Origin of the sequence: Rhizobium sp. BK060 (genome assembly GCF_014193145.1) — a bacterium.
Taxonomy (GTDB): domain Bacteria; phylum Pseudomonadota; class Alphaproteobacteria; order Rhizobiales; family Rhizobiaceae; genus Rhizobium.
Window position 1 is genome coordinate 170,395 of sequence record NZ_JACHYW010000007.1, and the last position, 54,467, is coordinate 224,861.

General features: G+C 59.7%; 60 protein-coding genes, 4 pseudogenes and 1 riboswitch (1 of these 65 running past the window's edge). Of the genes and pseudogenes, 29 read left to right on the forward strand and 35 right to left on the reverse strand.

Annotated features, from left to right (window positions below; genetic code table 11):
- Nucleotides 1-61 precede the first annotated feature (61 nt).
- The 6 genes and pseudogenes from FHT71_RS10180 to FHT71_RS31585 all read left to right on the forward strand — a co-directional run.
- Nucleotides 62-1,078 (forward strand): ABC transporter substrate-binding protein, encoded by a 1,017-nt coding sequence (locus FHT71_RS10180; protein ID WP_132591317.1) that lies wholly within the window; start codon nucleotides 62-64, stop codon nucleotides 1,076-1,078.
- Between the two features lie 69 nt (nucleotides 1,079-1,147).
- Entirely contained in the window at nucleotides 1,148-2,599 is a 1,452-nt protein-coding gene (locus tag FHT71_RS10185; protein ID WP_132591315.1) for a sugar ABC transporter ATP-binding protein, read from the forward strand.
- Complete coding sequence (locus FHT71_RS10190; protein WP_132591313.1) at nucleotides 2,596-3,543, forward strand: ABC transporter permease; 948 nt, start codon at nucleotides 2,596-2,598, stop codon at nucleotides 3,541-3,543. Before FHT71_RS10185 ends, FHT71_RS10190 begins: the two co-directional genes overlap by 4 nt.
- Entirely contained in the window at nucleotides 3,540-4,490 is a 951-nt protein-coding gene (locus FHT71_RS10195) for an ABC transporter permease (RefSeq protein WP_132591311.1), read from the forward strand. The genes FHT71_RS10190 and FHT71_RS10195 overlap by 4 nt, the downstream gene beginning before the upstream one ends.
- Nucleotides 4,491-4,504: 14 nt before the next feature.
- On the forward strand, nucleotides 4,505-5,419 hold the full coding sequence (locus tag FHT71_RS10200; RefSeq protein WP_132591309.1) for an SMP-30/gluconolactonase/LRE family protein: 915 nt from the start codon (nucleotides 4,505-4,507) through the stop codon (nucleotides 5,417-5,419).
- A gap of 311 nt (nucleotides 5,420-5,730) precedes the next feature.
- Nucleotides 5,731-5,865: pseudogene (locus FHT71_RS31585) on the forward strand (plasmid pRiA4b ORF-3 family protein); the annotation flags it as partial.
- 186 nt (nucleotides 5,866-6,051) lie between these two features.
- Here FHT71_RS31585 and FHT71_RS10205 read toward each other — a convergent pair.
- A complete protein-coding gene (locus FHT71_RS10205; RefSeq protein WP_132591307.1) occupies nucleotides 6,052-6,975 on the reverse strand; it encodes a LysR family transcriptional regulator in 924 nt (307 codons plus the stop codon).
- Nucleotides 6,976-7,084: 109 nt separating this feature from the next.
- On the opposite strand from FHT71_RS10205, the gene FHT71_RS10210 reads away from it, so the two are divergent.
- Nucleotides 7,085-8,053 carry an NAD-dependent epimerase/dehydratase family protein gene (locus tag FHT71_RS10210; protein WP_007787834.1) on the forward strand — a complete coding sequence of 323 codons (969 nt, stop codon included), beginning with the start codon at nucleotides 7,085-7,087 and terminating at the stop codon, nucleotides 8,051-8,053.
- 54 nt (nucleotides 8,054-8,107) lie between these two features.
- Here FHT71_RS10210 and FHT71_RS32325 read toward each other — a convergent pair whose 3' ends face one another.
- Genes FHT71_RS32325 through FHT71_RS10220 form a run of 3 tightly spaced genes read right to left on the reverse strand, consistent with a single transcriptional unit; the run spans nucleotide 8,108 to nucleotide 9,478 of the window.
- A complete protein-coding gene (locus tag FHT71_RS32325; protein WP_348632826.1) occupies nucleotides 8,108-8,491 on the reverse strand; it encodes a DsbA family protein in 384 nt (127 codons plus the stop codon).
- Nucleotides 8,431-8,739: a DsbA family protein gene (locus FHT71_RS32330; RefSeq protein WP_348632825.1), complete on the reverse strand. Its 309-nt coding sequence runs from the start codon at nucleotides 8,737-8,739 to the stop codon at nucleotides 8,431-8,433. Before FHT71_RS32330 ends, FHT71_RS32325 begins: the two co-directional genes overlap by 61 nt.
- 13 nt (nucleotides 8,740-8,752) lie before the next feature.
- Nucleotides 8,753-9,478: an SDR family NAD(P)-dependent oxidoreductase gene (locus tag FHT71_RS10220; RefSeq protein WP_132591305.1), complete on the reverse strand. Its 726-nt coding sequence runs from the start codon at nucleotides 9,476-9,478 to the stop codon at nucleotides 8,753-8,755.
- A 91-nt stretch (nucleotides 9,479-9,569) separates the two neighbouring features.
- Here FHT71_RS10220 and FHT71_RS10225 point away from each other — a divergent pair, with 91 nt between their 5' ends.
- On the forward strand, nucleotides 9,570-9,950 hold the full coding sequence (locus tag FHT71_RS10225; RefSeq protein WP_007787828.1) for a helix-turn-helix domain-containing protein: 381 nt from the start codon (nucleotides 9,570-9,572) through the stop codon (nucleotides 9,948-9,950).
- Nucleotides 9,951-10,191: 241 nt separating this feature from the next.
- Here FHT71_RS10225 and FHT71_RS10230 read toward each other — a convergent pair whose 3' ends face one another.
- The 10 genes from FHT71_RS10230 to FHT71_RS10275 are packed head-to-tail and all read right to left on the reverse strand — an operon-like array spanning nucleotide 10,192 to nucleotide 17,556.
- Complete coding sequence (locus FHT71_RS10230) at nucleotides 10,192-11,226, reverse strand: Gfo/Idh/MocA family oxidoreductase (RefSeq protein WP_132591304.1); 1,035 nt, start codon at nucleotides 11,224-11,226, stop codon at nucleotides 10,192-10,194.
- A 5-nt stretch (nucleotides 11,227-11,231) separates the two neighbouring features.
- Nucleotides 11,232-11,681, reverse strand: coding sequence for a type II 3-dehydroquinate dehydratase (aroQ, locus tag FHT71_RS10235; RefSeq protein ID WP_132591303.1), 450 nt, complete (start codon nucleotides 11,679-11,681; stop codon nucleotides 11,232-11,234).
- Between the two features lie 30 nt (nucleotides 11,682-11,711).
- The gene (locus tag FHT71_RS10240) at nucleotides 11,712-12,080 is read right to left on the reverse strand and encodes a 5-carboxymethyl-2-hydroxymuconate Delta-isomerase (protein ID WP_132591301.1); all 369 of its coding nucleotides are present in this window, start codon (nucleotides 12,078-12,080) and stop codon (nucleotides 11,712-11,714) included.
- A 16-nt stretch (nucleotides 12,081-12,096) separates the two neighbouring features.
- Nucleotides 12,097-12,957 carry a shikimate dehydrogenase gene (locus tag FHT71_RS10245; protein WP_132591299.1) on the reverse strand — a complete coding sequence of 287 codons (861 nt, stop codon included), beginning with the start codon at nucleotides 12,955-12,957 and terminating at the stop codon, nucleotides 12,097-12,099.
- Between the two features lie 12 nt (nucleotides 12,958-12,969).
- Entirely contained in the window at nucleotides 12,970-13,743 is a 774-nt protein-coding gene (locus FHT71_RS10250; RefSeq protein WP_165933126.1) for an amino acid ABC transporter ATP-binding protein, read from the reverse strand.
- A 7-nt stretch (nucleotides 13,744-13,750) separates the two neighbouring features.
- Nucleotides 13,751-14,575 carry a transporter substrate-binding domain-containing protein gene (locus tag FHT71_RS10255; RefSeq protein ID WP_132591295.1) on the reverse strand — a complete coding sequence of 275 codons (825 nt, stop codon included), beginning with the start codon at nucleotides 14,573-14,575 and terminating at the stop codon, nucleotides 13,751-13,753.
- A 44-nt stretch (nucleotides 14,576-14,619) separates the two neighbouring features.
- Nucleotides 14,620-15,270, reverse strand: coding sequence for an amino acid ABC transporter permease (locus tag FHT71_RS10260; RefSeq protein WP_132591293.1), 651 nt, complete (start codon nucleotides 15,268-15,270; stop codon nucleotides 14,620-14,622).
- Nucleotides 15,271-15,279: 9 nt separating this feature from the next.
- Complete coding sequence (locus FHT71_RS10265; protein ID WP_132591291.1) at nucleotides 15,280-15,948, reverse strand: amino acid ABC transporter permease; 669 nt, start codon at nucleotides 15,946-15,948, stop codon at nucleotides 15,280-15,282.
- A 49-nt stretch (nucleotides 15,949-15,997) separates the two neighbouring features.
- Nucleotides 15,998-16,819, reverse strand: a complete 822-nt coding sequence (locus FHT71_RS10270) for a sugar phosphate isomerase/epimerase (RefSeq protein ID WP_132591289.1) — start codon at nucleotides 16,817-16,819, stop codon at nucleotides 15,998-16,000.
- Entirely contained in the window at nucleotides 16,819-17,556 is a 738-nt protein-coding gene (locus FHT71_RS10275) for a GntR family transcriptional regulator (protein ID WP_132591287.1), read from the reverse strand. Before FHT71_RS10275 ends, FHT71_RS10270 begins: the two co-directional genes overlap by 1 nt.
- A 252-nt stretch (nucleotides 17,557-17,808) precedes the next feature.
- Here FHT71_RS10275 and FHT71_RS10280 point away from each other — a divergent pair, with 252 nt between their 5' ends.
- From FHT71_RS10280 to FHT71_RS10300, 5 genes and pseudogenes are all read left to right on the forward strand, one after another.
- A complete protein-coding gene (locus FHT71_RS10280; protein WP_132591285.1) occupies nucleotides 17,809-18,702 on the forward strand; it encodes a dioxygenase in 894 nt (297 codons plus the stop codon).
- 20 nt (nucleotides 18,703-18,722) lie between these two features.
- A complete protein-coding gene (hpaH, locus tag FHT71_RS10285) occupies nucleotides 18,723-19,505 on the forward strand; it encodes a 2-oxo-hept-4-ene-1,7-dioate hydratase (protein WP_132591283.1) in 783 nt (260 codons plus the stop codon).
- A 7-nt stretch (nucleotides 19,506-19,512) separates the two neighbouring features.
- Nucleotides 19,513-20,277 (forward strand): 4-hydroxy-2-oxoheptanedioate aldolase, encoded by a 765-nt coding sequence (hpaI, locus tag FHT71_RS10290; protein ID WP_132591281.1) that lies wholly within the window; start codon nucleotides 19,513-19,515, stop codon nucleotides 20,275-20,277.
- A gap of 77 nt (nucleotides 20,278-20,354) precedes the next feature.
- Nucleotides 20,355-20,975, forward strand: coding sequence for a transporter substrate-binding domain-containing protein (locus FHT71_RS10295; RefSeq protein ID WP_348649299.1), 621 nt, complete (start codon nucleotides 20,355-20,357; stop codon nucleotides 20,973-20,975).
- A 39-nt stretch (nucleotides 20,976-21,014) separates the two neighbouring features.
- Nucleotides 21,015-22,201: pseudogene (locus tag FHT71_RS10300) on the forward strand (FtsX-like permease family protein); the annotation flags it as partial.
- A gap of 189 nt (nucleotides 22,202-22,390) precedes the next feature.
- Here the strand turns inward: FHT71_RS10300 and FHT71_RS10305 are convergent.
- Entirely contained in the window at nucleotides 22,391-23,476 is a 1,086-nt protein-coding gene (locus FHT71_RS10305) for an alkene reductase (protein WP_165933125.1), read from the reverse strand.
- 100 nt (nucleotides 23,477-23,576) lie between these two features.
- Between FHT71_RS10305 and FHT71_RS10310 the strand changes: the two genes are divergently transcribed.
- From FHT71_RS10310 to FHT71_RS10325, 4 genes are all read left to right on the forward strand, one after another.
- Nucleotides 23,577-24,455, forward strand: a complete 879-nt coding sequence (locus FHT71_RS10310) for a LysR family transcriptional regulator (protein WP_183719606.1) — start codon at nucleotides 23,577-23,579, stop codon at nucleotides 24,453-24,455.
- Between the two features lie 103 nt (nucleotides 24,456-24,558).
- Nucleotides 24,559-24,798: a hypothetical protein gene (locus FHT71_RS10315; protein ID WP_183719608.1), complete on the forward strand. Its 240-nt coding sequence runs from the start codon at nucleotides 24,559-24,561 to the stop codon at nucleotides 24,796-24,798.
- Nucleotides 24,799-24,983: 185 nt separating this feature from the next.
- Entirely contained in the window at nucleotides 24,984-25,649 is a 666-nt protein-coding gene (locus FHT71_RS10320; RefSeq protein WP_132591275.1) for a response regulator, read from the forward strand.
- Nucleotides 25,642-27,054, forward strand: a complete 1,413-nt coding sequence (locus FHT71_RS10325; protein ID WP_183719609.1) for a sensor histidine kinase — start codon at nucleotides 25,642-25,644, stop codon at nucleotides 27,052-27,054. The genes FHT71_RS10320 and FHT71_RS10325 overlap by 8 nt, the downstream gene beginning before the upstream one ends.
- Before the next feature lie 60 nt (nucleotides 27,055-27,114).
- Here the strand turns inward: FHT71_RS10325 and FHT71_RS10330 are convergent, their stop codons facing one another.
- The 3 genes from FHT71_RS10330 to FHT71_RS10340 form a co-directional block, all read right to left on the reverse strand.
- Nucleotides 27,115-27,990 (reverse strand): ABC transporter permease, encoded by an 876-nt coding sequence (locus FHT71_RS10330; RefSeq protein WP_183719611.1) that lies wholly within the window; start codon nucleotides 27,988-27,990, stop codon nucleotides 27,115-27,117.
- Between the two features lie 12 nt (nucleotides 27,991-28,002).
- Nucleotides 28,003-28,821, reverse strand: a complete 819-nt coding sequence (locus FHT71_RS10335) for an ABC transporter ATP-binding protein (RefSeq protein WP_007787813.1) — start codon at nucleotides 28,819-28,821, stop codon at nucleotides 28,003-28,005.
- A 92-nt stretch (nucleotides 28,822-28,913) separates the two neighbouring features.
- A complete protein-coding gene (locus FHT71_RS10340) occupies nucleotides 28,914-29,930 on the reverse strand; it encodes an ABC transporter substrate-binding protein (RefSeq protein WP_132591271.1) in 1,017 nt (338 codons plus the stop codon).
- 264 nt (nucleotides 29,931-30,194) lie between these two features.
- Here FHT71_RS10340 and FHT71_RS10345 point away from each other — a divergent pair.
- Nucleotides 30,195-30,293, forward strand: a pseudogene (locus FHT71_RS10345) (ABC transporter permease); the annotation flags it as partial.
- Between the two features lie 205 nt (nucleotides 30,294-30,498).
- Here FHT71_RS10345 and FHT71_RS10350 read toward each other — a convergent pair.
- From FHT71_RS10350 to FHT71_RS10360, 3 genes are all read right to left on the reverse strand, one after another.
- Nucleotides 30,499-31,311: a transglutaminase family protein gene (locus FHT71_RS10350; RefSeq protein WP_132591269.1), complete on the reverse strand. Its 813-nt coding sequence runs from the start codon at nucleotides 31,309-31,311 to the stop codon at nucleotides 30,499-30,501.
- 94 nt (nucleotides 31,312-31,405) lie between these two features.
- On the reverse strand, nucleotides 31,406-32,278 hold the full coding sequence (locus FHT71_RS10355) for a transglutaminase family protein (protein ID WP_132591267.1): 873 nt from the start codon (nucleotides 32,276-32,278) through the stop codon (nucleotides 31,406-31,408).
- Nucleotides 32,279-32,286: 8 nt separating this feature from the next.
- Nucleotides 32,287-32,589: a hypothetical protein gene (locus tag FHT71_RS10360; RefSeq protein WP_183719613.1), complete on the reverse strand. Its 303-nt coding sequence runs from the start codon at nucleotides 32,587-32,589 to the stop codon at nucleotides 32,287-32,289.
- Between the two features lie 1,058 nt (nucleotides 32,590-33,647).
- Between FHT71_RS10360 and FHT71_RS10365 the strand changes: the two genes are divergently transcribed.
- On the forward strand, nucleotides 33,648-33,809 hold the full coding sequence (locus tag FHT71_RS10365) for a hypothetical protein (RefSeq protein ID WP_165933124.1): 162 nt from the start codon (nucleotides 33,648-33,650) through the stop codon (nucleotides 33,807-33,809).
- A gap of 225 nt (nucleotides 33,810-34,034) precedes the next feature.
- On the opposite strand, the gene FHT71_RS10370 is transcribed toward FHT71_RS10365, so the two are convergent.
- From FHT71_RS10370 to FHT71_RS32150, 3 genes and pseudogenes are all read right to left on the reverse strand, one after another.
- On the reverse strand, nucleotides 34,035-34,280 hold the full coding sequence (locus FHT71_RS10370; RefSeq protein ID WP_183719615.1) for a hypothetical protein: 246 nt from the start codon (nucleotides 34,278-34,280) through the stop codon (nucleotides 34,035-34,037).
- 119 nt (nucleotides 34,281-34,399) lie between these two features.
- Nucleotides 34,400-35,089 (reverse strand): annotated as a pseudogene (locus FHT71_RS10375) (IS1595 family transposase); the annotation flags it as partial.
- A gap of 12 nt (nucleotides 35,090-35,101) precedes the next feature.
- Nucleotides 35,102-35,233: a hypothetical protein gene (locus tag FHT71_RS32150; protein ID WP_281040968.1), complete on the reverse strand. Its 132-nt coding sequence runs from the start codon at nucleotides 35,231-35,233 to the stop codon at nucleotides 35,102-35,104.
- Between the two features lie 754 nt (nucleotides 35,234-35,987).
- Between FHT71_RS32150 and FHT71_RS10385 the strand changes: the two genes are divergently transcribed.
- The 5 genes from FHT71_RS10385 to FHT71_RS10405 all read left to right on the forward strand — a co-directional run bounded on the left by FHT71_RS10385 (nucleotide 35,988) and on the right by FHT71_RS10405 (nucleotide 38,640).
- On the forward strand, nucleotides 35,988-36,230 hold the full coding sequence (locus FHT71_RS10385) for a hypothetical protein (RefSeq protein WP_132591259.1): 243 nt from the start codon (nucleotides 35,988-35,990) through the stop codon (nucleotides 36,228-36,230).
- 300 nt (nucleotides 36,231-36,530) lie between these two features.
- Nucleotides 36,531-36,806, forward strand: a complete 276-nt coding sequence (locus FHT71_RS10390) for a hypothetical protein (RefSeq protein ID WP_132591257.1) — start codon at nucleotides 36,531-36,533, stop codon at nucleotides 36,804-36,806.
- 46 nt (nucleotides 36,807-36,852) lie between these two features.
- Nucleotides 36,853-37,425 (forward strand): hypothetical protein, encoded by a 573-nt coding sequence (locus tag FHT71_RS10395; protein WP_183719619.1) that lies wholly within the window; start codon nucleotides 36,853-36,855, stop codon nucleotides 37,423-37,425.
- Between the two features lie 388 nt (nucleotides 37,426-37,813).
- Nucleotides 37,814-38,029, forward strand: a complete 216-nt coding sequence (locus FHT71_RS10400) for a hypothetical protein (protein ID WP_132591253.1) — start codon at nucleotides 37,814-37,816, stop codon at nucleotides 38,027-38,029.
- A 203-nt stretch (nucleotides 38,030-38,232) separates the two neighbouring features.
- Entirely contained in the window at nucleotides 38,233-38,640 is a 408-nt protein-coding gene (locus tag FHT71_RS10405) for a hypothetical protein (protein ID WP_183719621.1), read from the forward strand.
- Between the two features lie 287 nt (nucleotides 38,641-38,927).
- On the opposite strand, the gene ribB is transcribed toward FHT71_RS10405, so the two are convergent.
- From ribB to FHT71_RS10440, 7 genes are all read right to left on the reverse strand, one after another.
- Nucleotides 38,928-39,554: a 3,4-dihydroxy-2-butanone-4-phosphate synthase gene (gene ribB / locus FHT71_RS10410; RefSeq protein ID WP_132591251.1), complete on the reverse strand. Its 627-nt coding sequence runs from the start codon at nucleotides 39,552-39,554 to the stop codon at nucleotides 38,928-38,930.
- 115 nt (nucleotides 39,555-39,669) lie between these two features.
- A riboswitch (FMN riboswitch) is annotated at nucleotides 39,670-39,814 on the reverse strand.
- Nucleotides 39,815-39,920: 106 nt separating this feature from the next.
- On the reverse strand, nucleotides 39,921-40,703 hold the full coding sequence (locus FHT71_RS10415; RefSeq protein WP_132591249.1) for a glucose 1-dehydrogenase: 783 nt from the start codon (nucleotides 40,701-40,703) through the stop codon (nucleotides 39,921-39,923).
- 71 nt (nucleotides 40,704-40,774) lie between these two features.
- Nucleotides 40,775-41,512, reverse strand: a complete 738-nt coding sequence (gene tpiA, locus FHT71_RS10420; RefSeq protein WP_132591247.1) for a triose-phosphate isomerase — start codon at nucleotides 41,510-41,512, stop codon at nucleotides 40,775-40,777.
- 4 nt (nucleotides 41,513-41,516) lie between these two features.
- Nucleotides 41,517-42,305 carry an SDR family oxidoreductase gene (locus FHT71_RS10425; protein ID WP_132591245.1) on the reverse strand — a complete coding sequence of 263 codons (789 nt, stop codon included), beginning with the start codon at nucleotides 42,303-42,305 and terminating at the stop codon, nucleotides 41,517-41,519.
- Nucleotides 42,306-42,327: 22 nt separating this feature from the next.
- The gene (locus FHT71_RS10430) at nucleotides 42,328-43,806 is read right to left on the reverse strand and encodes a sugar ABC transporter ATP-binding protein (RefSeq protein ID WP_183719623.1); all 1,479 of its coding nucleotides are present in this window, start codon (nucleotides 43,804-43,806) and stop codon (nucleotides 42,328-42,330) included.
- A gap of 28 nt (nucleotides 43,807-43,834) precedes the next feature.
- The gene (locus tag FHT71_RS10435) at nucleotides 43,835-44,764 is read right to left on the reverse strand and encodes a sugar ABC transporter substrate-binding protein (RefSeq protein WP_132591241.1); all 930 of its coding nucleotides are present in this window, start codon (nucleotides 44,762-44,764) and stop codon (nucleotides 43,835-43,837) included.
- Between the two features lie 117 nt (nucleotides 44,765-44,881).
- Complete coding sequence (locus FHT71_RS10440; RefSeq protein WP_132591421.1) at nucleotides 44,882-45,862, reverse strand: ABC transporter permease; 981 nt, start codon at nucleotides 45,860-45,862, stop codon at nucleotides 44,882-44,884.
- Nucleotides 45,863-46,073: 211 nt separating this feature from the next.
- Between FHT71_RS10440 and FHT71_RS10445 the strand changes: the two genes are divergently transcribed.
- The 4 genes from FHT71_RS10445 to FHT71_RS10460 all read left to right on the forward strand — a co-directional run bounded on the left by FHT71_RS10445 (nucleotide 46,074) and on the right by FHT71_RS10460 (nucleotide 50,347).
- Nucleotides 46,074-46,883: a transketolase gene (locus tag FHT71_RS10445; RefSeq protein ID WP_132591239.1), complete on the forward strand. Its 810-nt coding sequence runs from the start codon at nucleotides 46,074-46,076 to the stop codon at nucleotides 46,881-46,883.
- Entirely contained in the window at nucleotides 46,883-47,839 is a 957-nt protein-coding gene (locus FHT71_RS10450) for a transketolase family protein (protein WP_132591237.1), read from the forward strand. The genes FHT71_RS10445 and FHT71_RS10450 overlap by 1 nt, the downstream gene beginning before the upstream one ends.
- A gap of 66 nt (nucleotides 47,840-47,905) precedes the next feature.
- Nucleotides 47,906-49,372, forward strand: a complete 1,467-nt coding sequence (locus FHT71_RS10455) for an FGGY-family carbohydrate kinase (protein WP_183719625.1) — start codon at nucleotides 47,906-47,908, stop codon at nucleotides 49,370-49,372.
- A 21-nt stretch (nucleotides 49,373-49,393) separates the two neighbouring features.
- A complete protein-coding gene (locus FHT71_RS10460; RefSeq protein WP_007787785.1) occupies nucleotides 49,394-50,347 on the forward strand; it encodes a sugar-binding transcriptional regulator in 954 nt (317 codons plus the stop codon).
- A 345-nt stretch (nucleotides 50,348-50,692) separates the two neighbouring features.
- Here the strand turns inward: FHT71_RS10460 and FHT71_RS10465 are convergent, their stop codons facing one another.
- Nucleotides 50,693-51,625, reverse strand: a complete 933-nt coding sequence (locus FHT71_RS10465) for an arginine deiminase-related protein (RefSeq protein ID WP_132591233.1) — start codon at nucleotides 51,623-51,625, stop codon at nucleotides 50,693-50,695.
- 10 nt (nucleotides 51,626-51,635) lie between these two features.
- Nucleotides 51,636-52,691, reverse strand: a complete 1,056-nt coding sequence (locus tag FHT71_RS10470; RefSeq protein WP_132591231.1) for an ornithine cyclodeaminase — start codon at nucleotides 52,689-52,691, stop codon at nucleotides 51,636-51,638.
- A 146-nt stretch (nucleotides 52,692-52,837) separates the two neighbouring features.
- On the opposite strand from FHT71_RS10470, the gene FHT71_RS10475 reads away from it, so the two are divergent.
- Nucleotides 52,838-53,275 (forward strand): Lrp/AsnC family transcriptional regulator, encoded by a 438-nt coding sequence (locus tag FHT71_RS10475; protein WP_132591229.1) that lies wholly within the window; start codon nucleotides 52,838-52,840, stop codon nucleotides 53,273-53,275.
- Nucleotides 53,276-53,623: 348 nt separating this feature from the next.
- Here the strand turns inward: FHT71_RS10475 and FHT71_RS10480 are convergent, their stop codons facing one another.
- Nucleotides 53,624-54,166, reverse strand: a complete 543-nt coding sequence (locus tag FHT71_RS10480; RefSeq protein ID WP_132591227.1) for a YbhB/YbcL family Raf kinase inhibitor-like protein — start codon at nucleotides 54,164-54,166, stop codon at nucleotides 53,624-53,626.
- 30 nt (nucleotides 54,167-54,196) lie between these two features.
- Nucleotides 54,197-54,467 carry the 3' portion of a helix-turn-helix domain-containing protein gene (locus FHT71_RS10485; protein ID WP_132591225.1) on the reverse strand. It continues 587 nt past the right edge of the window, so 271 of the gene's 858 nt are visible here — the last part of the coding sequence; its start codon lies off the right edge, out of view; it ends in the stop codon at nucleotides 54,197-54,199.

A 54,467-nucleotide genomic window follows, 5' to 3' on the forward strand; every position in this document is an offset into this window, starting at 1 on the left:
CGATTGGGCGAGGCAGGAGTGAAGCGATCCGCCGACCGGCGCGATCATGAGGGAGGAAGACATGACAATTCGTAAGATGCTTCTGGCATCGGCCGCTATCGCTTGCGCCGCGATGCCCATTTCCGCCTTTGCCGACACGTCGGCCAAGAAAATCGCCCTTTCCAACAACTATGCCGGCAACTCCTGGCGCCAGGCGATGCTGACGAGCTGGGGCAAGGTGACGGGTGAAGCCGTCAAGACCGGCGTCGTTGCCAGCGCCGATCCTTTCACCACCGCCGAGAACCAGGCGACGGAACAAGCCGCGCAGATCCAGAACATGATTCTGCAGGGCTATGACGCGATCGTGCTGAACGCCGCCTCGCCGACGGCGCTAAACGGCGCGGTCAAGGAAGCCTGCGACGCCGGCATCACCGTCGTTTCCTTCGACGGCATCGTGACGGAACCCTGCGCCTGGCGCATCGCCGTCGACTTCAAGGAAATGGGCCGCAGCCAGGTGGAATACTTATCGAAAAAACTCCCGGACGGTGGCAACCTGCTCGAGATCCGCGGCCTTGCTGGTGTCTTCGTCGACGACGAGATCTCGGCGGGCATTCACGAGGGCGCCAAGCAGTTCCCGCAGTTCAAGGTTGTCGGTTCCGTTCACGGAGACTGGGCGCAGGACGTGGCGCAGAAGGCGGTTGCAGGCATCCTGCCGAGCCTGCCCGATATCGTCGGCGTGGTGACGCAGGGCGGCGACGGTTATGGTGCCGCACAGGCGATTGCCGCGACCGACCGGAAGATGCCGATTATTGTCATGGGCAACCGCGAAGATGAACTGAAGTGGTGGAAGGAGCAGAAGGACGCGAAGGGCTATGAGACCATGTCCGTGTCCATTGCACCCGGTGTCTCCACGCTCGCCTTCTGGGTCGCCCAGCAGATCCTTGACGGCAAGCAGGTCAAGAAGGACCTCGTCGTGCCCTTCCTGCGCATCGACCAGGACAATCTCGAAACGAACCTCGCCAATACGCAGGCCGGCGGCGTCGCCAACGTGGAATACACGCAGGCGGACGCAATCAAAGTCATCGAGTCGGCAAAGTAAATCTCCCGGCGACTGCCGCGTGCCGCAAATGGCTGCGCGGCATTTTTGCAAGCAGATGTGGCGGGCAGCATGAATGACGTTTTGAAGGCGGTGATCGCGGTCGATGGCGCCAAGGTGAGCTTCGGCGCGGTCAGGGCACTCGACGGCGTCACGCTTCGCGTCATGCCGGGCGAATGCGTCGGGCTCGTCGGACACAATGGAGCTGGCAAGTCCACGATCGTCAGCGTGATCAACGGCGGCCTCACACCGCACGAAGGAAGCATCGCCAGCGACGGTGAGCCGCTGGAGCGCTACGGCATCAACGTGGCGCGAGCCCGCGGCGTGCGCTGCGTCTTCCAGGAACTTTCGCTCTGCGCCAACCTCTCCATCGTCGAGAATACGCGCATCATGCATCGCCATCTCGGTGGCTTCGGCTGGCGGAGGCGCGCGGCAAAAATCATCGAGAAGAGCCTCGATACCGTGTTTCCCAACCACGGCATCGACAGCAGTCGGGCCGTGGGAGATCTTTCGATCGCCGAGCGGCAGATGGTCGAGATCGCCATGGCCTTTTCCGATGCCGGCATTGCGCCGCGGCTGGTGATCCTCGACGAACCGACCTCGTCGCTCGACGCAAGCCTTGCTCGCCAGATGCTCGACCATGTCCGCCGCTTCATCGCCGCGGGCGGGTCCGTCATCTTCATATCGCATATCCTGCACGAGATCCTCGAAACCTCCGACCGCATCGTCGTCATGAAGGACGGCCGCGTCGCAGCCGAACGTCCGGCGCACGGCTTCGATCATCACGGCCTCGTGGAAGCCATGGGCACCGTTGCGAAAGAGGAGACCGGGCAGGCTTCGGCGCGCGAACAGTCCACCGCTCCGCTTATCCTGTCCCATCAGGCCGCAGGCCTTTCGTTCACAGCGCGCAAGGGTGAGATCATCGGACTGACGGGTCTTGCGGGCCACGGGCAGACCGAGCTCCTGCTCGCCCTGCATGCCGCCCAGTCCGGCAACTGGCTGCCTGCGCGCGATCCGCAGGTCACCTTCGTCGCCGGCGATCGCCGCCTCAACGGCGTCTTGGAACTGTGGAGCATCCTGCGCAACTTCTCCATCGCCTCGCTCGGCGACCTGTCCCGGCGCGGCGTCATTCTCGTGAGAGAAGAGGAGACAAAAGCCGCCGACTGGAAGCGGCGGATCGAGATCCGCACGCCCGATATGGACAACCGCATCCTGTCACTTTCCGGCGGTAACCAGCAGAAGGTGCTCTTCGCACGCGCTCTTTCGACGCGCGCACCGATCGTCCTGATGGACGATCCGATGCGCGGCGTCGACGTCGGGACCAAGCAGGAGGTCTACGCGATCATCCGCGAGGAAGCGGCGCGCGGCCGCACCTTCATCTGGTACTCGACGGAAATGGACGAGGTCCGCCTCTGCGACCGCGTCTACGTGTTCCGAGAAGGCAGGATCACGGCCGAACTCGTCGGCGACGCCGTCAATGAGAAGAACATCATCGCCGCCTCCTTCGAGGGGGTCGCCGCATGACGTTCCGGCTCTCGTCCGACGCCATGCGTCTTGCCATTCCCGCCCTGTCGCTGACGCTGCTGCTCGCCGCCGTCTTCTGGCTGCAGCCGCGCGCCATGAGCTATGTCGGGCTTAACCTGCTGTTTAACCTGGCTGTGCCCATCGCGCTTGCGACGGTCGCCCAGATGCTCGTGATGGCGGTGAACGATCTCGATCTTTCGATGGGAACCTTCGTCAGCTTCATCGCCTGCGTCACCGCGACCTTTCTGCGGGATGCCCCCGTGACCGGCATTGTAATCCTTGCCGGCGCGATCGCGACCTATGCGGCGCTCGGCGTTGTCATCCATCTGCGCAACCTGCCGTCCATTGTCGTGACCCTCGGCATGAGTTTCGTATGGGGCGGCCTTGCCGTACTGCTGCTGCCGGCACCCGGCGGGCAGGCGCCGGACTGGGTGCGCTGGCTGATGACCGTCAAGCCGCCGCTAGCGCCGATGGCGATCGTCGCCAGCATCGTCATCGCCGCCGTCGCCCACCTCGTTGTCATGCGGTCCTCGCTCGGCGTGCTGATCCGGGGCATCGGCGGCAACCAGCGCTCGGTCGAGCGCGCCGGCTGGTCGATTGTCGGGGCGCGCGCGGCCGCCTATAGCCTTGCCGGCTTCTTCGCGGTGCTGGCTGGCATCGCCCTCGTCGGCCTGACCACCTCAGCCGACGCCAATATCGCGCTGCGCTACACGCTGCTGTCGATTGCCGGCGTGATCCTCGGCGGCGGCGAGTTCATCGGCGGCCGCGTCTCACCCATCGGCGCCGTCATCGGCGCGCTGACGCTGACGCTCGCCGGCTCTTTCTTGTCCTTCCTACGCATCTCGCCGGACTGGCAGATCGGGGCTCAGGGCGCCATCTTAATCATCGTGCTCGCGCTCCGCCTGATGCTGAACCGTCTCGAGAAGCGGGAGAAACGCCGATGACCCCCATGCTGCGCCTTTTCGGCAAACCCTGGATCTGGTCATGGCTTGCCGCCTTTGTCGTCTGGTTCCTGACGATCATCGTGACGCTCGGCGCCAGCACGCTCGGCCTGTCGCAGGCCGCTCTCACCTTCGCGGCCTTCTCGGTCGTCGTCGGCATCGGCCAGATGTTCGTCATCACGCTCGGTCCCGGCAACATCGATCTCTCGGTTCCCGCCACCATGACGCTTGCCGGCACGGTGGCGCTGAAGCTGATGAATGTCGAAAACGGCATGATCCTGCCCGGGCTTCTTGTCGTCATCGTCATCGGCCTCGTCGTCGGCCTCTGCAACTATGCGCTCATCAAGGCGCTACGCATTCCGCCGATCATCGCGACGCTTTCTATGAGCTTCATCGTACAGTCCGCCGCGATCTGGACGAACCGGGGATTGCGCATCAAGCCTCCGAGCATGCTTGCGGAGTTCACGACGTCGAACACGCTTAGCGTGCCGAACGTGGCGATCGTCGCGCTCCTCATCTCGATCCTTGCCTGGTTCCTGCTCGAAAAGACGATCTACGGGCGCTGGATCTCGGCGATCGGCCAGAGCATGCCGGCCGCGCGTATGGCGGGCATACCGGTCGACGGCACGCGCTTCGTCACCTACCTCTTCTGCGCCGTGCTCGCGTCGGTCGCAGGCTATCTGCTTGCCTGCTTTTCCGGCGGTGCGGCGCTCAACATGGGCTCGGAATATCTCCTGATGTCGATCGCCGTCGTCGTGATCGGCGGCACGGCGGTCGCCGGCGGCGATTCCAACGTGCCGGGCATATGGGGCGCGTCGCTCTTCATGTTCCTGGTCGTCTCCATGCTCAACACCTACGGGCTCGGCGCGGGCATCCGCCTCATCATGACCGGCCTCATCATCATCAGCGTCATCATGCTCGCCGGCGGTCGCCGAGCCGGCATGCGATAAACGGAAAGACCGCCATGGCCGAGGCCAGCATCTACGAAATTCACGACCCGCGTTTCCGGCAGATGATCGTGACGAGCGCCGGTCTCGACGAACTCTATTCCGGCTGCCGCTGGGCGGAGGGTCCCGTCTGGTTCAACGACGCGAACCAACTTCTGTGGAGCGACATCCCCAACCAGCGGATGCTGCGATGGACGCCCGAGAGCGGCATCTCAGTCTATCGGCAACCGTCCAACTTCACCAACGGCCATACGCGCGACAGGCAGGGACGGCTCGTCTCCTGTGAGCATGGTACACGCCGCGTCACGCGCACTGAAGTCGACGGCTCGATCACCGTGCTCGCCGACCGTTTCGAGGACGCGCGGCTCAATTCGCCGAACGACGTGGTGGTGAAGTCCGATGGCACGATCTGGTTTACCGATCCCACCTACGGCATCATGTCGGACTACGAAGGCTATCGCGCGGAGCCGGAGCAACCGACCCGCAACGTCTACCGGCTCGATCCGGCGACCGACGAGCTTACGGCGGTCGCCACGGATTTCAACCAGCCGAACGGCCTCGCCTTCTCGCCCGACGAGACCATTCTCTACGTGGCGGATTCGGCAGCAAGCCACGACGAAAGCCTGCCACGCCACATCCGCGCTTTCGACGTGGTCGACGGTCGCAGGCTCACGAACGGCCGCGTCTTCTGCCTGATCGACAATGGCATTCCAGACGGCATCCGCACGGACGTGAACGGCAACCTCTGGTCGAGCGCTGGGGATGGCGTGCATTGCTTCGACCCGACGGGTAAACTGATCGGCAAGATCCGCGTACCGCAAACCGTCGCAAACCTCACCTTCGGCGGCCCCAAACGCAACCGGCTGTTTATTGCAGCAACCCGCTCGCTCTATTCACTTTACGTCGCCGTGACCGGCTCTCAGATGCCGTAAGGTGCCCACCTTAATGGGACAGGAACCCAAGACCTGTGCGTTGAATTGAAGAACGTGCCACGCCTCACGAATTTGTATTCTACGCGCCATAGTGTCTCTATCGAGATCAAGATTTGCCACTGCGGGTCTTGGAGACAAACAAGCCAACAATTTTCATCCCCTGATCCTACCTGCCTCCAGGGGACGTTCGGCAGCGCGCTGAACTGACCTGAGCGCCTACTTGGCCGAGCTTGCGGTTCCACCGAACTTCAAAAGCCCACAACCTATTGAAGCTAGTAGACTGAACAGGGTTCTAGGGCGACTTCGCAAGTCGTTGGTGCGGTGGATACTTTGATCCGGAATGGTTCGACCTTTCGATGGTGGACAAAGATCTCCGCAATGCTCTAAGCGCGAAAGTCAAACGGCGGCTGTATCAACCGAAACCGAAAGCCATCCCGAAGAAATGATTTGGGCGAGGATTCCAGGTGGAACGCCCTCGAAGGGAATCGAACCGCGGAATCGCTGCGACAGACTGATACTTATGCGTTCGAACGTCCCGTGCAGTTGCCCCCATCAATCTTCTTGGGAGACCAGTACCGCAACTGAAGCCAAACCTGAGGAACGTTTGGCGAATTCGCCAACACCGGAACTTCCTAATTTCCGGCCTCTCTGCTTCTAAGCGGCCCGCGATAACACATCGCGTCGACGAACGCGGCAAAAGCCGGGGAGTGCTGTTTGCGGCTGGGATAATAGAGATGATAGCCCTCATAGGAGGGGCACCAGTCACTGAGGACCTCGATGAGGCGGCCGTCCGCAAGATATGGGGCGGCAAATTCCTGCGGGATCCAGCCGAGGCCGAGCCCGTCGACCGCGCCGATGAGCGCGGCGCCGGACGTGTTGAACGTCGCCTGCCCCTCCACGCGTAGGCTGATGTCGCGCCCTTCGGGCGAGCGGAACTCCCATTTCAGCGTGCCGCCAGAGGCCGACAACCGGATATTGATGCAATTGTGCTCGCGCAGATCCTGTGGCGTGACCGGCGGCGCATGACGCGCGAAATAACCAGGCGAGCCGACGACGCTGAAGCGCCAGTCCGGCCCGATCCGTGTCGCCACCATGTCCTTCTCCAGCGCTTCGCCGATCCGCACGCCGGCATCGAAACGCTCCGCGACGATATCGACCAGTGCGTAGTTCATGTCGAGCTCCACGCGGACGTCGGGATATTTCTGCAGGAAGGCGCCGAGCCTCGGCCGGAAGATCGTCTCGATCATCGCGTCGGTGCAGGTGATCCGGATCGTGCCGGCCGGCCGGTCGCGCAGCGAGCCGATCTCGTCGATCTCGGTGGCGATCTGCTCGAAGAGCGGGCCGACCTGCCGCTGCAGACGCTCCCCGGCCTCGGTCGGCGCCACATTGCGGGTCGTCCGCGACAGGAGCCGCAACCCAAGCCGCTCCTCCAGCCCTTTGATTGTGTGGCTGAGCGCCGAGGGCGTAACGCCGAGTTCGGCCGCCGCCCGGGTAAAGCTGCGCTCCCGGGCAACGGCAAGGAAGGCGGTGAGTTCGTTGATCTGGTCGCGTGGCATTGCTGAGCTTATTTCACAGGTGCATCGAGTTTACGGCTGCTAATCGCGATAGGCAATGCGTGTTAGCTTCAGCTTCACCGGGATTTATAGAGCTTTGAGGAGATGAGCCATGTCACGTATCGTCATTATTGGAGGCAGCGGCCATGTCGGCAGTTATCTGGTGCCGGCGCTGGTCGAGCGCGGGCACCAGGTGGTCAACGTCAGCCGCGGCGTCGCCAAGCCCTATCGCCCGTGTGAGGCCTGGAGCCGCATCGAACATGTCGCGCTCGACCGCGCAGCCGAGGAAAAATTCGGCCAGTTCGGCGCCAAGATTGCAGCCCTTGAGCCTGATATCGTCATCGACATGATCGCCTTCGATCTCGCCAGCACCCAGCAGGTGGTCGAGGCGCTGCGCGGCAGGATCGAGCACTACCTCTTCTGCAGCACGATCTGGGTCTACGGCCGCCTATTCACGATGCCCTCCACCGAGGCCGATCCGACCAATCCGATCGATGCATATGGCAGGGGCAAGGCGGAGAGCGAAGCTTGGCTGATGCGCCAGGCCCGGGTTGCCGGCTTTCCTGCCACCTGCTTCCGGCCCGGTCATATCGTCGGCGAAGGCTGGAACCCTATCAACCCAATCGGCAATGCCAATCCGGAGATCTTTTCGCAGATCGCTCGTGGCGACGAACTGGTGCTGCCGAACCTCGGACTGGAGACGGTCCATCACGTCCACGCCGACGACGTCGCCCGCTGGATCATCGCGGCGATCGACAATCGCGCAGCCTCCATCGGCGAAGTCTTCAACATCGTCTCCGAACAGGCCGTGACGCTGCGTGGCTATGCCGAAACGGTCTTCAGCTGGTTCGGCAAGGAGCCGCGCCTTGCCTACAAGCCCTTCGAAGAATGGATCCTCGGCCTCGGAGATTATGCCGAAAACAGCCGCGGCCACATCATCCGAAGCTCCTGTCACTCGATCGAGAAAAGTCGCCAGCGTCTCGACTATCAACCCCGCTACACGAGCTTCGAGGCCGTCAAAGAATCCCTTAGGGCAATGATAGCGTCCGGAATAGTGATTGCTCCAGACGCTCGGCTATGAGCATCGCTCGACACCCTGCGAGTGATCCCGATCCGGTCAGGCCGCACCTGCCTCTCAACCGCTCGCGACGACCTCGCTTATCGCCAGTGCGATCTCGTCTTCGCTGCGGCCGCCATTGATCGCAACGCGTCCGCCGAAGACGAAGTGGGGAACCGAGCGGATACCGGCAGCAGCGGATTGCGCCGCTGCCTGCTCGACGCGCGCATGCCAGGCGGGATCCATCGCAATCGTGCGGCCCTCCAGATGATCAAAGCCATGGTCCGCCGCGATATCGGCGAGTAGATCGGCATCGGAGATATTCTTAGCGCCGAGGAAATGTGCCGCGCAGATCGCCACCGCCAGCGGGTGTTGTGTGCCGCGATCGCGCGCAGCGAGGATCAGCGCATGGGCCGCGTGTGTCGGATAGGTCCAGAGCTGCCGGCTGAGATTGAGCTCCAGCCCGGAGGCGCGGGCCTCGGCCTCGGGCCGCGCGAACGCGGCCTTCGGATCGGAGACGCCGTAGCGGGCGAGAAGCAGGTCCGGAATGTAAAGCCCGTCCGCCGTGCGTCCGGCATCATCAGAACGGGGTGATGCCTGATATCGGCGGCAAGACCCGTGAAGCGCTCGGATAGCACCTTGTCGAGCCGGTGTTGTCCGATGATGCACCAGGGGCAGGTAATCTCGATGTAAAGGTCGATCTGCAACATAACCCCCACCCGCTCAGGCCGAAGGCAGCGGCGGGAGGATGACCTCGAGACGGTCGCGCTTGCTGACGAGGTCCCAAATCTCGTCAGCGATGCCGTCGGGGTTGATCACCGGATATTCTTGACCGAGGGTCATGCCGTTCGCCGTCGCGGCACGAAGGCCGGTCGAGCGGTCGATGAACGCACCGATATTGACCGTGCCGGCATAGATGCCCCTCTCCGCAACCTCGGCATTCAGCGTGAAGGCATAGTTGCGGGCCGCCGCCATCAGCGGGCCGACACCGCTCATTCCCGGCATCGTCACGACAGCCGTCAGTCCGCCGACGATGACGATCGCGCCGTTACCGCGCGCCAACATGCCTGATAGCACCGCATGCGACACCTCGACCGGCGCGAAGGTGAAGATATTGGCCACTGCCCGCAGCTTTCCCGCGTCGAGCTCTACCGCCGGCACGAAGCCGGCGTCCGACGGCACCGGGGCGTAGATCGCGACGTCGATCGAGCCGAAGCGTTCTTCGATGGAGCGCACGAGCGGCGCGATCCCGTCGAGATTGGTGAGATCGGCCGGGAACGCCGCGGCTTCGATACCGGCCTTGGCGAGTTCGGCCACGCGCTCCTCGAGCGGCCCGGCACGCCGCGCAACGAGCGCGACGCGATAGCCTTCGCGGCCGAACCGCAGGGCCAGCGAGCTGCCGAGCCCGGTACCGGCGCCGAATAGGGCAATGGTTTTTCTGTCAGTCATAACATACTCCTGAGATGGTATATTTTACTGACTAGATATGATATACTGACCACCAACGTCGCAAGAACGCATATTTTCGAGGCCTGGTCACATGCATATGCCTACCCCGCCCAATGAACCGGGCACCGACCCGAGCTGCCGGAAGGTCAACGAGATCCTCGGCCGCATGGGCGACAAGTGGACCGTCATGGCAATCACGATGCTGGCCGAGCGGCCGCGACGCTTCAACGAACTGAAACGGCTGATCGGCGGCATTTCCCAGCAGATGCTTACCCGCACCTTGAAAGCCTTGGAGCGCGACGGGATGGTGAGGCGCAAGGTCTACCCGACCATACCGCCGCAGGTCGAGTACAGCCTGACCGATCTCGGCCGCTCCCTCTCTGACCCTCTGTTACAGCTCTCCATGTGGGTGCTGAACCATCTGCAGGAAATCGAAGCAAATCGTGCCTTGCATGATGGCGAAGCAAGTTAGCGAGAATGGATAACCGGCCCTGCCTGTTGCATTGCCGATCAATGAGTGTTCCGCCTTCCCTTGTTCAGATGCTCAGCCGTGTGACCTACAGTGAGCCAAGCTGAACCTGTCGCCTTGAAGGGATGCGAACCAACGACCCATTCTGAAATTTATCTAACGTACTGAGTCGTAGGCGCTTCGCAGGGTAAGATTCTATTATGAAACAGCTATGCGTTTTCTCGCCGCTTGCCGGGACTCCTGGCTAAAGGACGACGCGTCTTTCCATCGCGGCCGACCGCTTGATGGCCTCAATGACTTTCAATGTCTCCAAGCCTTCCCGAGCGCTGACTAAAGGAGCTTCCTCGCCCCGAATGACTTTGCAGAACTGACGGATCTGCATGACAAGCGGATCCTCGTTTTCGAATGCTGCCCTGTCGCGTTCAAATGCCTCGGTCCAGCTTCGCTTTTCGGCATTGCGCCATATTTCCAGCGACGGCACGGCCAGAGATCCGTGTGTTCCGCCGATCATGTAGCAAGTCTGTTCGGTTTTTGGGTAAGCGGGATTTTCTCCCGTCGTCATCTCCCAGCTCCACGGCGCGACAACGGAATCGGACACGGAAGCAGTACCGAGAACACCACTTTTGAATTCGATGAGGATGACCGCGGTTTCCTCGACGGCGTTGCTCCGCACTGCGTTGGATTCATGCGCCTGTACGGCGTTTATATCGCCGCAAAGGAAACGGAGGTTGTCGATGTCGTGAATTAGGTTGAGGAAGACCGGCCCCGCTCCACGCTCTCGCCGCCAGTGGATATCAAAGTACTCGTCCGGCTTGAACAGCCAGAACATCGCATTCACGATCAGGATCCGACCGAGCGTCCCGCTGTCGATGATCTCCTTCGCTTTCTGCATCATCGGATTATGCCGGCGGTGATGTCCCGTCAGCAGCGCCACGCCTTTGGCCTCCGCCATTTGCACAAGCTTCTCGCCGGCGGCGATATCGTGGGCGAACGGCTTTTCGATCAGCGCCGGTACGCCGGCTTCGACGGCTTCCAACCCATTTTGGACATGCAACTGATTTGGCGTCGCGATGATGACTGCGTCGGGGCGCTCGGAAATCATCATGTCTGCAAAGCTGGGGAACCATCTGACACCAGCCTCACTAGCGATTGCTTGGCCGACTGGTGTGGGATCCACAACTGCCGTCAGCTCTGCGGCCGGCTCTTCCATCACATGATTGATATGACGCTTGCCGATTAGCCCCGCCCCAAGGACTGCCAGCTTGACCCGGGTCGCCATCGCTATCAGTCCTTCTTCTCGGTCTTGAGCATGGTCGCAACTCTGCGGATGCCGAGTTGATAGCCTTCGGTACCGAGACCAGCGATGACGCCGTCGGCCCGGTGGGACACGAAGGAGTGGTGGCGAAAACTCTCGCGCTTGTGGACGTTGGAGATATGGATCTCGATGACGGGGCCTTCAAAGGTATTCAGTGCGTCGAGGATAGCGAGCGAAGTGTGAGTGAACGCGGCCGGGTTGATGACAATGCCAGCACCGTCCTCGCGCGCCTGATGGATCCAGTCGATGATCTCGTATTCGCGGTTGCTTTGATGGAAACGGATCTCGTGCCCCAGTTCCGACGCCAACTTTCGGCAGTCCGCCTCGACGTCAACCAATGTCTCGTGCCCGTAGATATGCGGCTGGCGCTTGCCGAGGAGGTTTAGGTTTGGTCCGTTGAGAACGTAGATGAGGCTCATTGCATTTGTCCTTGTTAGGCGTTGCCGGGATCAGGCGAACGCTATGTCCTGAAACGCGAAGTTTGGGTCGGATTCGTAGAGATCTGCGCGAAGCCCAAGCCGACCGGTTTCCAGTGCGGAAGCTGCGACGTCACGCGCAGCCTCAAGCACCGATTTCAGCAGCTCTCGTTTGACCTCCGGAGGACGACCTGGGGCCAAGCGTACGATTATTTGTACAAAGTGGTTGTCGGGATGCTCGTCGCCGACGCATGAGACGGTGGCTTCTCTGGCGAACGTGCGGACCACGGTTGGCTTGACCAGCCCACCGTCGCGGACTCGGCGATGAACCGCGCGGGTCAACTCGTCGATGGCGATACGTTGCGCTGCGCCTCGGCTGTAGTCGATGATAATATGCGGCATGGAGTAGTCCCCCCGATCAGGCCGTCACTCGGCACAGCTCGTCGAAATGGCGCGACATTCGCTCCGTGTCGGGCGACAGGCCTGTAAAGAGCTCGAAGGCCGCGGCCGCTTGAAACACGGTCATTCCTCCTCCTGGGAGCGTCCGGCACCCCTTCTGCTTTGCCAGTGCAAGGAGCTCGGTCACCAAAGGCATGTAGACGATATCCGCCACCCAGTGACGATGCTGTATCCAATCGGGATCTATCGGAAGCCCCGGATGGCTTCGCATGCCAGTCGGCGTGGCGTGGATCAGGCCATCTGCGGCGGCGAGCGCAGCACCGACGTCTCTGACCGTCCTTGCGACCTCTCCTGAAAATCTCTCGTTGAGCTGATCGGCGAGCGTAGAGGCCCGGCGCTCGTCCTGATCAAAAATCGAGAGTTTTTCTATGCCAACTTTCACGGCAGCGTGCGCGACGGCCACCCCAGCACCACCAGCGCCAAGCAGAACAGCATGAGCCTTCGCGACGTTGGGCAAGCCGCACTCGAAATTCTTGTAGAAGCCATACCAGTCGGTGTTGTGTCCGATCCGCTCCCCGTTCTGAAGCACGACCGTGTTTACGGCTCCAAGCATCTCGGCATCTTCGGACAGGCGCGTCAGGTGAGCCAGCACGGTCTGTTTGCATGGGTGGGTGATGTTGGTTCCCGCAAAGCCGCGGCTTTCCAGTTCGTTCAGAAGATCTGGCAGCGCGGAAGGAGGCAATCCGCGCACTATCAAGTCCACGAGCTCGTACTCGTAATCAAGTCCCAGGTGGCGCCCTTCCGTTTCATGGAGCGCCGGCGACTTTGACATTTGGATGTCGGCACCGATTAGGCCGACCAGGAATTTGTTGTTGTCCATGTCTCTGCCCGCTCAGTGATGCGCAAGGATTTCGCCGAGAAATGCCCTCGTCCGGTCGTGCTTGGGGTTCTTGAAGAAGGTTTCGGGCTCGGCGTCCTCGATAATCTCTCCGGAAGCCATGAAGATGACCCTGTCAGCGACTTGCCGGGCGAAGCCCATTTCATGAGTCACGCAGATCATAGTCATGCCGTCTCTTGCGAGGCCGATCATGGTGTCGAGAACCTCTTTGACCATTTCGGGATCCAAGGCGGACGTGGGCTCGTCGAAAAGCATCGCTTTCGGCTCCATGCATAGGGCGCGGGCGATGGCGACGCGCTGCTGCTGTCCGCCGCTGAGTTGTGCTGGATACTTTTCCGCCTGATCGAGGATGCGAACGCGCTCGAGATATTTTCGAGCCAACTTCTCTGCGTCGGCACGGCTTGCGCCCCGCACTCTCATGGGTGCAAGCGCGCAGTTTTGCAGGACGGTCATGTGCGGGAATAGATTGAAGTTCTGGAAAACCATTCCGACTTCACGTCGAATGGCGTCGACCGCCTTGGTGGTGCCGTCCAGCACTTGACCTTCCACCACGATATTGCCGCCCTGAATCGGCTCAAGGGCGTTGATACAACGGATCAAGGTGGACTTGCCGGAACCGGACGGTCCGCAAAGGACAATCTTCTCTCCCTTGCGAACCGACAGATCGATGGTCTTCAGGGCGTGGAAGGAGCCGTACCATTTCTCCACTTTATCCAGGGATATCAAGGTCGATTGATCGTTGGGAGAATTGAGCACAGCGCCCTCCATTTATGCTTTACTTGACCGTAAACGGGATGTTGGGGATGGATTCAGGGAACTTGGGAAGATCGATTGCCATCCACTTCTTGGTAATGGCCGCGAGTTCGCCGTTGCCCTTAATCTTGTCGAGGAAGGCGTTGACTGTCTCGTTCCAGTCATGCTCGCCGAGTCGCGTTCCCACACCGTTGTAAGTCGTCAGGAAGTCGATCTTTCGTTCATACGTTCCGGCACTGGCTGCATCGAGCCTCTGCCCGTAGAACTGATTGCCACCCACTGCCTTTACCTGTCCGGAGATCAGGGCCTGGATAGTGGCCGCGTCATCGTCGAAGCGGCGAAGGGTGGCCGTTGATCCGACCGCGTCGGTTACGGCCTTGTCCTGCGAGCTGGACTTCGGCACGCCTATTTCCCAACCAGCCACGTCGGCCGGCGATTTCACGGTGTCGGCTTTGGCGGCATAAAGCGAAATCGTGTTGGCCGCATAAGGCTTGCTGTACTGGATCGACTTGGCGCGCTCTTGCGTCATCGCCATCGTGGCGAAGAGAATATCGACCTTGCCGGTCGTCAGCGCGGGAATACGGTTCGCTACCGCGAGCGGTTGGAACTGGACTTTCACGCCGAGCTCCTTGGCGAACAGCGTCGCCACGTCGGCATCGAAGCCGTCCTGTTTGCCGCTCGAGTTCACAAAGCCCCAAGGCGCGTTGTCACCTTGGATGCCCACGACGAGCGTTCCCTTCGACTTGATCTCCTCAACAGATGCCGCAGTGGCTGCCGCAGCGCCAACGGCGGCGAAGGTAGCGGTCGCAAGCGCTAGACCGAGAAATTTCCTGCGATTGGTATTCATTGCACTTTCCTCCTCTTGTGCTGTTTACTTCTGCCGAAGCAGGTTTAGCGGGCGGCTTTTGCCATCCGTTTCTCAAGGCCGCTTCCGACATGGGAAAGAGGCCAGCAAATCACGAAGTAGATTATTCCGACGATCCCGAAGACGAGCAGCGGGCGGTAGGTCTGGTTCGATATGATCTGACCAGCCCGGGTCAGTTCGATGAAGCCCACGATCGCCGCAAGCGACGTCCCCTTAATGAGCTGCACAAGAAAGCCGATGGTCGCAGGCATCGAGATCTTCAAAGCCTGTGGCAGAACCACGTCCTTCATTCGGGAGACATAATGCAGGCCAAGAGCGTTCGCGGCTTCGGTCTGCCCTTTGGGAACGGCTTCAATCGAGCCGCGCCATATCTCGCCGAGGAAGGCGCTCGCGTGGAGAGTGAACGCGATCGCGACAGCGACCCAGGCATTGACGTCGATGCCAAGCAAGGCAACGCCGTAGTAGACGACAAAGAGCTGCATCAGGAGCGGTGTGCCTTGGAAGAGCGCGATGTAGCCAGATGATGCAAGCCGGGCGAACTGATGCTTCGACGTGCGCATAAGCGCGATCAAAATACCGAATACGCCTCCGCCAATGAAACCGATAATCGCCAGCAATACGGTCCATTTCAGACCCTGCAGGAGGAAGAACAGCTCGTTTTCGCCGATGGAACCCATGAGCGCCTCCTATCGAGTCGGATAGTTGAAGTAGGAACGGGAGATCAGAGCGAAGATTCCCATCATTAGGCTTGAGATGACCAGGTAGATTGCGGTCACGGTGAAGTAGACTTCGAAGCTTCGGAACGTATCGGACTCGATGCGTTGCGCCGCGGATGTCAGCTCATATGCGGCGATCGAGGTGCACACCGACGTGGTCAAGGTCAGCATCACGAATTGGCTTGTCAAAGATGGATAGATCGCCCGCAGTGCCGGCTTGAGAACGATGAGCCGGAAGACGTCGGCCTTGTGCAGCCCGAGCGCAAAGCCAGCTTCGATCTGTCCCTTGTTGATGCTCTCAACGCCCCCGCGGATGATCTCGATAGCGTAGGCGCCTCCGTTGATCCCCAGCGCGATGATTGCGGTGACCGTCGGGTTCAGGCGGATGCCCATAAGCGGAAGGGCGAAGTAGATAAAGAAGATCTGCACGAGGAACGGCGTGTTGCGGACGACTTCGACGAACGCGACGACCGGAGCGCGAACCCACGCGGTCTTCGAGGTTCTTGCTGCAACGCCCAGGATTCCGATCACGAGAGCGAGCAGCATCCCGGCGAGGGCGAGACCCAACGTTCCAAGCGAACCCCAAACCAATTCCGGGGCGCGGTCGAAGACCGCGCCAAAATCAAACCTGTAACCCATGTGTTGGCTTCCTCCACTCGGCGCGGCTCTCGCCCCGCCGGCGCCGCGATTACCGATCCAGCTTAAGTATTCGTAAGGCCCCTTCGAACAGGCGTTTCAAATGCTCCTCCGCGTCTGCCGAGCCTGGAAGAGGTACTTCGACCGAGACCGATGCGGCCCCGTCGGCTATTGCAACCAGTTCACCCAGCGGCAATTCGCCCTCGCCGGGAGCAAGACGCTTGCCTCGGGCCTCCGCGATCATGGCCTCGGCAGTGCTCGGAGCGGGTCCGGCGACGTCGCACAACTGGACGTGCTTGACCCTGTCGATCTCGGCGCGCAGCGATGCCAACGTTCCGCCGTTCCTGAAGAAATGCACTCCGTCAACGAGTGCGCCGGCATTGGGCGCGCCGCTCGATTTCAGGAGATTGACGCTGTCAGCGAAGGTTCTGACCGTCCGCCAGCCCATGTTCTCGATATCGACTGCCAATCCGTAGCCGCTTGCAAGGCCGCAGAATTCGGTGAAGTTCGACTGTAGCCTGCTCCGTTCCGGATCGTCGCCGCACGCGCTTAGACGTTTGGCTCCGATGTTGGCAGCCGCAGCCACTATGGGTTCTAGAGACGAGGCGTTGAACGAGGGATCGATGACGAAGAACTCGATATCGAAGACCTCGAGCGCTTCGCCGCGCAGTACGGCTTTCAATTCTTCCGCTGCGCGGCCGCCTACAGGCAGCTCGTAGTACGGTGCACCAGGAAAGGCCGGATTCAGCCTCAGTCCAACCCTGGAAAAGCCCGCCCCCGCTGCGGCCTTCGCAAAATCGCTCGGCGTCAGGGAGATGGCGGAGAAGTGCGCCACGCCAATCTTTTGCTCTGATTTTGATCCAGGCACCACCATCACACGATCCCTTTCGTCGCGAGATGATTTCGAAGGTTCGTCCCAGTGCGGTGAATGTGCTGTCGCAGTTTCTCGCTGGCGTATTCGATATCCCGCGCGACCGCTCCTTGCGCAATCTCGCTGTGCTCCTGCCCGACGTTCCGGTCGCCGGAAGTCCTGATGAGGAAGACCCGGCGGTATCGATCATTCAGGTTCAGCAAGAGGCCGCAGAAATGCAACAGGAGCGGTTTGCCGCAGCCGGAAATGAGCGTGAGATGGAATTCCCGGTGAAGTGCCTCCCATTGCTCAAGCGTCTCAGGCCGTGAGGCATCTCGATCCGTGCGGTTCAGGCGATGGAGCGAGCGCATTATATTGCTCTCCCACTCGACATCGCCGATACGTATGGATTCCCGCAGCGCGAAGACTTCGAGCTCTTCGCGCAGCGTCGTGATTTCTTCCAGATTCGCCAGCGAGATCGGAGCTACGCGATAGCCGCGGTTGTCCTGAAACTCCACCAGGCCATCGGAGATGAGGCGGGCAAGTCCCTCCCTCAGAGGGCTTAAGCTAACGTTGAACGTGCGTCGCGCCTTGTCGAGATTGATCTTGCTGCCGGCCTTCAGCTCGCCAGAGATGATCGCCTCGCGCAGACGCGACGCCAGCTGGCTTCCGATAGTGTTCTTGCCATCATCGGAAAAACCCGCGGACACTGTCTCCTCGTCTGTCATTGGCGCAGAGGCGCTGTCGTCGGTCGAGCTCATCCCTACTCCCTAGCAATTTTGATCAACTGTCGATGATCGATATGATAAACGATTATTTATGTCAACGAGAAAACGAAGGCGAGTCCGTTTTGTAGCTAAAGCCAGATTGCTTCATGACTTTAAGTCAATATCTTCAATATCTTAATGTAATGATGAGCCAATTTCCTCCCCACCCACGGAAAAAGTCGTCGTAACATTCATTGACAAATAATCGATTATTTTTAATAGTCGGAGCCATTGGGAGGTAGCCCTATGGCCATAAAAACTGAAGGCGAGTTGACGCCTGCCGTCCTCGCGGTGATGAACAAAACCGAGGATCCACGCCTGCGAGAAATCCTCGGAGCGATGGTGAAGCATCTCCATGCATTCGTGCGGGAGGTGAAATTGTCCGAAGCCGAGTTCCGCGAAGCTACGGCAATACTCAACGAGATCGGACAACTGCAGACGGACAGCCACAACGAGTTTGTTCTCATGGCCGGATCCCTCGGCGTATCCTCGCTGGTTTGCCTTTTGAACAACGGCGACGGCGGCCAGACGGAGACGTCGCAGTCTCTTCTCGGCCCGTTCTGGCGCCTGAACTCTCCCCGTGTCGAAAACGGCGGTACGATCGTCCGCTCCGACACGCCAGGCACGCCACTATATGTCCGCGCCAGGGTGGTAGACCGGGACGGCAGGCCGATCGCTGGTGCCGAGGTCGACGTTTGGCATGCTTCTCCTGTTGGGCTCTATGAAAATCAGGATCCCGATCAGGCTGAGATGAACCTTCGGGGCAAGTTCACCACAGACGTCGGCGGCCGCTTCTGGTTCAGGACCGTGAAGATGGTCGGATACCCGATCCCCGTCGACGGCGTCGTCGGCCGACTGTTAAAGGCGCAGGGACGTCACCCGTACCGACCAGCGCATCTTCACGCCCTGATCTTCAAGCAGGGATACAAGACGCTGATTTCCCAGGTCTTCGATCCAAGCGATCCGAACATCGATTCCGACGTTCAGTTTGGAGTGACGGCAGCCCTGACCGGCGACTTCGTCCTCCATCACGAACCGCATCCGTCCGAACCCGGCGTCGGCGGCCCCTGGTTCTCACTCGACTACACCTACGTCATGGAGCCCGGCGAAGCCGCGCTACCGCGCCCACCAATCAAATGACCAACGACAGAGCCGAACCGATGATCACAGAACAGGAACGCCAAGAGGCGGCCAACGCCCTTCTGAAGGCAGAAACCGACCGCAAGCCAATCGTTCAACCGAGCAAGACCTACCCCGGTCTGGAGCTTGAAGACGCCTACAAAATTCAAGCGCTCTGGGCGCAGGCTCGGACTGCGAAGGGTGCTCGGGTCGTAGGCCACAAGATCGGCCTTACGTCGCGCGCGATGCAGATGGCATCCAAGATGACCGAGCCCGACTATGGTGTCATCCTCGACGACGCCCTCTTCAACGACGGAGCACAGATCAAGGCGGACCTCTTTATCAAACCCCGCCTCGAAGTCGAGCTCGCCTTTGTGATGGGCGAGGATCTTGAGGGGCCCGGTACGCGGATCTACGACGTGATGAGGGCGACTGAATTCGTAGTTCCGGCTCTCGAGATCATCGACTATCGCACCGAGGTTCCGAGGGCGATCACCGACACGATCGCTGACAATGCCGCTTTTGGGGCGATCGTTGTAGGGGGTCGCATCATTCGCCCCATGGACATCGACATCCGCTGGGTGGGCGCCACCCTCTCGAAGAACGGCATTATCGAGGAATCCGGTGTTTCTGCCGCGATCATGGGCCATCCGGCGGCGGGGATCGCTTGGTTGGTAAACAAGCTCCATGCAGTGGGCGGCGGTTTGAAAAAGGGGCAGATCGTGCTGGCCGGCTCTTTCACCCGCCCTGTGGACATCGCCCAGGGCGACGTGATCCAGGCCGACTATGGCCCCGTCGGCTCAATCGGCGTCTCATTCGTGTGAGGATCTAATGGAACTCCCCGTAAACAGCTTCAAGCGAAAACTCCAGGCCGGTCAAAGTCAGATCGGATTGTGGTGCGGCCTTCCGGGCAGCTATACAGCGGAAATCGTCGCACCGTCCGGTTTCGACTGGCTGCTTTTCGATACCGAGCATTCTCCCAGCGACGTCCTCACTGTGCTTCCACAGTTGCAGGCGATCGCGCCGTACGACGTCTCCCCCGTGGTGCGCCCGGCCTTCAACGACCCTGTATTGATCAAGCGTTTTCTGGATATTGGCGTCCAGACGCTTCTCATTCCATATGTGCAGAATGAACAGGAGGCGAAGGCGGCCGTGGCCGCGACTCGTTACGCACCGCGAGGAATTCGTGGCGTATCCGCCCTCACCCGCGCCACCCGTTTCGGGCGCGTGCCGAACTACGCACAGATTGCGGAACAGGACATCTGCCTCTTGCTGCAGATCGAGACACGAGAGGCGCTCGATCAGCTTGAAGCCATTGCAGAGGTCGACGGAGTCGACGGGATCTTCATCGGTCCGGCGGACCTGGCAGCCAGCCTCGGCCATCCTGGCCAACCAGGACATCCCGAGGTCGTTTCGGCAATCGAGAATGCGATCGCGCGCTTGAAAGCCGTCGGTAAGCCTTCGGGCATCTTGACGGCTGACGAGAAGCTTGCGGCTCGCTGCATTGCGCAGGGAACGCTGTTCACGGCAGTTGGCGTAGACGTTGCCCTCCTTGCCAGAGGATCGGAAGCACTCGCGTCCAGGTTTTCGCGCTAGGGAGACGTAGCATGTTCAATCTGGAGCAGGTCCGGTCGGAGATAGCACCGGCTGGAACCATTAGGGCCGCCGTCAACATGTCGAACACAGCGTTGATTCGCTGGGACGAAAACGCCCGCGCCTTAGTGGGACCTAGCGCGGAAATTGCGGATAGGATCGCCCACGAACTTAATAGAGGGCTTTCTCTGATGCGATACGGATCGGCTGCGGATATTCTTTGCGCTGCCGACGGCGGTGAGTGGGACATCGCCTTCATGGCGTCAGACCCATCAAGAACCGATCGCTTCAGCTTCTCGCCTCCCTATATCTCGGTCGAAGCCACCTACCTGGTTCCGGTAGCTTCACCTTACCGGACGGCAGACGAGCTGGATTGCACCGGAATTCGCATCGCTTCCGCTCGTAGCGCCGCCTATACGAAGCAGCTTGAGCGAACACTCAAACGAGCGACGGTGCTACATGCCGACAGCCCCACGGCGGCTCTCGACTTTCTCGCCGACCGAGAATGCGACGCGGCGGCTGGACTGACCGAATTCCTCTTCAACGCCTCGGAGCGGATGGAAGGCTTCCGGATGGTAGACGGAGTGTTTTCGCGAATTCCTCAGACGATCGCGGTGCACAAACGGGCCACCAACGCCTCGCTCTTCATCGCGGACTTCGTGCAGCGTTTGGCGACATCCACTGGGCAAGGAGACGTCTGACTTACCAGGACGATCGCACAAAGTCCCAAACGACCAGACGCGCTCGGGGTTGCCGTTACGCTACAGGAGCGGGCGTTGCGGCTGGGCAGCGCGCGCGCCGCCGACAGGTTCGACCTGGTTATCGGGGCTGCCGGCAGCGAGAACCAGCTGGTGCTCTCCTCCGTCTTCCTCCAGGCTTCGCCGCTGCCCTTGATGGACGGCCAGGTGCTGACCGCTCTCTCTGCCGATCCGCGTGTCGCCTGGGCCGCCCCGATCGGCTTCGGCGATTCCTTCAGGGGCTACCCGATCGTCGGCACGACGACGGCGTTGGTACACAGTCTCACTGGCGGCCTGAGCGACGGCAAGATGTTTGCCAGAGAGGGCGAGGCCGTGTCGGCGCAGGCGTCACCCTCAAGCTGGACGACCAGATCAAGCCAATGCACGGCTCGGCGGAGGAAGGGGGACATACCCATACCCAACTTGCCTATCATGTCGTTGGCCGTCTGAAGCCAACGGGCACTGCTTGGGATCGCGCCGTGCTGGTGCCGATCCAGGCCGTCTGGCATATCCATGGCATGGGCGGCCACCACGATGAGGTCGAGGAGAGCGATCACCACGACGAGCATGACCAGGTGGTCGAGATCCATGCAGAAGACGAGCATCATGCCGTTGATCCGGATGCGCCCGTCGATGAAACCTGGGACGCAGCTGTTCCCGGCCTGCCAGCGATTCTGGTGAAACCTAAGACCATCGCCGACGCCTATAAGCTCAGGCAGCAATACCGCGCCGGCGCGACAGTCGCGGTTTTCCCGGCCGAGGTGCTGACCCGGCTCTATGCGACACTTGGTGACGCCAAGCGCGTGCTGTTTGCCGTTGCCGCCGGATCGCAGACACTGGTCGCCGCGTCCCTGCTGCTGGTCACTGTCATGCATGTTGGCCAGCGGCGGCGGCAGATCGGTGCGCTCCGAGCCTTCGGTGCACCGCGACGGGCACTGTTTTCGATCGTCCGGCTGGAGCTGTTCGTGCTGGTGGCCTTGGGCTTGGTTCTCGGCTTTGCGCTCGGCTACGCGGCAGCACTAGCGATCGCCGGCATCGTGGCAGGCGGCAGCGGCGTCATGATGCCCGTGGGCTTCGCGCGCGAAGACGCCGGGTTCGCAGCAGCGCTGTTTGCCTTTGCGGCACTGATTTCATCCGTGCCCGCCATCCTCGCCTACCGCCAGCCGCCAGCATCGGCACTCCGCGGGTGACCGGAGATAATTCTGCACTCTGCTTAACTCCCACGCGAACGGTTCCAACCATCGGTTCGGACGATATTGGGAAGTCAATTCTTATGTCTCGCCTTCATATCCACCCGCTCCTGCCCTATCTGCTCCTGCTGTTCGTCGGAACGAACTCTTTTCAACGCGCGCCCCATGTGATCGAGCTGTCCCGCTTCATCAGACGGCTTCCTTGTCCGTCGCCACATCGATCAATGTGGGATAGTCCGTGAAGCCCTTCTCTGTCCCACCGAAGTACGTCGCGCGGTCAGCCTCATTCATTGGCGCCCCAACCTTCAGCCGATCGATGAAGTCCGGGTTAGCCAACGCCATCTGGCCATAAGATTCGAGATCGGCCAGTCCTGTGGCTATGTCTGCGCCGATCTCATCGCGAGGACGTCCGGGTCTGTTGATGATCAGGGCTTGATGCCAAAGCTTGCGAATGTCCACCAATCGTTCTTCGACGCCGCTGTGCATGATATGAAGGTACGCCAGTCCTAGCTTGTCGAGTTCGCCAACGAGGTGACGGTAGAGGGCCGACCCCTCGGTACCCTCGTCGATACCCCACATCGTGATGCCGGGTGACAAACGGATGGCGGTACGGTCGGCGCCGATCTCTTCCGCGATCGCTCTGGCGACTTCCAGCGCGAAACGGGAACGGTTCTCGATCGAGCCACCGTATTCATCGGTGCGGGTGTTGGCGCTGGGGGCGAGAAACTGTTGAACCAGATAGCCGTTCGCGCCATGAACTTCGACGCCGTCCGCTCCGGCCTCGATCGCGCGACGTGCAGCGTCTCGGAAGTCAGCCACGGTCTGACGAACCTCGTCCGTCGTCATGGCGCGTGGTGTGGGAATGTCCTGCATGCCCGTGGGCGTGAACATGGGAACGCCCGGCGCAATGGCCGAAGGCGCTGCGCCCTGACGATGATGCGGCGTATTGTCGGGATGCGACATGCGGCCCGCATGCATCAGCTGCACGAAGATGCGGCCGCCGTTGTTGTGGACGGCGTCGGTCACCTTCCTCCATCCTTCGACATGGGCGTCCGTGTAGATGCCCGGAGTTGTGAGGTATCCTTGCCCATCGTCGGAGGGTTGCGTGCCCTCGGTGACGATCAGGCCGACGGCTGCCCGCTGCGCATAGTATTCGGCGGCCAGTTTGCTTGGTGTGCCGTCGGCATTCGCGCGGGACCGGGTCATGGGCGCCATGACGAGACGGTTCTGAAGTTCAATGCCGCCCAGGGTGACAGGTGTAAAGATATCGCTCATTGCCGTTTTTCCTTCGTTGGTCACCCTCATATGGACTTGCTCATCCAACGGGATAACCCTAGGAAAATGGGAAACATTATCCATCCAGTGGAGCAATGCTTTGGATTACCTGAACGACATGGCACTGTTCGTCGAGGTGGTGAAGACGCGGAACTTCCGCCGTGCTGCCGCCGTTCTTAGAATGCCGAACTCGACCCTTTCGCGTCGGATTGCTCTCCTTGAGGAAGGCATCGGGTTAAGGTTGCTCAACCGGACAACGCGCAAGATTGAACTCACCGAAGCCGGGCAGCTCTACTACGAGCGGTGCAGCCGCATCGTCGATGAAGCTCGAATTGCCTACGAGGAGCTTGGCGACATGGTCGCGCGGCCCACAGGCGTTCTGAAAGTTTCGTTGCCCGTCGATTTCGCGACGACGTACGTCGCGCCGTTGCTACCGGAATTCGCAGCACTCTATCCCGGGATCAGCTTCGATTTCGATCTGACGCCGCGCAACGTGGACCTCGTTGGAGAGCCTTTCGATCTGGCGATCCGAATGAGAGCGCCCGAAAACGCAACGCTTATCAGCCGCGTTATCACCCGGATTTCCGCACAGTTCTACGCTGCACCGGAATATCTTCAGGTCAACGGCGAGCCCTCGAAGCCGGCAGATCTCGAGCAGCACCAGTGTCTGACGATGCCCACCATGCCGAGCTGGCCCGTACATTCCGCTGCAGGTACCGCCGATCCCAAGGTCGAAAGCCGCTTTCGTGTGAACAGCGTCTCGATGATCCGCAAGCTGGCAGTATTGGGGATGGGCATTACATTCCTACCTGAACGGATCGTCGCCGATGACGTCGCGGCAGGGAGGCTGCAGCGCATCCTGCCGGATTGGCAGGGCGCGGCGCAGCCGATCTACGCGGTCACGGAGACGCGGCTGCTGCCTGCGAAGACACAACGTTTCATAGACTTCGTGAAGGAGCGGCTTCGGGAGGCTAACTGATGCGGCGTCGGCCAGCACGACGTCGTCGCCGGTCTAAACAACGTCCTGGCTCTGTTCAATCTGCACGAACGTCCGGTCCGTTCGTCCTCGCCGAAGCGGAAACGTGCCAAACGGCATCAAGATTGCGACAGCGACCCGCCCCGGCACCGTCGCCGATCTGTTTAAAGGCCAGTCGTCTCGCGGTACTCGGATAGAGCGGCTCAAAAAAATTCCACCGCGTAACACAGACTTTGGCGATCTTTTGCAGCTCATGCATTGCCCCATCACCGGCATTGACGAGGCCCTCGCCACGCTTTGCGACCTTCTTGCGGAACCGGCTGAGTGTCTCAGCGGCATGCAGTAAGTGCATCATGAGCGGTCGCGGCGGCGAGGCGTCTGAAGTCGCTACTCCAACCTATCGCTGACAACGTGACAAACCCGTCACGATCGTGGGAAAATAGGCAGGACGGAAGATTGTCATTCCAAGGAGTTCTGATCAGCATTGACCAATGATAGGTTGGTGGTTGCCTGTTGACGTGAGCACAGAAAATGCGCCTGCTTATTGTGGAAGACAACGCCGACCTTGCTGCCTGGCTCGCAAAGGCCCTCAGACAAACGCAGTACACTGTAGATATCGCTGCGGACGGCTCTGACGCTGAGCATATGCTACGTCTTGCGACCTATTCGGCCGTTATCCTCGATCTCTCCCTTCCCAAGTTGGACGGCATGACGGTCTTGAAGCAGTTGCGGCGCGCCGGCAACAAGGTGCCCGTCATCATTCTCACTGCAAACGCCAGTCTCGAAGGTCGTGTTGCGGGTCTTGATAGCGGTGCGGACGACTATCTCGCCAAGCCGTTTGAAATTGCGGAGCTTGAAGCGAGAATCCGCGCGGTCATCAGACGTGGTCATGACGTCGCCGCGCCACAAATTGCGGTTGGAGAGCTAATCCTTGACGGCAAAACACGACAATTTTCGCTGAGTGGCCAACCACTACAGCTCACGCCCCGCGAACACGCCGTGCTCGAGCACCTGATGATGAAAGCGGGGGCGACCGTGACGAAAACATCTCTTTCCGAAGGTGTCTTTGGCTTCGACGACGTCGCCGATCCGAGTGCAATCGAAATCTATGTCCATCGACTGAGAAAGAAGCTTGAAGGCAGCTCCATCCAGATCGTAACACTGCGCGGCCTTGGCTATCTGTTGCGCCATGTTTAGCAGCTCAGGATCGCTCGCCCGAAGGCTGAGAGGCGGAATTGCTCGGCTAAGGCGCAGCCTGCGCGTCCAGCTGGTCTCATGGGTCGTCTTGACGCTAGCCGGGGCAATCTGCGTCAACCTCTATTTGAGCTTCCGTTCTGCCACAGCCGCCGCCCAGCTCGTCGCCGATCGCACTTTGCTGGCATCGGCTCGTGTCATTGCCGAGGCCGTGCACGTCGACCACAGTGGCTCCGTTGAGGTCGAAATTCCCCCCGCCGCATTGGAGATGTTTGACACGGGTTTCGGCGATCAGGTGTTCTATCGAGTGACCACGCCCTGGGGCAACCTGCTCTCAGGATATCCCGATCTGCCAACGCCGCTCGTTGCGCTGAAGGGCGAGGATCTGACATTTCGTGATCACGGCATTCGTGCCCTCATGCTTGACCATCCAGTCGTGGGACTCGGGGGCGACGGAACGATTGCTGTGACGGTCGGTGTCACTCATGGGAGCCAATATGCAATTCGACGCCAGCTGTGGCTTTCCGGTTTCGCAAACCAGCTTGCGCTTGTCCTGCTGGCAGGCCTTGTCACCATCATCGGTCTCCAGCGAGGACTTTCGCCCATATTGCGTCTGCGAGACGCTGTGCGCCAACGTGGTCGTGACCGCCTCGATCCGTTTCCGACATCCATGGTGCAGACAGAACTGCAGCCGCTCGTTCACGCCTTGAACGACCATATGGAGAGCGTGCAAAATCAGATGGCGGCTCAGCGGCGGTTTGTTGCCAACGCCGCTCACCAATTGCGAACCCCGCTGGCGCTGATCGCGACGCAGGCTGCCGTGGCGGCCAGGGAAGTTGACATTCGTCAACGCGATGAAGCACTTCAGGCTCTGCAGAAAAGCACGCGTCAAGTTACCCGGCTGGCCGGGCAGCTGCTTGCCCTTTCGCGGGCCGAGCCCGGAAACCTCCGTCCACGCTTGGACAATACCGACCTGGCGTCCCTCACACGTTCCGTGCTCGAAAATATCGCCGAAGAAGCCTTGAAACGCGGCATCGATCTCGGTTTCGACAATGGCGGTCCAGTGAATGTGACCGGCGATGCCACCATGCTCGGCGAGTTGGTGGTGAACCTGGTCGACAATGCTCTGCGCTATACGCCGCCTGGCGGCTCGGTGACCGTTGCTGTCAAATCGCTCCAAAATACAGCAATCCTGATGGTCGAAGATACCGGCCCGGGAATTCCCGAAGGCGAGCGCGCGCAGGTATTCGAACGCTTCTATCGAGTGATGGGCACACAGACCGAAGGTAGCGGCCTCGGATTGGCAATCGTGCGGGAAGTGGTCGATAGCGCCGGCGGCACGATCGAACTCAGCGATGGAAAAGCCGGAGGACTTCTTGTCCGTGTAGCATTGCCGCTTGGACAGTAAAAACCAAAAGGGCCGAGCGTGCACCCGGCCCTTTCTGCGTTCCAGCAATGCTTGGGAGGATTACTGAACGTCAACCTGCTGTGGCCGCCATTTGGCCAGGCGGTTCTCGATCACGGTCATGATTGCCTCTGCAACCAGCGTAAAGATCATCACGAGGATGATCGCCGCGAACATGCCAGCGGCATCGAACGTGCCCTTGGCAATCGAAATCAGCTGACCAATGCCAAAGCGGGCGCCGACAAATTCGCCAACGATTGCGCCGATAATCGCAAAGCCGAACGAAACATGCAGGCTGGCGAAGATCCAACTCATCGCCGATGGAACGATAACATTGCGGGTTACCTGCCAATTGGAGGCGCCAAGAATACGCGCATTGGCGATCATGTTGCGGTCTGCCTCCCGCACGCCCTGGAAAGCATTTGCAAAAACCACGAAGAACACCATGATGAAAGCGAGCGCGACTTTGGATGGCAAGCCAAGGCCCATGATCATGATGAAGATCGGTGCAAGCACAACGCGCGGGATCGAGTTGATCGCCTTGATGTAAACGGAAAAGATGTCCGATAGGAAGCGGTTGCCGCCAAGACCGACGCCAACGAATACGCCCGTGATCGAGCCGGCGAAAAAGCCGATCAATGCTTCTTGCATAGTCACCCACAGGTTATACCAAAGTGAACCTTCCGTCGTGCCGTTGAGCGCCCAGTCGTAAAGCCGTTCTGCAATCGCGCTTGGGCTTGCATAGAAAAACGGGTCGATCCAGAGCATTGTGGAGGACAGCTCCCAAAGCCCGAGCGTCGCGACGAGAATAGCGATCTGCCAGAACAAAACCGTCTGCTTGCGACGCTTGATGGACTTCAGCGCCGTCGCTTCAATTTCGGCGTCAGACGTGCCAGGGCGAAAAACGGTGCCGGTTGTCTCCATGGTAACGTTTGCCATTACTAGATCCTCCTATGCGGCTTCGCTCGCGCGGCGATAACTGGTTTCGACCTCCTGTCGCAGATCATCCCAGATGGTCTTGCAGTAGTCGATGAATTGCTGTTCGTACCGGATTTCCGACACGACGCGCGGCCGCGGCAGGTCGATTTTGTAGACCGATTTGACAGTCGCAGGCCCGGCGGTCAGGACATAGACCTTGTCGGCAAGAGCGACAGCTTCCTCAAGGTCGTGCGTGACGAATACCACTGATGCCTTGCGCTCAGCCCATAGTTTCAGCAATTCCTCGTGCATGACGGTGCGTGTCTGCACGTCCAGTGCAGAAAAGGGTTCATCCATCAGCAGGATTTCCGGCTCGTTGATGAAAGTCTGAGCAAGCGAGACGCGCTTGCGCATGCCGCCGGACAATTGATGAGGATAGTGGTTCATGAACTTCGAAAGGCCGACGCGCGCCAGCCAGCGCTTGGCCGATGCTTCCGCAACGTCGCGCCGCTTGCCACGGAACAAGGGGCCGGCCATTACATTGTCGATCACGTTCTTCCAGGGAAAAAGAGCGTCAGTCTGAAAGGCAAAGCCGACGCGCGGATCGATGCCAGATACAGGCCCGCCCATCAGGCGGACTTCGCCGGCGCTCGGTCGCGCAAGGCCGGTGACAAGATTGAGCGTCGTCGACTTGCCGCAACCCGTCGGGCCGACCACGGCGACGAACTCGCCGCGTTCGACAGTCATGTTGAAATCGCGAAGCGCTGTGAGAGACTTGCCGGTCGGGGAAACGAAGCGGCGACTCACATTGATCAATTCGATCGCTGGATCATGGGTTAAATGCTCTGTCATGAGATATCCTCGCGCATGCCTATCGGCGCATACGGGTGCTTTTGTTCAAGGGAACCGGTTCCGGCTCGACCGGACGCGCAGCGAAGGGGCGCTTAGTCGACGTTCTTCACGAATTCCGTCGTATAGGTCTTCGAAAGGTCGATTTGCTTGCCCTTGACGTTTTTGGAGAATTCCGAGAGTACGGCAAGAACGGTCTTCGGGCCGTCTTCCGGCATGACGCCGTCCGGCGTGAACATACCCTTGCCCGCGCCGAGCGCGGCGATATAGCCGTCCTTGTCACCGACGTAGAAATCCTTCGGCATTTTTTCGGCGATCTCGGCGGCAGAATGCGTATTGATGAATTTCAGGGTTTTTACGAACGCATTGGCAAGCTTCTGAGCGTCCTCCTTATGTGCGTCGACCCAGGCCGTTTCCATGTAAAGAGAGGCAGCTGGATAGGTGCCGCCGAGCGCCTTGCGTGTGGACTCGACGGTGCGCATATCGACGAGAACCGATGCCTCGCCGGTCTTGACCATGCGCGAAATTGTCGGTTCCGTCGTCATACCCGCCTGGATCTGATCCTGCTGCATGGCGGCGATGAAGGTGCCTCCTGCGCCCACGGGAACGGTGACGACATCTCCGGATTGCAACCCAGCCTTCGAGGCCATGTAAAGGGTCAGGAAATTGGTCGAGGAACCAAGCCCCGTCACGCCGAGCGTCTTGCCCTTAAATTCGCTGGGGGCATTGATTTCAGGGTGCTTGCTCGAAACAAGCACAACCTCGCCCGGCGCCTGGCTGAACTGGACGATGGATTCGACGAACTTGCCTTTCGCCTGCAGATCAACGCAATGATCATAAAAGCCGACAACCCCCTGCACGGCGCCGGCAAGCAGCTGATTTTCTGCATCAACGCCTGCAGCCTCATTCAGAAGTTCGACGTCGAGGCCTTCCTCCTTGAAATAGCCAAGCGCCTCGGCGAGCTTTGCCGGCAAATAGATCTGCTTTTCGTAGCCGCCGACCATGATTGTGATCTTGTCAGCAGCATTGGCCGAATTTGCGGTTGCCATGGCGGCGCCGGCAAAGAAGGCGGAAATGAGAACGGAATGAAGAAGTGCGCGTGTACAACGCATAGACTGTATCCTCCTGATAATTTCAGCATCGCCAATAACACACGGGCTCGTGTCTCCTCCACGATGCGACGACCAAGGTATCAGGCCAAGCTTTCAGCCCGCTTTCAGCCAGTGCCGCTAAAACTCAAAATCACGAGCGACTGTTAGCGCAGGTACGCAGGACGACGGGAGGCTCTTCAAACCAACTCAACCATCATCGCGCACGGCCTCGACGAGAGGCAGCCGCGCGGTTCTCGGGCTGGCGCAGACAGTGGAAATCGCTTGACCTCAGCCGACGCCAATATCGCGCTGCGCTACACGCTGCTGTCGATTGTCGGCGTGATCCTCGGCGGCGGCGCGTTCATCGGCGGCCGGATCTCACCGGCAGCGGGCGATGAGGACGTTATAATAAAGATCCTCGCAGACGTTCGAGCAGCGGATCGGGTCCAGGGCGAGAAGGAGCTTCGAGCCCACATGGCGACGCTGATGACCAAGGAAGCAGACGCCGACGCGCGCCGTCCCTGAACGCCCCGGTGACTACTCATCGGAAGTGTGATGTGGGTCTCCTGCGTTTGTGCCGGTCAGCAGTTCAGCTTTGCTGCATTTCCTCGGTTATCACTTCGAAACGGGAAAGCGTTGCGGGCCCGAACGCTGTCGACAGGGCAACATCCGTCGCGTCGCGACCGGTTGCCATCAGAATTCGCCCGATGCGCGGCGTATTGTGCCGGGCGTCCACCGTCTGCCAGTGACCGCCGAGATAGACCTGGAACCAGGCGCTGAAGTCCATAGGATTGGGATCGGCCGGCACGCCGATATCTCCGAGATAGCCTGTACAATATCGCGCCGGGATATTCATGCAACGGCACAGCGTAATGGCAAGATGCGCAAAATCCCGGCAAACGCCAGTCTTGTGGGTAAAGCCGCCATATGCGGTTCGAAGTGGATCGGCCTCCAGGTAATTGAAGGTGATGTGATTGTGGACGAAGTCGCAAATGGCCTGCACACGCGGCCATCCGAGCGGCGTTGACGAGAACCGTGCCCAGGCGAAATCGGCGAGCCTGTCGGTATCGCAGTAGCGGCTGCCGAGCAGGAAGATCAGCACCTCGTTCGGCAAGTCGTTGATCGCATGCTGAACGGCGCTTTCCGGGACGATATCCGGCTGCCCGCTGTCATAAATCTCGAATTCGGTGGAAATCGTCATCAGCCCCGGCGGCGCGACAATGCGGCTGCAGGCATTGCCGAACACATCGGTATAGTTCCAGGCCTCGATTTGCCTGTCGAAGGTCAGTATCTGATCGCTGAGAAGATCGACACGGCGGGAGGGATGAATGTTTAAGACCATAAGCATCGGGGTCGGCTGTATACACTCGTAGCCTATATGAAATCCGGCACGTATTTTCATCCTACATTCCTTATTGGAGAGATCGGCCATGCACGGAACGCAATTGCGAAACGTCGACGGCATTGCGGAGTTCCCGCGAGTTTGCGCTTTCAGTTCATTGGGTCGTAACGTTGACCTGCACCGTCATGCCGTCGAAGTCGGCAAGGCTGCCATCATAGCTGCCGCTCAACGGAACCGCCTGGCGGGGGTCACGTGCGACTGCCACGCGAATAAGGTCGCGATTGCCCACGATGCCGTTCGTCGGATCGAACTCGGTCCAGCCTGCGCCGGGAAGATAAACCTGGCACCACGCATGTGTGGAGCCTCCTCCAAGCGTTGGGCTGCCATCGCGGTCGGCGACGTAGATGTAGCCGGTAACGAAGCGCGCGGCCAGTCCCAGCGAGCGGACTGCCTCCATCATCAGTAATGAAAAATCGCGACAGGATCCTGAACGCAGCGAGAGGGTCTGAACCGGCGTCTGTGTTCCGTGTTCAAGGCGCCGGCGATAGGAAAAGCTCTCGCTGATGGCATAACAGAGTGTCATCAGCAGATGGCCGGTTTCCGTCGGCTGGCCGCAACGGACAAACTGGCGGGCCCAACGTCCGATCTCGTCGCTAGAATCGCGGTAGTGACGCTGGATTGCCGGCGCGAGATCGGGAACCTCGTCCGCATCGTACGAAAACGGGTAGGTCAAGGCGGCATGATCGATCTGGAAATCGAGTGCGAGTTGAGGCGTGTGATCGAGCGTGATCCGGGTTTCGAAACGCAGCTCGCGAGCCGAAGATGCAATATCGACCAGCGCGACACAGTTGCCGAAAGCATCATGAATCCATCGCACACGATGCGGCTTGGGGTCGGTCGCCAGGGATGTATCGATAAGCCGTTGATCGAAGCTGTCGCGGGGCCGAAACATCACCCGGTGCTCGCCGAAAGCAACTTCGCGGAAATAGCGATAGGAGGTGACGTGACGAACGGAGAAGATGGTCATGGTCGCGCCTACCCGCAAACCGGGCGTTCTCCCCAGATGTCGCGAGCCGCCTCCGTGCTCTCGGCCAGAAGGGACGGATTGATGACCGCTGCGTATCTGCCTGCGTGTTTTACAAGCGCCGCCTCATAAGCTTCGAGAAAGCGCTCTATGTCGAACCGAGTTTCGCTGGCGATATAGACGGGCCAGTAAAGAATATCGCGGTCATCAACAGACGTCAGTTCGGCAAGTCTGTGCGCTTCAATTTCGAACGTTCCGTCCCGCATTTCGGAATGCATTCCGAAATCGTCGACGATCCAGTAATCGTTTTCCATGGGGTCCATCGACCTCCAGCATACTTGGCAACACGGCGGCCTGCACCAGGTTGGTGACCGGCCCGGAAAGCGACAGCGACCGGGTCGCCATGGCGAGCTGGTTCGTCTTGCAGCCATAACCGTGTGTGCGTGTGAATTCTCACCGGAGCGCCGCCGTCGTCCAGCCACCGCGCCAGCGAACCGTCGCCCTCCGATAGAGGTCGCACAATCGGATTTGTTGTTGCGAGATACATTCTAAGCGCTGATTTCTTTGTCGTCGACAGCATAGATTTGCTCACCTCGAAAGCCAGCTTTCATCAAGATGCGATCCAGCATCCTCAGATTTGCGACGTCGAAGAATTGATTAGGTTCGGAAGACATTGAGTCCTCCTTGTTGGATCCAGGACTTTATTCCTAGGTGACTTTGCCGGTATGACGCCAGCCAACCACTAACCATGCGCTCTTTGCAAGCCCATCGCAACCCCATTCGGGCATCACGGGTTGATAAGACGGCCCAGAGCCTATTTGAAGGTGTAGCAGGAGGCTGGGCCATGGCGTTCAACGCTGAACCAGCATTGAGGAAGCCTTCGGCGCTGGCAGTTTCGGAGCGACGGGTACTTATGCTCTACCTTCGGGATTCACTCGCATACCAGCATACACCCGCTGACGGCAGATGGACATGCGGAGCTTGTGCGGCCGATCCTCGACGTGAACGCCGTCGTGAGAGATTTGACGGACGACATCTGCCAGGCGAACGAAATTTACTCTGATGAAATCACAGCGGGCCCGGTTCGACTTGTCAGAACATCGCAAGCTTTGCTGAAAGACCGGATCATTACGCAAACGATCCATCAATGCGGAAGGAGATTGCGGCACTGGAGCAGCAGCGGTCCGCGTTCGACATCGTAATCCGAACTTACGAGCCAGAGTACGCCCCGGCAACGGAATCTGGTGTAGTACGGCGGCGCAGGCAGCGCGATAACGATGTCTCCGATTTATTCAGGGATTATGACCGCCGTGGCTTTTTGCTACGCACGCTCCGCGAGGCGGGACATCCAATCTCGACTGCGGAGTGCGCCATGGTCTTTGCCCGAGAGATCGGACTGCAGACGGACGACATCCGGCTTGGCAAGATCGGCAACAGCCTTTCGCAGACTCTCGACCAGCTTGCTAGGGCAAACCGCGTGCGACGGGCCGGAAAGGTCGATGGCCATCGTTACCTTTGGGAGGTGGCCATCTAGCCTCCTGATTTCATTCGATCCAGAGTACCGGCGGGCTTGACTGGATAGGGCGGCGGCATTGTCTATTGGATGTTGAAACGAGGGACGCTGATCGACTGGGAGGCGTTCTCACCGTCGCGAAAGCGATCCGGCTGGTATAGCGGATAGAACGCAAGTTCGAAGAGTTGTCGAGACCCCGAGGGGGCTTACCGAAAGGTGGCCCCCTTGATGCTTTCTAGCAAAAGCTCAGTTTAGCTTTGCAAAGACGCCCGCAAGCGTTACCCTTTTATTATGGCCTAGCTGCGGATCGAAATAGGCGCTTTCTACTGTCACCATGAACCTGTGACGCTGTCCATCCCAACTGCCACGCTGACGCTCCATGGTGAAGAACGTCGTGTAGAATTCGCCATCTTGCGTTTTGATGGTGGCGTTGTATGCGCCATAATTTCTGCTACTTGCGTTATAGATCGTGTGTTTCGCAAGACCTTCCATTGATCAAGAGTCCCAGTGGACTCAGTAGGAACCGAGGCTTCATAATTTCTTCTTTGATGTGATCTGACACTGCAACGTGCGAAGACTTTCCTATAACAATCAGGAGATTACCAAAGCCTTCACACATGCGTATCGGCCGCCTGTTCATCGGGGTTCTCCCCGCCCTCCCATACAAGGTTTGGTGGATGGTTTCCCTGCCAGTAGCCGCACAGGTTCCGCGACGTCTTCCCCGACATGGCGAAGTGGATCATTCCCCATAGCAGCATGCCATTGTCGACGTGGCGATTGTCCTCACGCCAGGCGATCTCGGCCGCGTACCAGTCGAAATACCGGACCGAGAAGCGATGGTGGATGCCGACGTAGGCTCGCTGGATGCGGCTGAAGAAGCTTTCGACGTGGTTGGTGTTGACCGCGCCCTTCGTCTGGTACTCCTTGCTGTGGTTGACACGGAACAAGTCCTGCAGACCAGCGAGGTCGTCGTACGAGAAGTGTTCGTCGCCATGGATGCGCGACCCCTTGCTGTCATGCTTCTTGAAGAACTCCCAGGCCTCGTTCGGATCCTCGCTCCGGGTGACGCGCGTCAGGGTCTGCTCGCGGCCGCGGCCGAACGGCGTCTTCTCGCGCAGCGTCAGGATCGTGAGGCGCTTGAAGTTCTGGTACTCGCCGCGGCGTCGGTCGATCCGCTCTTCCTTGCGGTTCTTCTGCTTGACGTGGCCGCCGGCATAGTTGCCGTCAATGTGGATCTCGCCCTCGAGCATCATCCGGAAGCGTCTGGTCGCCACGGCCTCGCGCATCTTCATAAGCAGGACCCGGGCCGTCTTCTATTGGACGCCGAGCTCACGGGAGAGCTGAAGGGCGCTCTTGCCCTTCACGCTGTTCACCGAGAACCAGAGGCCCGCCAGGATGTCCTGGAAGCTCATCTTACGGAACGCGAATACGGTGCCCGTCGTCACCGAGAACTCCCGGCGGCAGGCCTGACACTTAAAGCGTCGACGCCGGATCTCCCAGCAGGTCGCGTGCGAGCAACGGACGCAGGTCGGGCGTCCCTCGGTCGCCGGCCAGCGGATGAGGCAGAAGGCCTTGTAGGACTTGGCTTCGTCGAACGACCGGAGATGGTTAAGCGTAAACGTCCGGCAATACGGGGACAGCAGGAAGTGCTGGTTGCCCCAATATTTCTACCCTCCGGAGAACCTCCAGATCGGGCGCGGCTTTGCGCGGCTGCGGAATGACGGACGGCAGGTTGTCGGAGACCATGTTCAATTCCCAGAAATATACGCGATACGACGGGACCTCGCCGGGTCGGCGAGCGGAAGGTCAGCGTTGGCGTATTCGTATGATCCTGAACATGCCGCGGACCATACCAGCGCGATCAGCGGGAGTCGATCGGATTTAGTGCTGGTGGCAGTTGCTACAATGCGCTGCGGCGAGTCGAACGTTCAAGGACATGTGAGACAACTCGCATAAATAAACTTGCTTCACTTCATTCGAAGGCGCATCTTTTCGGCCTCGGCAGCAATTATCAGGGCTCTGCTGTTTAGGGTCCCCCACCCTTGCCCCGACCGAAAGGAGGACACCCATGTCTTCCGACTTTTATCCTCAAACATAGCCGCAAAATATTGGTCAAGGTCTATCTGGCGGTCATGATAGGCCCGGTCGCTATTCGCGGCGTGGCGCTGGAATACCGCTCCTGACGCACGGAGACAAAATATGCAAAAAATTACATCACCTCATTTCAATGTTGATGATCTGCGCCGAGAGGCAGAGTGTTGTCATGTATTTGATGAGATCGCCCGGACCATTGTGATTTCAGCAATAAATGCAGGATGGCGGGAGGGGGAGGCAGCGCTGGCGCTGGCGGATGCTGCCGAGCGCTATGTCCTTTATCTGGCCTCGCCCGTTCGGCTGCAGTTCTTACCGGCAAATTCAAACTCGCCCTCGGGCCCAGGCTGAGTATTTCCTTATCGCCGAAGCCTCTGCTGGCAACAGTAACCCTTTTGCGCCATACGCAGAGGCGGCGATACTGGATCTTTGCAAGTAGAGTCGCCCGCGCCCGAACGTAAGGCGTCCTCCGTGGTGAATTTTGCAAAAGGTAAGTTGGCCCGGCCCGGCGGCGTATTTCTGGCACCCTCCATTGTATTGCTACTGGATCAACGCCACTTATGAATATGGGTCTGTACCCGACGGATAATTCAAAGCATTTCATCTGGATCGCCCATCGGACATCTCCCTGCCGAAGCTGGAGACAACACGATGGATGATCTACCCAAAATTACTGGGATGAATGTAGACGAGCGCATTGCAGTCCTTCAACAACTGTCGTCGTACCTGAGATTTGGGTCGAAAAAATCCGCTGCGGCTGGCGACAGCATCATGGCCCTGAGATTGGACGAAATCGAGCGTATCGTACAGGCCCATTGCAGCCATGTTGCTGGCAACAACGCGATCGGCTCGGCCCAGATCGTTCATCGAGCCATATCTGCCCTCGCCGCCTTTCAGTTCAGCAGGCAGCCAAGCTCGAGAAAATAAGCCAACTCAACGCAGTGGCATATCGGACCGCGGAATAGGAGGCAGCATGCCTTACGATCAAAAGAAGTCTGGCCAAACGAACGAAGAGGAAACGCTTGTTCAAAGCGTGCTAGAGGAGGCCGGATACACCGGACAGGTCACACCCACGGACGGTGACCAGCCCGACCCGGCCGCGCAGCTGTTGGTGAAGTTGGTCAGGCAAGGCATCACGGACCGTGGTGTTCTGTCCGGCGAACTTGGAAAGCACTTCGGCTATGTTCCGGTGGAAACGGTGCTGTACAAACCCATCAACAAAAATCGCCAAGCTATTCAGGGTATTCCAATGACCAGAATTCCTGCTGCAAACGAGACATACGCAGGCTCCGCCTTGCAAGCTGCGGCGCCCCAAGAGACTGTCTCTTCAGAGAATGATCAATTACAAGCCGACTTGGCGCTAGCGCGAAAATACCTGAAACATGATGACATCGAAATCGCGGCCCAAGAAGCGCGGATTTCAGGTGCATCGCTTCGAGGCGAACCTACGTCGCTGGCTCTGCAGGAGTTGAACGGATATTTTGCGCGGCAACGCTATCACCGCTTCGAATTGAGATTAATCGAGGCGCGGATCAAAGCTCAATAGAACTCGCTGGTCTCCCCTAGCTTTCCCAGATCGCCATAATGAGCGACGGCGAAGCCGCCCTCGTGGAATGTCGCCTTACGACATTCCACTGCCATGCTACCAAAGCGATCGAATTGTGGCATTTTACGTCGTACTCGTTCGAGTGCTTGCCGCCTCTTGACGACGGCGCTTTGTTTGAGGAACCTACACTGCGGTTCTTCGCTGCGACCAGGGGTCAGGTCGTCCTCTTCGACAACTGCAACGACATGAGCTGTGCCCATCGCCCTCGGTTTGCCGCGACCGCTGGAGCCTAGAGGGCGGTAATTGAGCACCTATTCGATGATAGGCTGTGCACTGCCTTCAAAAGAGAAATCGTGCTATCGTAGATCTGGACAGAGAGGCACTTATCATGATCGCCCGGAGAGACTTCACTTACGCCGAATGGAGCAGCCTCTTGCAGCTTTACAGGCGCGAGCACGCTGCCCTTGCGACCGATCAGGGCCGGAAATTCAAGGCGCTCGGCATAACCGAGGAAATGGTCGGCGAAACAGGCCTCAGTGCCGCAGGTAAGCGGCTGGTCGAGCACGAGCTCCTGTTGGAGCGAAGGAACCGGCTTCAGCGATGACGTCGTGACTGAGAGCCCTTGCCGTTGGATACCAATTTGGGCGGGCCGGCCTCCCAGGCATGCCGGATGCGATGAGCCAGATTGCCGTTGCCGCTTGTCGCCGGAGGCACGGTTCGCGGCGTTCTCTTTCTCGAAAGCGCGGAACGGCGGGCTTTCACCGCCGAGGACGAGGTCGCGCTTTCATCGTCGCCAGACAAGCGGCGGTGGCTCTGGCGCTGGGCGAAAAGCTCCCACTGAAGACCGGCTCTCACCGGGTCGCTCCGGCCGAACACTCGGCTTCGGAACAGATGATTCGGGTCGTTCATCACAGCTTTGACGACAGCGTTTTCGTCGACGGCGACTATGTTATCAAGGGAATCGCGGGCCGGCTTCTTGTCTCCATGCTCGAACAGCATCTGGCAAACGGCACGCTCGAATTCACCAACCGCGAGATCCGGCTCGATGCGGCACTGAAGCTGCCGGAGTTCAAGGACAACCTGGAAACGCGGCTGCTTCTTCTGCGTCGCCGGTTGGACGAAAAGCAGCTTCCGATACGGCTGGTTCGCCTCGGCCGCGGCCGGATAGGCATCCGCATAGAGGGCCGGTTGCGGCTCCGCAAGGATATGGCATAAAAGGACGTGAAAACCGGACGATCCTACGCTCAGCGGGCGAAGACTCCATAAGCAACTGCAAGAGTTTGCAGATAGAATGTTAATGTGCTGCGCTGCCGAAATCGCTGGTCTTGGCCTCGGGACGTTCGCGACATCCTTCACGTTTGCGTTGGGCTGTACCCTTGCCAGACCGGAAACACGCTTACTCGACTGCGAACGTTTTGTTGGTGGCGCGAGAAGAACTGCTTCGCCTCCGGCGCGCCACCATGCTGAGGCCACGAGTACCAGCTGGCACTCCGCAGGGTCGATCAGGCTGCCTTGACGGGTAGGCTCTCGGCCCTGTATGCGATGAGGTCTTCGATCGTAATCAGATGAAGACCGTGCCGTTCGGCAAACGCTTCAAGCTCTGGCAATCGAGCCATTGTTCCGTCGTCGTTGGCAACCTCGCAAATCACACCTGATGGAAACAGGCCCGCAAGCCTTGCAAGGTCAACGGCCGCTTCCGTGTGCCCGGGGCGGGAAAGGACGCCATGCGGATGGGCTCTAAGCGGGAAGATATGCCCCGGCCGTGCAAAATCCTCTGGACGTGAGCCGTCCGTGACAAGAGCTCGCACGGTTGCAGCGCGATCGGCAGCGGATATGCCTGTCGTCGTTTCAGGGATGTAGTCCACCGAGACGGTGAATGCAGTCTTGAGAACTTCGGTATTGCGCGGCACCATCAATGGAATGTCGAGTTCATCGAGCCTCTCGCCTTCCATCGCGACGCAGATAAGGCCGCGGGCGTAGTTCATCATGAACGCGATCGATTCCGGCGTAACTGCTTGCGAAGCGATCACCAAATCGCCTTCATTTTCCCGGTCGCGATCATCGACGACGACCACGATCTCGCCACGTGTAATTGCGGCCACCGCCTCGTCGATCTTGGAAATTGCCATCCTTTTGCCTTTCAAGGGTTAGCCGCTTTTAGCGGCGAGCATGGCCTGTTAGAGCCACCGTTTTTCCCTTGGGCGAACAAGCATAGGAAACGCCGCTCATCACGCGGTTCCGCTGCGTTGCTCTCTTCCATCCGGACTATGACCGTCGGCTCCGGCATCTCACCGGATCTGCTGACCCTTCGTTTTAGCGAAGGCGCTCGCGGGCTCCGAGTTGCCTCGATACCGCCGGTGGGGATTTTCACCCCGCCCTGAGAACGTCTTTAACATAAGCAATCGGTGCCTGGTTCTGCAAGAGGCTTCCAGCAGTTCAACCATCGGGAACCCGGTTCTCCTGGTGAACGCACCGTTCCCCATTGTCGAATGAAGTTACGACATGATCAAACCGCCATCGACATTGATGGTTTGGCCGGTGATGTAGGCGGCGTCGTCGCTGGCAAGGAAGGTGACCAGACCGGCGACGTCCTCGCCAGATCCGGCCCGCTTCATCGGAATACCTTCGACCCACTCCTTCATCAGCTCCCCAGGGCCATAGTTGCCCAGGAGCTTGCCCCACGCCTGGTCGTTATAGGCCCACATGTCAGTCTCGATGATGCCAGGGCAGAACGCGTTGACGGTGATACCTTCGGTCGCGACTTCCTTTGCGAGGCTCTGGGTAATGCCGACGACGCCCATCTTCGATGCGGCGTAGTGTGGCGTATAAATGAAGCCGTCGCGCGCTTGGCCGGAGGCGGTGTTGATGATGCGGCCGCCGCGTCCATGCTTACGCATGCGCAGAATTGCTTCTTGCGCGCACAAGAATACGCCCTTTGTGTTGACCGCCATGACTTTGTCCCACTCGCCTTCCGTCATGTCCTCGATGCGGGCGATGGTGATGACCCCGGCGTTCTGGATCGACACGTCGACGGTACCGAAAGCCTTCTCCGCCGCGTCATAGAGTGCCTTGACGCTGGTCTTGTCAGTGACGTCTCCAACGAAGGAAATGGCATTGCCGCCATCCACCTTGATCTGCTCGGAGACTGCATGGACCGTCTCTTCATTGGCGGAGACCACTAGATTGGCCCCTTCCCTTGCGAAGCGCTTGGCGATCCCAGCGCCGATGCCGCGACTGCCTCCGGTGATAACGACGGTCTTGTTTTCGAAGCGTTTCATAGTTTCTTCCTTTCGCGGTGCCTGACGATATCGGGCGGCCGCAAAGCAACCCAAGTGCGTCATGCCCCTTTTCAAGCGGCTGCAGAAATGATCCCGGCAAACTCTAGAGCCTTCAGCGATGCGCCTCCGACCAAGGCTCCATCCACATTTGCCGCCCCGAAGATGTCGGCGGCATTCGAGGCCTTCACGGAGCCACCGTAGAGAATCCTGACCCTGCGCCCGTCTAGGCCAAGCCGCTCTTCGAGCATTTGTCTTATCGAAGAATGGATCTCCTCGATCTGATCTATGGTCGGGACCAGACCAGTTCCGATAGCCCAGACCGGTTCATATGCGATGGCCACGTTCGAACTGGTGGCACCCGCTGGAATTGAACCGCGTAGCTGTCCACCGACGACTTCGATCGCCTTGCCGTCATCGCGTTCACTGCGGGTCTCGCCCACACAAATGATTGCGGTCAGTCCGGCCTCATGAGCGGCGGCGACCTTGGTCGAAACGACGGCATCACTCTCGCAATGGAATACGCGACGTTCGCAATGACCGAGAATGACGAAGCGCGCACCCGCATCGACGAGCATTTCCGCTGATACGTCTCCGGTGTAGGCGCCTGATATCTGCGGATGGCAGTCCTGGGCGCCAATAATGACGACAGAACCCTTTGCGCGTTCGGCGGCCTTTTCTATCAGCGTGAAGGGCGGGCAGACGACGATATCGCACGTCGCCTCGCCCGTTAGCCCCTTCAGCGCCTCGATCTCAGCCAGGGAGGAAGCGAGACCGTTCATTTTCCAGTTGCCGGCAATCAGCTTTCTCATCGCATCACCAGCAGCAGAAACCGCCGTCGACAAGCAGATCAACGCCCGTCACAAAGCTTGCCGCATTCGACAGCAGGAACACGGCCGGGCCGACCATTTCGTCGACCGTTGCCATGCGCTGCATTGGCGTCTGCTCTTCGAAGAGCTTGGTCTGATGGATCATCTCCGGACGCGTGTTCATCGGCGTCGCGGTGTATCCGGGCGAGATAGTGTTGACGCGGATGCCGCGGTCGACCCATTCCATCGCCAAGGATTTCGACATGTGGATCACGCCGGCCTTGGAGGCGTTGTAATGCGCCTGGCTCAGTCCCCGATTGACGATCACGCCGGACATGGAAGCGATGTTGACGATGGCGCCGCGCCCGTTTTTCAACATAGCGCGAGCCTCGGCCTGGCAGGAAAGGAAGACCCCTTTCAGATTGATGTCCATCAACGCCTGATACTGGTCCTCCTCCATCTCCTCTGCGGGGCTGGCGTTGGCAATGCCCGCGGCGTTAACGGCAAGTGTCAGTGCGCCTAGCTCAGCCTCTGTGCGAGCCACCGCGTCTCCCAGGGAAGACTTGCTGGTGACGTCGGCTGCGATCTTAAGAAAACGACGGCCGGCGGCCTGGATGTGCTTGGCGGTTGTGGCCAATCCGTCGTCGGTGCGACGGTCGAGCAGTGCGACGTCGGCGCCGCACTGTGCTAGGCCGATGGCAATGCGCTGCCCAATCCCGCTCCCAGCACCGGTCACGATGGCAACCTGGCCGCTGAGATCGAAAAGCTTCGGGGCGTTGAGAGTGATGTCGGACACCGCTCTTCCTTTCTCTGTCTGTTTAGATCGTAGCTAGCTCCATGACAGAGACGTCGTTTGCCTCGTCACGATTGAGAATTCCTGCCTGCTTGCCCTGGGCAAGAACGAGAATGCGATTTGAGACGCCGAGAACTTCCTCGAGGTCGGAGCTTACGACGATGACCGCAACGCCCTGCTTGGCGAGGTTGACGATGATGTCGTAGATGCCGGCGCGGGCGCCGACGTCGATGCCGCGGGTGGGTTCGTCGAGCACAACCACCTTGGGATCGCGCATCAGCCACTTGGCGATCACGACCTTCTGCTGGTTGCCGCCGGACAAATCGGAGGCATACTGCTCCGCACGACCCTTGACGCCGAACTTGGCCACCGCCTTTTGCGCGAACGAGCGCTTGACGCGCGGTGTGATCCAACGCCCGCCCAGCTTGTCGAGGTTGGCATAGATGATGTTTTCCCCGATACGGTGCCCGACGACCAAGCCCTGCTCCTTGCGGTCTTCGGGAACCATGACGATGCCCTTGGCGATCGCGTCGGCAGGATCGCGCAGTCGAAGCTCCTCGCCTTCCAGCTTGATCGAACCCGCGCCGATCGGATCGGCGCCCGAAATCGCGCGGACAAGCTCTGTGCGACCGGCACCGACCAATCCGGCAATTCCGAGGATCTCGCCTGCCTTGACGTCGAAGGTGATGTCACGGAACGAGTTGTCCAAAGAGCTGAGACCGGACACCTGAAGGACCGGGCGATCCGTTGGATCGGGCAGTGTCGGAAACATGCGGTCGAGCGAGCGCCCGACCATGCTCTCGACGATCGTGCGCACGGGCGTCGAGCTGTCAGCGAATTCCTGCACACGCTCGCCGTCGCGAAGCACGACGATCCGATCGGTGATCTGCTTGATCTCTTCCATGCGGTGAGAGATGTAGATGATGCCGACCCCCTCGGAACGAAGCTTCCGGACCTGTTCGAAAAGTGCTTCGGTCTCCGCGCCACCGAGGGCCGCGGTCGGCTCATCGAGGATGAGGAGCTTGGCGTTCAAAGCCAGCGCCTTGGCGATCTCGATGAGCTGCTGATTTGCGGTCGAAAGGCCGGCGACCTTCCGCATCGCTGGTATGTGCAGGTTCAGTCGGGCGAGCTGCTCCTGGGCGCGACGAACCATCTGCTGACGGTCGACCACGCCGTTCTTCATAGGCCAGCGACCGATGAAGACGTTCTCCGCGATGGAGAGCTGCGGCAGGAGCTGCAGCTCCTGATGGATCAGGACGACGCCATTGTCGATCGCCTCTCTTGGGGTGGCTGGGGCATAAGGCTGCCCCAGCCATGTCATGGAACCTTCGGATGGGGTGCGTGACCCGGCGATAATGCCGGAAAGCGTCGACTTGCCCGCTCCGTTTTCACCGAGAAGTGCGACCACTTCGCCCGGATGGACGTCCAAGCTGATATTCTTCAGAACCTGGAGCGGTCCATACCGCTTCGATATGCCCCTCAGCGAAAGAACCGGATCAGTCACGGCACACCTCCTCAAGACCTCGACTTCATTACGGATGGTTGGCGATGAAGCCTGCGACGTTTTCCTTGGTCGTCAACGTAGCGTCCAGGAGCTGGACCGGCGGCACCTTCTTGCCGGCGACAAGCTTGGCGGCGTTTTCGACCGCGTCGCGACCCATCTTCTGCGTCTGCTGCGTTGCAGTCACGTCGAAGACACCCTTGCTGAGGGCTTCGAGGGCAGCGGTATCACCGTCAAAGCCGCCAACCACGATCTTCTGAGAAGGATTGGCAACCTTGATGGCCTGTGCAGCACCAAGTGCGAGTGCGTCTGCCTGGGCAAAGACGATCGACACGTCCGGATTTGCCTGGAGCATGTTCTGCATGATCTGGAATCCTTCATCCTGGCTCCAGATGTTCGAGTACTGCTCGGCCACGACCTTGACGTCCGGGTTTGCCTTGAGAGATTGAGCGCAGCCCTTGGAACGGTCAACTTCGGGCGTCGTACCCTTCTGGCCATGGATGATGACCATTTTGCCCTTGCCGCCGGCCTGCTTCAGAATGAAGTCGCACACGGACTTTGCGGATGCGACGGAGTCCGTCGCAAGGAAGGTGTCGCCTGGTGCGCCGTCGGCATTGCGGTCGACGTTGACCACCGGAATGCCGGCGCTCTTGGCAAGCTTGACCGGAACGGTCGCAGCCGCCGCACCTGCCGGAATGTAGATCAGCGCGTCGATGTTCTGGGTCAGAAGGTCCTGGATCTGGTTGACCTGTGTCGGTCCGTCACCTTTTGCGTCGACGGTGACAACTTCGATGCCATGCTTTTTAGCTTCGGCCTCGACCGACTGCTTGATCTGGTTGAAGAAGTTTGCCTGGAGATTGGCAACCGCCAGGCCGAGCTTCTTCAGCTCCGCTGCGTGTACGGGTCCGAGCGTGAGACCGAGCAGTGCGGCAGACGCGAGCATGGTGCGCGCAATTTTCATTGTATTTCCTCCGTTGTTTGATGGAACCCTCGGGTATTTCCTCCCCCTCGGGGTATTGATCCGCTCCAGGACTTGGGGCGGAATTCCACGAGCCCGCCGACGCGGCGGACCCACTCGTCAGGCGCGATGTCGACGAATAGTCTCCGCGCCAACCGCAAGTACGATGACGATCCCGATGATCACTTGCTGAAGGAACGGCGAAACATTGAGTAGGTTGAGGCCGTTGCGAAGGACGCCGATGATAAGAACGCCGATCAGCGTTCCTCCGATCCCTCCGGCGCCGCCCGAAAGCGACGTCCCGCCGATGACGACCGCAGCAATGGTGTCCAGCTCATAGCCCAGGCCGCTGGAAGGCTGGACAGAGTCCAGGCGGGCGGCGAGTACGATGCCGGCCAGTCCGGCAAGGACCGCACTCACGACATAGACACCGATCGTCACGAGCTGGACGTTGATACCGGCCAAGCGAGCGACTTCCGGGTTTCCGCCGACGGCGTAGAGCATGCGGCCTTCGGACCGGAAGCGCAGGAAGAGCCCGGCTGCAAGCACGACAGCAAGCATGAGAAATACGGTGGCAGTCAGCACCCCGAAATGGCGATCGATCGCGAGCATCATGAACCAGTCGGGGAATCCAACAATCTGCTGGCCATCCGTGATCATGTTTGCGACGCCGCGAGCTGCGGACATCATGGCCAAAGTGGCGATGAACGCCGGCACTCGGAATTGCGTCACCAGGAGTCCAACAATCAGACCGGAGACGGCGGATGCGACCAGCCCGAAGGCGATCCCGACAGGCAGCGGAAGTCCGGCAACGTTAGCGGTCCAGCCCATGACCATCATAGCAAGGGCAAGCACCGAACCAACCGAGAGGTCGATGCCGCCGATCAGGATGACGAAGGTCATTCCGACCGCCATGATGCCAAGGACGGTGATCTGATCGAGGATGTTGAGGCCGTTTCGAACGGACAGAAACGCGTCGGTGCTGAAGCTCAGAAAGACGCAAAGCGCGAGCAGCCCCACGAGTGGGCCGGTGGCGCCCCTGAGCTTGGCAAGCCAGGTGCCGGACGAGAGCCTCTGTTCATTGATGTCGAGCGCCACCATCGTTCCTCCCTGGATCTCGTCGGTCGTCAATATTTGTTCAATGCAGAATATTTATTCACACCTGCCGGAAAATTCATTAACAAGTTGCTTTAGGGCTGTCAACAGGATTTGTCCGTGCCCGTCATGGCACGATGTTTGTCTGAGGGGGTTGACTAAACGTGTTCGTATGCAAAAATATTGGATAGTGAATATTTATGCACAAGAGGAATCCATGGATACGACAGAACTCGAGCGCCTCGCTCGCGAGATCCGATTGCGCGATCTTCAGGCCGTCTTCGAAGCAGGTGCCGGCCATATCGGCGGGGAAATGTCGGTCATCGATATCCTGACGGCCCTTTATTTCCGCGTGCTGAACGTTTGGCCGGACCAACCAAAGCACCCCGCTCGGGACAGGTTCGTTCTTTCGAAGGGCCATACGGCGTGTGCCCTGTACGTGACCCTGGCAAAGCGCGGCTTCATTCCGGAAGAGGAGATTTCCACCTTCCTGCGGCCGCACTCGAGACTGAACGGGCATCCTAACTGTAATAAGGTTCCGGGTGTCGAAACGAACACCGGGCCGCTTGGCCATGGTCTGCCCGTTTCGGTGGGTATGGCGAAGGCCGCCAAGCTCTCCGGCGCAAAGTATCATACATACGTCGTCACCGGCGACGGAGAGATGCAGGAGGGTTCCAACTGGGAGGCGATCATGGCCGCGGCCCAATTCAAGCTGGATAACCTGACGCTGGTCATCGACCACAACAGGTTCCAGCAGGGTGCCGCTCTGGCCGACACCAACGATCTCGCGCCGCTGCGCCCGAAGCTCGAAGCCTTCGATTGGGAAGTCACCGAGATCAACGGAAACAATATGAGCGAGGTCGTCCCGGCCCTCGAACACAGGGGATCGCGGCCGCACTGCATCGTGGCCCACACCAACAAGGGTCATGGAATCTCGTTCATGCAGGACCGCGTCGATTGGCACCACAAGGTCCCGAGCAAGGAACAGTACGAAATCGCATTGGCAGAACTGTCGGAGGCACTGTGATGAACGCGCCAGTAAACGCACCCAAGCTCCACGATTGCCGCGACGCGTTCGCAGCGACGCTCGAGCGCCTGGCAGCCGAGAACGAAACGATCGTCGCAGTCTGCAATGACTCCGTAGGCTCCTCCAAGCTCGGCGGCTTCAAGTCGAAGTTTCCCGACCGCCTCGTCAATGTCGGCATCGCGGAACAGAACATGGTCGGCGTTGGAGCAGGTCTCGCCAACGGCGGGCGCCTTCCATACGTCTGCGGCGCCTCTCCCTTTCTGACGGGGCGATCGCTCGAGCAGATCAAGGCCGACATTTCCTATTCGAATGCAAACGTCAAGCTCGTGGGCATTTCCTCTGGAATGGCCTATGGCGAGCTGGGGCCGACCCACCATTCGATCGAGGACTTCGCCTGGACGCGCGTCCTGCCCAATCTTCCTGTGATCGCGCCATGCGACCGCATCGAGACTGCCGCGGCCGTCGAGTGGGCGGCGACCTACCATGGGCCATGCTTCCTGCGCCTTTCGCGCGTGGGTGTGCCCGACCTTCTTGCGCAAGGTCACAGGTTCGAGCTTGGCAAGGCAAATCTCCTGCGCGACGGTTCGGACGTCACGCTCATTGCCAACGGCACTCTGACCCATCGCATGGTGAAAGCAGCCGAAATCCTTGCAAAACACGGCATCAGCGCCAGGGTGCTCAACCTTGCAACGGTTCGCCCGATCGACGAGGAGGCCATTATCGCCGCGGCGATAGAAACCGGCGCTATCGTGACGGCCGAAGAGCATTCGATCTTTGGGGGGCTTGGCTCTGCGGTCGCTGAAGTGGTGGTCGACAATGCTCCAGTCCCGATGAAGCGTCTGGGTGTTCCCGGCATCTACGCTCCGACCGGATCGGCGGAGTTCTTGCTCGACGAGTTCGGCATGGCACCGTTTGCAATCGCCGACGCCGCGCAGTCGCTGATCAAGCGCAAGTAAACTGGTAGCACCTAATCAAGCCGGGGCGCACTCGCCGCCCCGGCCCGAATGATCTGGGAGGATACGATGCGGGTTATTCTGGCGATCGACCAGGGCACGACCAATTCCAAGGCAGTTCTCGTTTGCGAAAAGGGTGAAATCGTCGCCAGAGGCTCGGCTCCTGTCGGCATCTCCTATCCAAGGCCCGGCTGGGTCGAACAAGATCCACGCCGGCTCTACGCCTCTGTCTGCGAAGCAATCGACGCCTGCTTGAAGGCCGTACCCGATGTGACCATCGAAGCCGTGGCGATTTCCAATCAACGCGAGTCGGTCACCGCCTGGGACGCCGACACGGGAGAAGCATTAGGCCCGGTGCTGAGCTGGCAGTGCCGACGCACGGCGCAAGATTGCGAGCGTCTAGTCGCCGAAGGTCGTCTTGACCGTGTACAGGCTCTCACCGGCCTTCCCTTGGACCCGATGTTTCCCGGTTCGAAATTCCGATGGCTGCTCGACCGTGTGCCGACAGGCCGATCGGTCCGACTTGGAACGATCGACAGTTGGCTTGTGCACTGCCTGACCAGCGGGGCCCGGCACGTCTGCGATGCCTCGAACGCTGCCAGAAGCCAATTGTTCGACCTTCAGCAGCAGAGATGGAGTGAGGAACTCGGAGAGATTTTCCGCGTCGATACCGCACTCCTCCCGGAGGTGCTCGACAGCTCTGCGGATTTCGGCGCGACGCATGGGCTTCCGGGCGTACCGGACGGCACACCTATCAGGGCCGCAATCGGCGATAGCCATGCCGCCCTGTTCGGTCATGGAGCGTTCAAACCGGGCGATGGCAAGATAACCTTCGGAACGGGCTCCTCGGTGATGACGACACTTCCTCGGTTCATCGCCCCGTCCAACGGCGTCACGACCACTGTCGCATGGCGCATCAGCGGAAAGCCGACTTTCGCCTTCGAAGGCAACATTCTCGTTTCCGCCGCAAGCCTCCCCTGGATGGCGGGCATTCTCGGCCTCCCCGATGTGGCCGCCTTGGTCGACCTGGCGGCGACCGCTGAACCAGGAGGACCAGGCTTCGTGCCCGCCTTCGTAGGACTGGGCGCACCCTACTGGAACTCCGACGCGCGGGCCCTCTTCTCGCAGATCAACTTCAGCACGACGCGTGCTCAGATGGCACGCTCAGTGACGGATTCGATCGCCTTCCAGGTCCACGACGTGATCGCTGCCATGCGCGCACAGAGCGGCGGCGAACTCGGCGCCCTTTATGTCGACGGTGGACCAAGCCAGAACCGCTTCCTGATGCAGTGCGTCTCGAACCTTGTCGAACACGCCGTCATCCAATGCGAGGCGCCCGAGGCGTCGGCGCTCGGTGCCGCATATCTGGCGGGACTATCACTCGGCCTGTGGAGCGATCTCGGGGTCATCGCGGGACTGCCTCGAAGCAAGCAGGTCATTGCCCCGGAACGCGTGGATCGGGATGCGCTCCTGAATACCTGGAATGATGCTCTCGCCCGCTCGACGTCGCGCCAAACACCGGCTAAAGGTGAATAAAAATTCACACCGGGATCAGCGATGTCTCGCCTAAACGAACTCCGCCTCATTTCAAGAGTCGCCCAGATGTATCACATCGAGGGACGGCGACAGGCGGAAATCGCACAGCATCTTCGGCTGTCGCAGGCAACAGTCTCCCGGATGCTGAAGCGCGCTGAGGCGGAGGATATCGTCCGGACGAGCGTCATCCCGCCTGTTGGCACCTACAGCGAACTCGAGGCGGGCCTGCGTGAAAGGTACGACCTGCCCGAGGCAGTTGTTGTGGAGTGTACGGAAGACCGCGACGGAGCCATCATGGCCCGGATCGGAGAAGCGGCAGCTCATCTCCTGGAGGTCACACTTGCCCCCGGAGAGATCATCGGGGTTTCGAGTTGGAGTCAAACCATCTTCAAGATGGTGGAAAACATCCACCCTCAGAAGAGCGCGCAGGCGAAATACGTCGTTCAGACGCTAGGCGGCATGGGCGATCCATCGGTACAGACCCACGCGACCCAACTTACGACACGGCTTGCGCGGCTGACCGGTGCGGAGCCGAAGCTTCTTCCTGTGCAGGGAGTGACCACCTCGCGAGAGGCCAAGCTCCTCATGCAGTCCGATCCATTTGTCAGAGAGACGATGGACTTGTTTGGCAGCATCACGCTTGCGATCGTCGGCGTCGGAGCCGTCGAACCCTCAGAACTTCTCGCACGGTCGGGCAACATCTTTTCGTCGCGGGAGCTTGCTGATCTCGCAGATGCAGGTGCCGTCGGCGACATCTCGCTCCGTTTCTTCGACAAAAACGGCAAAGCGGTGAAGACGCCCTTGGACGAGCGCGTTATCGGCATCCCGCTTGAGGATCTTGCGCGGGTCGATCGTGTCATCGCTTTGGCTGGTGGCTTGAAAAAGACGGCCGCTATTGCCGGCGCGCTGCGACTTGGGGTCATCGGTATGTTGGTGACCGACAAGTTCACCGCCCAGCGATTGATCGATCTGTAGAATCGCTTTCCGGAAAGCACCGAGCCACCTAAAGCCGATCCAAGCGGCATAATTTCGGCTGAACGCGTAATGGACCAGTTGTAACATTCGTGGAACCGGTCATGACGCTCCGCGAGCGCAATGCGCACGTAGACGCCATCCCGGTACGCAAGCCATGCTTTGGACCTCGCCGATGTGGATGCGGGTTGGCGAGCGCTGTCGCTGTTGGCTTCCAGGTGACGAAGTACCGAGAGCACCATTTAGAAATTGCCAGGCCGAATATGCGTCAGCCCATGGCAAGCATTATTGGGGCGGCGGCGTTCAAAAGGCAGGACTTGGTTTGGTTAGCGCCCTGAGGCTTTGCGCCTATCCGCGCTTTACCAGATGGATGCCTGCCAAGGTGCAACGGACCGATCCGCCCGCTTTTTCGATCGTCGGAATATCAAGGGCGACGGGTTTGACGCTTTCCTCGATTACGGCAAGTTGATGCCGGTCGAGGCATGCGAGTGCGGTGGTCGAAAGCGCCAGGATACGGCCGTCCCTTCCCTGAAGCTCCAGGGCGTTGCCGGCAAAGTGCGAAATCTGCTCGTTCGTCAGCGCAACGATGCTCCGGCCGGAACGCTCCAGTCTGGTGACGATCTCCTGCCGCCTGGCAGGATCGGTCATCATCTCCAGCCCGATCATGGCGAAATCGGTGGCGATGCACATCAGGACGTTAGTGTGATAGACCGAGACGCCGTTTTCGTCGCGGGCGTCGAACACCATCGGCTCGTAGTTGAAATGGGTCGAGAAGCGTTCGAGCGCGATCGGATCGGTGCGATCGGAGCGCACCGCATAGGCGACCCGGTCGATGTGGTCGAAGACCATGGCACCGGTGCCCTCGAGAAAGAGCCCGTCGGGTTCAAGGCCCGAATAGTCGATGACCTCCTGCACCCGATAGCGGGTCTTCAGCATTTCGATGACGTCGCTGCGCCGTTCGCGGCGGCGGCTGACGGCCTTCATCGGATAGATCGCGAGGTGACCGCCGGCATGGGTGGAGAACCAGTTGTTGGGAAAGACCGAATCCGGTGTCTGCCGACCGGTATCCTCGAAGAGATGCACCTCGACGCCGTGACGTCCGAGCGTGTCGGCGGCCTCAGTTATTTCACCATACGCCACGGACGACAGATCCTCCCTCATGTCCTGACTGGTCTGGAAATGATTGTCGGCCGCCGTTTCCGTGTTCACGCTAAAATGGTGCGGGCGCACCATGACCACCGCGGAGGGCGCTTGAATGGAGTAGGCTGAATGTCCAGGCATCGTTTTGCTCCTACGCCTGCCTTGCCCGCTGCAGCATGCCGAAGAGATCACGCGGATCGTCGGGGTCGGCGATGATGTCGAGGTCCTGGTAGAGCCCTGTGCCCCTGAGCCTGTCGCGGACGTAGCGCAGCGCGGAAAAATCCTCGATCGCGAAACCCACGCTGTCGAAGAGCGTGATCTGGCTGATATTGCGCCGCCCCTGCGCCTGGCCGGTGATGACCTTCCACAATTCCGTAACAGGGTAGTCCGGTTCCATCTGCTGGATCTCGCCCTCGATGCGCGTCTGCGGCGGATATTCGACGAAGGTGTCGGCGCGCAGCAGGATATCGCGATGCAGCTCGGTCTTGCCGGGGCAGTCGCCGCCGATGGCGTTGATGTGGACGCCGGCGCCGATCATGTTGTCGGTGAGGATCGTCGCATATTGCTTGTCGGCGGTGCAGGTGGTGATGATGTCGGCACCCTCGATTGCGGATTGCGCCGAGGTGCAGGCGGTGACCGTCAATCCGGCGCCCGACAGGTTGCGCACCATCTTTGCGCTCGCCAGCGGATCGATATCGTAGAGCCTGATGTGATCGATGCCGCAGATGGCCTTCATGGCAAGCGCCTGGAACTCCGCCTGCGCGCCATTGCCGATCATCGCCATGGTGCGGGCACCCTTCGGTGCCAGATGGCGTGCCGCCATGGCCGAGGTGGCGGCGGTGCGAAGCGCTGTCAACAGCGTCATTTCAGTCAGCAGCACCGGATAGCCGGTCGAGACTTCCGCCAGGAGGCCAAAGGCGGTGACGGTCTGCAGGCCCTGCGCCATGTTCTTCGGATGGCCGTTCACATATTTGAAGCTATAGATCTCGCCATCCGAGGTCGGCATCAGCTCGATCACGCCCTCGCGGGAATGGGAGGCGACCCGCGGTGTCTTGTCAAAGAGCTCCCAGCGGCGGAAATCCGCCTCGATGACGTCGGTGAGCTCGGCCAGTAAGGTTTCCAGCCCGATATGGTGGACGAGCCGCATCATGTTCTCGACGCTGACGAAGGGAACGAAGGCTTTTTCCGATGGAAGGGGTGACGACATCACGAAATCCTCTGGCGCTGGGCTGATGAAGAGAGGCTAGCGTTCCCAAGTGTTGGCCGAAAGCGCAAAACTGTGCTAGTTCCGGCAGCTGATTGTACAATTTGTTCAGTCGGTTTGCATAAATTTATCAACCAGGAGCGGGAAGCATGGATGTCGCGAAATATTCCCCGGATGATCTCGACCGCCGCATCATCGGCCATCTTCGCGCGGATGGACGGGCATCGTTGACCAAGCTTTCGCATGCGCTCGGCGTTGCACGCGGGACAGTGCAGAACAGACTGGACCGCTTGATCGAGACAGGGACGCTGCTCGGATTTACCGTGCGGGTGAGAGAAGACTACGATCTGAGCGCGGTGCATGCGGTGATGATGATCGAGGTCGTCGGCAAGTCGACGACGCAGGTCATTCGCAAGCTGCGCGGTCTGACGGAGATTTCCGCGTTGCACACGACCAACGGCAATTGGGATCTCGTCGCCAATATCCGGGCGGCAAGCCTTGCGGATTTCGACCGCGTTCTGCGCGAGGTGCGCATGATCGATGGCGTTGCCAACAGCGAAACGAGCCTTCTGCTGAGCAGCGTTTGACAAAAAGAGATGTCATCGATACCTCCGCCATTGTCGCGATCGCCCTGGACGAACCGGAAGCAATCGACCAAACAGCAAGCGATGGTGTGCGGCGTATAGCGCCTGTTGCCTTGATCGCTGGAGTGCGATGCCCGCATAGGCGCGCGCAGACCGCGGTCGACGTTTTTTGAGCGCGGCATATCCGTTCGGCAACTGGGGCTCAACGCGATCCGGTGAGCCCCGATCCAAATTCACACGATAGCAGGCAATCGGCTCAGTGATGTTCTTGACCCGCTGATCGCCCATCGGCTCGAAGGCAAAGGCAAGCTTGCCTCCGACCTCCTTCGATACCTTGCCTGAAACACAGGATCAGCGACCGTAAGTCACCTCAACCGTCGCCTTGCCGAGCGTATTTGCCCGTACATAGAACCCAATCATGGCCGCAGGCGCCGTTTCGGGAAGCGCAAGCTTGTCCACAGAGAGCGCGTAGACGGTGAACTGATAGTGGTGCGGAGCATCTCCGGCCGGCGGGCATGCGCCACCATAGCCGGATGTGCCGAAGTCGGTGCGGCCTTCCACGGCGCCCTCCGGAAGCTTCTTGTCGCCACTTGCGCCGGTCGCAATCTTGGAAACCGTTGCGGGAATGTTGAACACAGTCCAGTGCCACCAGCCGGAGCCTGTCGGCGCATCCGGATCGTAAGCCATGATGGCGAAGCTCTTGGTGCCTTCAGGCGCCCCTGACCAGGCCAGTTCCGGCGAAATATTCTTGCCCGTGCAACCGAAGCTGTTAAACACCTGCGCGCTGGCCATGGGTTTTCCAGGGCTCAGGTCATTGGAGCTCAGTTTCATTTCGGCGTGAGCGACAGTTACGTTGACAAGTGACGAGGCAAGCAGTGCTGCTATGAGACGCATGATGTTTTCCTGGTTGATACTGCCGGGAAACTATCCTCCCCCAGAAAGAGCGTCTGCCCCGAGATGCTCAACTTCTGTCCTGGTCCGCTCAAAGACGTCAGGGTTGCTGCGCACATGGCGCGGGTTGATACCAAACCGTTCCTTGAACCGCGCCGCGAATTGAGATGGCGAGTCGTAGCCCACCTCCAGCGCGATGTGTGCAATCGGCACACTGGTCGTGTGCAGGAGGCCCAGTGCCCTCGTCATTCGGGTGTCGCTTAAGGTCTCGCTGAAACTCGTGTCTTCAGCAGCCAGCTTACGT

Bases quoted from the DNA above. Each gene is read 5' to 3' on its own strand.
- FHT71_RS10180 (WP_132591317.1), top strand. From the start codon at position 62: ATGACAATTCGTAAGATGCTTCTGGCATCGGCCGCTATCGCTTGCGCC.
- FHT71_RS10185 (WP_132591315.1), top strand. From the start codon at position 1,148: ATGAATGACGTTTTGAAGGCGGTGATCGCGGTCGATGGCGCCAAGGTG.
- FHT71_RS10190 (WP_132591313.1), top strand. From the start codon at position 2,596: ATGACGTTCCGGCTCTCGTCCGACGCCATGCGTCTTGCCATTCCCGCC.
- FHT71_RS10195 (WP_132591311.1), top strand. From the start codon at position 3,540: ATGACCCCCATGCTGCGCCTTTTCGGCAAACCCTGGATCTGGTCATGG.
- FHT71_RS10200 (WP_132591309.1), top strand. From the start codon at position 4,505: ATGGCCGAGGCCAGCATCTACGAAATTCACGACCCGCGTTTCCGGCAG.
- FHT71_RS10205 (WP_132591307.1), bottom strand. From the start codon at position 6,975: ATGCCACGCGACCAGATCAACGAACTCACCGCCTTCCTTGCCGTTGCC.
- FHT71_RS10210 (WP_007787834.1), top strand. From the start codon at position 7,085: ATGTCACGTATCGTCATTATTGGAGGCAGCGGCCATGTCGGCAGTTAT.
- FHT71_RS32330 (WP_348632825.1), bottom strand. From the start codon at position 8,739: ATGTTGCAGATCGACCTTTACATCGAGATTACCTGCCCCTGGTGCATC.
- FHT71_RS10220 (WP_132591305.1), bottom strand. From the start codon at position 9,478: ATGACTGACAGAAAAACCATTGCCCTATTCGGCGCCGGTACCGGGCTC.
- FHT71_RS10225 (WP_007787828.1), top strand. From the start codon at position 9,570: ATGCATATGCCTACCCCGCCCAATGAACCGGGCACCGACCCGAGCTGC.
- FHT71_RS10230 (WP_132591304.1), bottom strand. From the start codon at position 11,226: ATGGCGACCCGGGTCAAGCTGGCAGTCCTTGGGGCGGGGCTAATCGGC.
- aroQ (WP_132591303.1), bottom strand. From the start codon at position 11,681: ATGAGCCTCATCTACGTTCTCAACGGACCAAACCTAAACCTCCTCGGC.
- FHT71_RS10240 (WP_132591301.1), bottom strand. From the start codon at position 12,080: ATGCCGCATATTATCATCGACTACAGCCGAGGCGCAGCGCAACGTATC.
- FHT71_RS10245 (WP_132591299.1), bottom strand. From the start codon at position 12,957: ATGGACAACAACAAATTCCTGGTCGGCCTAATCGGTGCCGACATCCAA.
- FHT71_RS10250 (WP_165933126.1), bottom strand. From the start codon at position 13,743: ATGGAGGGCGCTGTGCTCAATTCTCCCAACGATCAATCGACCTTGATA.
- FHT71_RS10255 (WP_132591295.1), bottom strand. From the start codon at position 14,575: ATGAATACCAATCGCAGGAAATTTCTCGGTCTAGCGCTTGCGACCGCT.
- FHT71_RS10260 (WP_132591293.1), bottom strand. From the start codon at position 15,270: ATGGGTTCCATCGGCGAAAACGAGCTGTTCTTCCTCCTGCAGGGTCTG.
- FHT71_RS10265 (WP_132591291.1), bottom strand. From the start codon at position 15,948: ATGGGTTACAGGTTTGATTTTGGCGCGGTCTTCGACCGCGCCCCGGAA.
- FHT71_RS10270 (WP_132591289.1), bottom strand. From the start codon at position 16,819: ATGGTGGTGCCTGGATCAAAATCAGAGCAAAAGATTGGCGTGGCGCAC.
- FHT71_RS10275 (WP_132591287.1), bottom strand. From the start codon at position 17,556: ATGAGCTCGACCGACGACAGCGCCTCTGCGCCAATGACAGACGAGGAG.
- FHT71_RS10280 (WP_132591285.1), top strand. From the start codon at position 17,809: ATGGCCATAAAAACTGAAGGCGAGTTGACGCCTGCCGTCCTCGCGGTG.
- hpaH (WP_132591283.1), top strand. From the start codon at position 18,723: ATGATCACAGAACAGGAACGCCAAGAGGCGGCCAACGCCCTTCTGAAG.
- hpaI (WP_132591281.1), top strand. From the start codon at position 19,513: ATGGAACTCCCCGTAAACAGCTTCAAGCGAAAACTCCAGGCCGGTCAA.
- FHT71_RS10295 (WP_348649299.1), top strand. From the start codon at position 20,355: ATGTCGAACACAGCGTTGATTCGCTGGGACGAAAACGCCCGCGCCTTA.
- FHT71_RS10305 (WP_165933125.1), bottom strand. From the start codon at position 23,476: ATGAGCGATATCTTTACACCTGTCACCCTGGGCGGCATTGAACTTCAG.
- FHT71_RS10320 (WP_132591275.1), top strand. From the start codon at position 24,984: ATGCGCCTGCTTATTGTGGAAGACAACGCCGACCTTGCTGCCTGGCTC.
- FHT71_RS10325 (WP_183719609.1), top strand. From the start codon at position 25,642: ATGTTTAGCAGCTCAGGATCGCTCGCCCGAAGGCTGAGAGGCGGAATT.
- FHT71_RS10330 (WP_183719611.1), bottom strand. From the start codon at position 27,990: ATGGCAAACGTTACCATGGAGACAACCGGCACCGTTTTTCGCCCTGGC.
- FHT71_RS10335 (WP_007787813.1), bottom strand. From the start codon at position 28,821: ATGACAGAGCATTTAACCCATGATCCAGCGATCGAATTGATCAATGTG.
- FHT71_RS10340 (WP_132591271.1), bottom strand. From the start codon at position 29,930: ATGCGTTGTACACGCGCACTTCTTCATTCCGTTCTCATTTCCGCCTTC.
- FHT71_RS10350 (WP_132591269.1), bottom strand. From the start codon at position 31,311: ATGAAAATACGTGCCGGATTTCATATAGGCTACGAGTGTATACAGCCG.
- FHT71_RS10355 (WP_132591267.1), bottom strand. From the start codon at position 32,278: ATGACCATCTTCTCCGTTCGTCACGTCACCTCCTATCGCTATTTCCGC.
- FHT71_RS10360 (WP_183719613.1), bottom strand. From the start codon at position 32,589: ATGGAAAACGATTACTGGATCGTCGACGATTTCGGAATGCATTCCGAA.
- FHT71_RS10365 (WP_165933124.1), top strand. From the start codon at position 33,648: ATGGTCTTTGCCCGAGAGATCGGACTGCAGACGGACGACATCCGGCTT.
- FHT71_RS10370 (WP_183719615.1), bottom strand. From the start codon at position 34,280: ATGGAAGGTCTTGCGAAACACACGATCTATAACGCAAGTAGCAGAAAT.
- FHT71_RS10385 (WP_132591259.1), top strand. From the start codon at position 35,988: ATGCAAAAAATTACATCACCTCATTTCAATGTTGATGATCTGCGCCGA.
- FHT71_RS10390 (WP_132591257.1), top strand. From the start codon at position 36,531: ATGGATGATCTACCCAAAATTACTGGGATGAATGTAGACGAGCGCATT.
- FHT71_RS10395 (WP_183719619.1), top strand. From the start codon at position 36,853: ATGCCTTACGATCAAAAGAAGTCTGGCCAAACGAACGAAGAGGAAACG.
- FHT71_RS10400 (WP_132591253.1), top strand. From the start codon at position 37,814: ATGATCGCCCGGAGAGACTTCACTTACGCCGAATGGAGCAGCCTCTTG.
- ribB (WP_132591251.1), bottom strand. From the start codon at position 39,554: ATGGCAATTTCCAAGATCGACGAGGCGGTGGCCGCAATTACACGTGGC.
- FHT71_RS10415 (WP_132591249.1), bottom strand. From the start codon at position 40,703: ATGAAACGCTTCGAAAACAAGACCGTCGTTATCACCGGAGGCAGTCGC.
- tpiA (WP_132591247.1), bottom strand. From the start codon at position 41,512: ATGAGAAAGCTGATTGCCGGCAACTGGAAAATGAACGGTCTCGCTTCC.
- FHT71_RS10435 (WP_132591241.1), bottom strand. From the start codon at position 44,764: ATGAAAATTGCGCGCACCATGCTCGCGTCTGCCGCACTGCTCGGTCTC.
- FHT71_RS10440 (WP_132591421.1), bottom strand. From the start codon at position 45,862: ATGGTGGCGCTCGACATCAATGAACAGAGGCTCTCGTCCGGCACCTGG.
- FHT71_RS10445 (WP_132591239.1), top strand. From the start codon at position 46,074: ATGGATACGACAGAACTCGAGCGCCTCGCTCGCGAGATCCGATTGCGC.
- FHT71_RS10450 (WP_132591237.1), top strand. From the start codon at position 46,883: ATGAACGCGCCAGTAAACGCACCCAAGCTCCACGATTGCCGCGACGCG.
- FHT71_RS10455 (WP_183719625.1), top strand. From the start codon at position 47,906: ATGCGGGTTATTCTGGCGATCGACCAGGGCACGACCAATTCCAAGGCA.
- FHT71_RS10460 (WP_007787785.1), top strand. From the start codon at position 49,394: ATGTCTCGCCTAAACGAACTCCGCCTCATTTCAAGAGTCGCCCAGATG.
- FHT71_RS10465 (WP_132591233.1), bottom strand. From the start codon at position 51,625: ATGCCTGGACATTCAGCCTACTCCATTCAAGCGCCCTCCGCGGTGGTC.
- FHT71_RS10470 (WP_132591231.1), bottom strand. From the start codon at position 52,691: ATGTCGTCACCCCTTCCATCGGAAAAAGCCTTCGTTCCCTTCGTCAGC.
- FHT71_RS10475 (WP_132591229.1), top strand. From the start codon at position 52,838: ATGGATGTCGCGAAATATTCCCCGGATGATCTCGACCGCCGCATCATC.
- FHT71_RS10480 (WP_132591227.1), bottom strand. From the start codon at position 54,166: ATGCGTCTCATAGCAGCACTGCTTGCCTCGTCACTTGTCAACGTAACT.